The organism is Sedimenticola hydrogenitrophicus, from assembly GCF_029017505.1.
GTDB classification, from domain to species: domain Bacteria; phylum Pseudomonadota; class Gammaproteobacteria; order Chromatiales; family Chromatiaceae; genus Sedimenticola; species Sedimenticola hydrogenitrophicus_A.
This window is the reverse complement of the sequence record NZ_JAQGEI010000012.1, coordinates 1-57,162: the sequence shown is the minus strand read 5'-3', so window position 1 is coordinate 57,162 and position 57,162 is coordinate 1. Positions and strand designations below refer to the sequence as shown.

The 57,162-nt window shown below is 61.9% G+C and carries 51 protein-coding genes (1 of these 51 only partly in view); 23 read left to right on the top strand and 28 right to left on the bottom strand.

Features of this window, described 5'->3' with window-relative positions; all coding sequences use genetic code 11:
* The 6 genes in view from O9K64_RS09410 to O9K64_RS09385 are tightly spaced (at most 11 nt apart) and all read right to left on the bottom strand, a layout consistent with a single transcriptional unit that may run on beyond the window.
* On the bottom strand, window positions 1-160 hold the beginning of the coding sequence (locus O9K64_RS09410; protein WP_275097806.1) for a YfiR family protein. The gene continues 470 nt to the left of window position 1, outside the view; the window shows 160 of its 630 coding nt (coding positions 1-160); the start codon lies at window positions 158-160; the stop codon falls past the left edge of the window.
* 11 nt (window positions 161-171) lie between these two features.
* A complete protein-coding gene (locus O9K64_RS09405) occupies window positions 172-747 on the bottom strand; it encodes a spore coat U domain-containing protein (protein WP_275097805.1) in 576 nt (191 codons plus the stop codon).
* 4 nt (window positions 748-751) lie between these two features.
* On the bottom strand, window positions 752-1,231 hold the full coding sequence (locus tag O9K64_RS09400) for a spore coat U domain-containing protein (RefSeq protein ID WP_275097804.1): 480 nt from the start codon (window positions 1,229-1,231) through the stop codon (window positions 752-754).
* Complete coding sequence (locus tag O9K64_RS09395) at window positions 1,228-3,597, bottom strand: fimbria/pilus outer membrane usher protein (RefSeq protein WP_275097802.1); 2,370 nt, start codon at window positions 3,595-3,597, stop codon at window positions 1,228-1,230. Before O9K64_RS09395 ends, O9K64_RS09400 begins: the two co-directional genes overlap by 4 nt.
* On the bottom strand, window positions 3,569-4,309 hold the full coding sequence (locus O9K64_RS09390; RefSeq protein ID WP_275097801.1) for a molecular chaperone: 741 nt from the start codon (window positions 4,307-4,309) through the stop codon (window positions 3,569-3,571). The genes O9K64_RS09395 and O9K64_RS09390 overlap by 29 nt, the downstream gene beginning before the upstream one ends.
* A gap of 1 nt (window position 4,310) precedes the next feature.
* Window positions 4,311-4,802 carry a spore coat U domain-containing protein gene (locus O9K64_RS09385; RefSeq protein WP_275097800.1) on the bottom strand — a complete coding sequence of 164 codons (492 nt, stop codon included), beginning with the start codon at window positions 4,800-4,802 and terminating at the stop codon, window positions 4,311-4,313.
* Window positions 4,803-5,339: 537 nt separating this feature from the next.
* On the opposite strand from O9K64_RS09385, the gene O9K64_RS09380 reads away from it, so the two are divergent.
* Window positions 5,340-5,726 (top strand): hypothetical protein, encoded by a 387-nt coding sequence (locus O9K64_RS09380; protein ID WP_275097799.1) that lies wholly within the window; start codon window positions 5,340-5,342, stop codon window positions 5,724-5,726.
* A 102-nt stretch (window positions 5,727-5,828) separates the two neighbouring features.
* On the opposite strand, the gene O9K64_RS09375 is transcribed toward O9K64_RS09380, so the two are convergent.
* The 6 genes from O9K64_RS09375 to O9K64_RS09350 all read right to left on the bottom strand — a co-directional run bounded on the left by O9K64_RS09375 (window position 5,829) and on the right by O9K64_RS09350 (window position 15,454).
* A complete protein-coding gene (locus O9K64_RS09375; RefSeq protein ID WP_275097798.1) occupies window positions 5,829-7,481 on the bottom strand; it encodes a HAMP domain-containing methyl-accepting chemotaxis protein in 1,653 nt (550 codons plus the stop codon).
* 361 nt (window positions 7,482-7,842) lie between these two features.
* Window positions 7,843-9,882: a TIR domain-containing protein gene (locus tag O9K64_RS09370; protein ID WP_275097797.1), complete on the bottom strand. Its 2,040-nt coding sequence runs from the start codon at window positions 9,880-9,882 to the stop codon at window positions 7,843-7,845.
* A 151-nt stretch (window positions 9,883-10,033) separates the two neighbouring features.
* Window positions 10,034-11,002, bottom strand: coding sequence for an ABC transporter ATP-binding protein (locus tag O9K64_RS09365; RefSeq protein WP_275097796.1), 969 nt, complete (start codon window positions 11,000-11,002; stop codon window positions 10,034-10,036).
* Window positions 10,995-12,920, bottom strand: coding sequence for a dipeptide/oligopeptide/nickel ABC transporter permease/ATP-binding protein (locus O9K64_RS09360; protein WP_275097795.1), 1,926 nt, complete (start codon window positions 12,918-12,920; stop codon window positions 10,995-10,997). The genes O9K64_RS09365 and O9K64_RS09360 overlap by 8 nt, the downstream gene beginning before the upstream one ends.
* Window positions 12,917-13,864, bottom strand: a complete 948-nt coding sequence (locus O9K64_RS09355) for an ABC transporter permease (RefSeq protein ID WP_275097794.1) — start codon at window positions 13,862-13,864, stop codon at window positions 12,917-12,919. The genes O9K64_RS09360 and O9K64_RS09355 overlap by 4 nt, the downstream gene beginning before the upstream one ends.
* Window positions 13,865-13,885: 21 nt before the next feature.
* Complete coding sequence (locus O9K64_RS09350; protein WP_275097793.1) at window positions 13,886-15,454, bottom strand: ABC transporter substrate-binding protein; 1,569 nt, start codon at window positions 15,452-15,454, stop codon at window positions 13,886-13,888.
* Between the two features lie 376 nt (window positions 15,455-15,830).
* Between O9K64_RS09350 and O9K64_RS09345 the strand changes: the two genes are divergently transcribed.
* From O9K64_RS09345 to O9K64_RS09330, 4 genes are read left to right on the top strand one after another with little or no spacing between them, the layout of a single operon-like run.
* Window positions 15,831-18,215, top strand: coding sequence for a Lon protease family protein (locus O9K64_RS09345; protein ID WP_275097792.1), 2,385 nt, complete (start codon window positions 15,831-15,833; stop codon window positions 18,213-18,215).
* 31 nt (window positions 18,216-18,246) lie between these two features.
* Window positions 18,247-18,495: a hypothetical protein gene (locus O9K64_RS09340; RefSeq protein ID WP_275097791.1), complete on the top strand. Its 249-nt coding sequence runs from the start codon at window positions 18,247-18,249 to the stop codon at window positions 18,493-18,495.
* A complete protein-coding gene (locus tag O9K64_RS09335) occupies window positions 18,483-20,348 on the top strand; it encodes a sensor histidine kinase (protein WP_275097790.1) in 1,866 nt (621 codons plus the stop codon). The genes O9K64_RS09340 and O9K64_RS09335 overlap by 13 nt, the downstream gene beginning before the upstream one ends.
* A gap of 1 nt (window position 20,349) precedes the next feature.
* Window positions 20,350-20,970 carry a response regulator transcription factor gene (locus O9K64_RS09330; RefSeq protein WP_275097788.1) on the top strand — a complete coding sequence of 207 codons (621 nt, stop codon included), beginning with the start codon at window positions 20,350-20,352 and terminating at the stop codon, window positions 20,968-20,970.
* A gap of 219 nt (window positions 20,971-21,189) precedes the next feature.
* On the opposite strand, the gene O9K64_RS09325 is transcribed toward O9K64_RS09330, so the two are convergent.
* Window positions 21,190-21,594 carry a DoxX family protein gene (locus tag O9K64_RS09325; RefSeq protein ID WP_275097787.1) on the bottom strand — a complete coding sequence of 135 codons (405 nt, stop codon included), beginning with the start codon at window positions 21,592-21,594 and terminating at the stop codon, window positions 21,190-21,192.
* A 227-nt stretch (window positions 21,595-21,821) separates the two neighbouring features.
* Here O9K64_RS09325 and dsrO point away from each other — a divergent pair, with 227 nt between their 5' ends.
* From dsrO to O9K64_RS09310, 3 genes are read left to right on the top strand one after another with little or no spacing between them, the layout of a single operon-like run.
* A complete protein-coding gene (gene dsrO, locus O9K64_RS09320) occupies window positions 21,822-22,550 on the top strand; it encodes a sulfate reduction electron transfer complex DsrMKJOP subunit DsrO (protein WP_275097786.1) in 729 nt (242 codons plus the stop codon).
* The gene (gene nrfD / locus O9K64_RS09315; protein WP_275097785.1) at window positions 22,547-23,569 is read left to right on the top strand and encodes an NrfD/PsrC family molybdoenzyme membrane anchor subunit; all 1,023 of its coding nucleotides are present in this window, start codon (window positions 22,547-22,549) and stop codon (window positions 23,567-23,569) included. Before dsrO ends, nrfD (O9K64_RS09315) begins: the two co-directional genes overlap by 4 nt.
* 28 nt (window positions 23,570-23,597) lie before the next feature.
* Entirely contained in the window at window positions 23,598-26,681 is a 3,084-nt protein-coding gene (locus O9K64_RS09310) for a molybdopterin dinucleotide binding domain-containing protein (RefSeq protein ID WP_275097784.1), read from the top strand.
* Window positions 26,682-26,755: 74 nt separating this feature from the next.
* On the opposite strand, the gene O9K64_RS09305 is transcribed toward O9K64_RS09310, so the two are convergent.
* From O9K64_RS09305 to proV, 5 genes are all read right to left on the bottom strand, one after another.
* The gene (locus O9K64_RS09305) at window positions 26,756-27,109 is read right to left on the bottom strand and encodes a ribbon-helix-helix domain-containing protein (RefSeq protein ID WP_260295959.1); all 354 of its coding nucleotides are present in this window, start codon (window positions 27,107-27,109) and stop codon (window positions 26,756-26,758) included.
* 318 nt (window positions 27,110-27,427) lie between these two features.
* A complete protein-coding gene (locus O9K64_RS09300; protein WP_275097783.1) occupies window positions 27,428-28,000 on the bottom strand; it encodes a DJ-1/PfpI family protein in 573 nt (190 codons plus the stop codon).
* Window positions 28,001-28,274: 274 nt separating this feature from the next.
* Window positions 28,275-29,288, bottom strand: coding sequence for a glycine betaine/L-proline ABC transporter substrate-binding protein ProX (gene proX / locus O9K64_RS09295; RefSeq protein ID WP_275097782.1), 1,014 nt, complete (start codon window positions 29,286-29,288; stop codon window positions 28,275-28,277).
* A 44-nt stretch (window positions 29,289-29,332) separates the two neighbouring features.
* Window positions 29,333-30,499 (bottom strand): glycine betaine/L-proline ABC transporter permease ProW, encoded by a 1,167-nt coding sequence (proW, locus tag O9K64_RS09290; protein WP_275097781.1) that lies wholly within the window; start codon window positions 30,497-30,499, stop codon window positions 29,333-29,335.
* A 3-nt stretch (window positions 30,500-30,502) separates the two neighbouring features.
* On the bottom strand, window positions 30,503-31,705 hold the full coding sequence (gene proV, locus O9K64_RS09285) for a glycine betaine/L-proline ABC transporter ATP-binding protein ProV (protein WP_275097780.1): 1,203 nt from the start codon (window positions 31,703-31,705) through the stop codon (window positions 30,503-30,505).
* A 550-nt stretch (window positions 31,706-32,255) separates the two neighbouring features.
* Between proV and O9K64_RS09280 the strand changes: the two genes are divergently transcribed.
* On the top strand, window positions 32,256-32,669 hold the full coding sequence (locus tag O9K64_RS09280) for a HesB/IscA family protein (protein ID WP_275097779.1): 414 nt from the start codon (window positions 32,256-32,258) through the stop codon (window positions 32,667-32,669).
* Window positions 32,670-32,711: 42 nt separating this feature from the next.
* Window positions 32,712-33,944 carry an ATP-grasp domain-containing protein gene (locus O9K64_RS09275; RefSeq protein ID WP_275097860.1) on the top strand — a complete coding sequence of 411 codons (1,233 nt, stop codon included), beginning with the start codon at window positions 32,712-32,714 and terminating at the stop codon, window positions 33,942-33,944.
* Between the two features lie 12 nt (window positions 33,945-33,956).
* On the opposite strand, the gene O9K64_RS09270 is transcribed toward O9K64_RS09275, so the two are convergent.
* The 3 genes from O9K64_RS09270 to O9K64_RS09260 all read right to left on the bottom strand — a co-directional run bounded on the left by O9K64_RS09270 (window position 33,957) and on the right by O9K64_RS09260 (window position 36,419).
* On the bottom strand, window positions 33,957-34,241 hold the full coding sequence (locus tag O9K64_RS09270; RefSeq protein ID WP_260295683.1) for an oxidative damage protection protein: 285 nt from the start codon (window positions 34,239-34,241) through the stop codon (window positions 33,957-33,959).
* Window positions 34,242-34,488: 247 nt separating this feature from the next.
* Window positions 34,489-35,553 (bottom strand): AmmeMemoRadiSam system radical SAM enzyme, encoded by a 1,065-nt coding sequence (gene amrS, locus O9K64_RS09265; protein ID WP_275097778.1) that lies wholly within the window; start codon window positions 35,551-35,553, stop codon window positions 34,489-34,491.
* Window positions 35,550-36,419 carry a formyltransferase family protein gene (locus O9K64_RS09260; RefSeq protein WP_275097777.1) on the bottom strand — a complete coding sequence of 290 codons (870 nt, stop codon included), beginning with the start codon at window positions 36,417-36,419 and terminating at the stop codon, window positions 35,550-35,552. Before O9K64_RS09260 ends, amrS begins: the two co-directional genes overlap by 4 nt.
* A 331-nt stretch (window positions 36,420-36,750) precedes the next feature.
* Between O9K64_RS09260 and O9K64_RS09255 the strand changes: the two genes are divergently transcribed.
* The 5 genes from O9K64_RS09255 to O9K64_RS09235 all read left to right on the top strand — a co-directional run bounded on the left by O9K64_RS09255 (window position 36,751) and on the right by O9K64_RS09235 (window position 40,331).
* Window positions 36,751-37,275: a GbsR/MarR family transcriptional regulator gene (locus tag O9K64_RS09255; protein ID WP_275097776.1), complete on the top strand. Its 525-nt coding sequence runs from the start codon at window positions 36,751-36,753 to the stop codon at window positions 37,273-37,275.
* A gap of 105 nt (window positions 37,276-37,380) precedes the next feature.
* Window positions 37,381-38,670 carry an NAD(P)H-binding protein gene (locus O9K64_RS09250; protein ID WP_275097775.1) on the top strand — a complete coding sequence of 430 codons (1,290 nt, stop codon included), beginning with the start codon at window positions 37,381-37,383 and terminating at the stop codon, window positions 38,668-38,670.
* Window positions 38,663-39,139: a DUF2269 family protein gene (locus O9K64_RS09245; RefSeq protein WP_305793091.1), complete on the top strand. Its 477-nt coding sequence runs from the start codon at window positions 38,663-38,665 to the stop codon at window positions 39,137-39,139. Before O9K64_RS09250 ends, O9K64_RS09245 begins: the two co-directional genes overlap by 8 nt.
* 10 nt (window positions 39,140-39,149) lie before the next feature.
* Window positions 39,150-39,779 (top strand): DUF4166 domain-containing protein, encoded by a 630-nt coding sequence (locus tag O9K64_RS09240; RefSeq protein WP_275097774.1) that lies wholly within the window; start codon window positions 39,150-39,152, stop codon window positions 39,777-39,779.
* Between the two features lie 48 nt (window positions 39,780-39,827).
* Window positions 39,828-40,331 (top strand): DUF2059 domain-containing protein, encoded by a 504-nt coding sequence (locus O9K64_RS09235; protein WP_275097773.1) that lies wholly within the window; start codon window positions 39,828-39,830, stop codon window positions 40,329-40,331.
* A 61-nt stretch (window positions 40,332-40,392) separates the two neighbouring features.
* Here the strand turns inward: O9K64_RS09235 and O9K64_RS09230 are convergent, their stop codons facing one another.
* The 3 genes from O9K64_RS09230 to dctP form a co-directional block, all read right to left on the bottom strand.
* Complete coding sequence (locus O9K64_RS09230; RefSeq protein ID WP_275097772.1) at window positions 40,393-41,799, bottom strand: TRAP transporter large permease; 1,407 nt, start codon at window positions 41,797-41,799, stop codon at window positions 40,393-40,395.
* Window positions 41,799-42,428 (bottom strand): TRAP transporter small permease subunit, encoded by a 630-nt coding sequence (locus O9K64_RS09225; protein ID WP_275097771.1) that lies wholly within the window; start codon window positions 42,426-42,428, stop codon window positions 41,799-41,801. Before O9K64_RS09225 ends, O9K64_RS09230 begins: the two co-directional genes overlap by 1 nt.
* A gap of 500 nt (window positions 42,429-42,928) precedes the next feature.
* Window positions 42,929-43,924 (bottom strand): TRAP transporter substrate-binding protein DctP, encoded by a 996-nt coding sequence (gene dctP, locus O9K64_RS09220; protein ID WP_335342261.1) that lies wholly within the window; start codon window positions 43,922-43,924, stop codon window positions 42,929-42,931.
* 384 nt (window positions 43,925-44,308) lie between these two features.
* On the opposite strand from dctP, the gene O9K64_RS09215 reads away from it, so the two are divergent.
* Both O9K64_RS09215 and O9K64_RS09210 read left to right on the top strand, forming a co-directional pair.
* The gene (locus O9K64_RS09215) at window positions 44,309-46,183 is read left to right on the top strand and encodes an ATP-binding protein (protein WP_275097769.1); all 1,875 of its coding nucleotides are present in this window, start codon (window positions 44,309-44,311) and stop codon (window positions 46,181-46,183) included.
* Window positions 46,158-47,564 (top strand): sigma-54-dependent transcriptional regulator, encoded by a 1,407-nt coding sequence (locus tag O9K64_RS09210; protein ID WP_275097768.1) that lies wholly within the window; start codon window positions 46,158-46,160, stop codon window positions 47,562-47,564. The genes O9K64_RS09215 and O9K64_RS09210 overlap by 26 nt, the downstream gene beginning before the upstream one ends.
* A 139-nt stretch (window positions 47,565-47,703) precedes the next feature.
* On the opposite strand, the gene O9K64_RS09205 is transcribed toward O9K64_RS09210, so the two are convergent.
* The 3 genes from O9K64_RS09205 to O9K64_RS09195 all read right to left on the bottom strand — a co-directional run bounded on the left by O9K64_RS09205 (window position 47,704) and on the right by O9K64_RS09195 (window position 48,765).
* On the bottom strand, window positions 47,704-47,904 hold the full coding sequence (locus O9K64_RS09205) for a hypothetical protein (RefSeq protein ID WP_275097767.1): 201 nt from the start codon (window positions 47,902-47,904) through the stop codon (window positions 47,704-47,706).
* A gap of 249 nt (window positions 47,905-48,153) precedes the next feature.
* Window positions 48,154-48,468, bottom strand: a complete 315-nt coding sequence (locus O9K64_RS09200; RefSeq protein WP_260295669.1) for a HigA family addiction module antitoxin — start codon at window positions 48,466-48,468, stop codon at window positions 48,154-48,156.
* A 15-nt stretch (window positions 48,469-48,483) separates the two neighbouring features.
* Window positions 48,484-48,765: a type II toxin-antitoxin system RelE/ParE family toxin gene (locus O9K64_RS09195; RefSeq protein WP_275097766.1), complete on the bottom strand. Its 282-nt coding sequence runs from the start codon at window positions 48,763-48,765 to the stop codon at window positions 48,484-48,486.
* An 863-nt stretch (window positions 48,766-49,628) separates the two neighbouring features.
* Here O9K64_RS09195 and O9K64_RS09190 point away from each other — a divergent pair.
* On the top strand, window positions 49,629-50,414 hold the full coding sequence (locus tag O9K64_RS09190; RefSeq protein WP_275097765.1) for a DUF2189 domain-containing protein: 786 nt from the start codon (window positions 49,629-49,631) through the stop codon (window positions 50,412-50,414).
* Window positions 50,415-50,529: 115 nt separating this feature from the next.
* Here O9K64_RS09190 and O9K64_RS09185 read toward each other — a convergent pair whose 3' ends face one another.
* Entirely contained in the window at window positions 50,530-51,138 is a 609-nt protein-coding gene (locus O9K64_RS09185) for a protocatechuate 3,4-dioxygenase (RefSeq protein WP_275097764.1), read from the bottom strand.
* A gap of 478 nt (window positions 51,139-51,616) precedes the next feature.
* On the opposite strand from O9K64_RS09185, the gene O9K64_RS09180 reads away from it, so the two are divergent.
* The 5 genes from O9K64_RS09180 to hybE are packed head-to-tail and all read left to right on the top strand — an operon-like array spanning window position 51,617 to window position 57,051.
* Window positions 51,617-54,409 (top strand): molybdopterin-dependent oxidoreductase, encoded by a 2,793-nt coding sequence (locus O9K64_RS09180; protein WP_275097763.1) that lies wholly within the window; start codon window positions 51,617-51,619, stop codon window positions 54,407-54,409.
* On the top strand, window positions 54,406-55,020 hold the full coding sequence (locus O9K64_RS09175) for a 4Fe-4S dicluster domain-containing protein (protein ID WP_275097762.1): 615 nt from the start codon (window positions 54,406-54,408) through the stop codon (window positions 55,018-55,020). Before O9K64_RS09180 ends, O9K64_RS09175 begins: the two co-directional genes overlap by 4 nt.
* A gap of 15 nt (window positions 55,021-55,035) precedes the next feature.
* Window positions 55,036-55,986, top strand: a complete 951-nt coding sequence (nrfD, locus tag O9K64_RS09170) for an NrfD/PsrC family molybdoenzyme membrane anchor subunit (protein WP_275097761.1) — start codon at window positions 55,036-55,038, stop codon at window positions 55,984-55,986.
* The gene (locus tag O9K64_RS09165; protein ID WP_275097760.1) at window positions 55,970-56,503 is read left to right on the top strand and encodes a TorD/DmsD family molecular chaperone; all 534 of its coding nucleotides are present in this window, start codon (window positions 55,970-55,972) and stop codon (window positions 56,501-56,503) included. The genes nrfD (O9K64_RS09170) and O9K64_RS09165 overlap by 17 nt, the downstream gene beginning before the upstream one ends.
* Window positions 56,500-57,051, top strand: coding sequence for a [NiFe]-hydrogenase assembly chaperone HybE (hybE, locus tag O9K64_RS09160; protein ID WP_275097759.1), 552 nt, complete (start codon window positions 56,500-56,502; stop codon window positions 57,049-57,051). The genes O9K64_RS09165 and hybE overlap by 4 nt, the downstream gene beginning before the upstream one ends.
* The last annotated feature ends 111 nt before the right edge of the window (window positions 57,052-57,162 follow it).

The following is a 57,162-nucleotide window of genomic DNA, read 5'->3' as shown; positions in this document are numbered from 1 at the left end:
TCTCGGCGTAGATGGCGGGCGCGCTACCGGCCATGAAAAAGGTCAACAGCAGCGCCAGCAGACGCATGCCGCAGACCAGACCTTTACGGCCGGGCCGGCACATACGGGCAAGCGTGATCAGTGGCTCGCCGGGCATGGATTGAAGGGTTTGTGCATTCATCGGCGCGCCCCTCAGAACATGACCGAGACGGTCACGGTGTCGATATAGACACCCCGCTTTACCGTCTGTCGTGGAGGGATGCGGCCATAGACCGGGGTTTCGACCGGCGCGCCGGTACCGATACCGGCGGCGGTGTCGGCCTCACCGGTGTTTCCCCAGACCAGCATGCGCCCGCTATCGCGGTAGAGCGAGTAGTCGATGACCTGGTCGCCTTGGCTCAGCTTGCGCGTGTCGGTGCTGGCCCCGTTGCCGACCCCGGCATCCAGGCCGATGACATAACCGGTATCCACCGTGCAGGTGACGGTCACCACCGAATCGGCGTCGGTGGGCGTCGGGTTGAGCGGGTCGTAGGTGCCGAACGCGAGATCGGTCGCGGTCACATCGCAGGAGTCGACCGCCGTTGCCGACACCTGGAAACGCGCCGACGGCCCCCCGGCCGGCAGGTCCATCTCCATCAACGCCTCCAGGCTCAATGCGGGCAGATCCTGTGGCGTCGCGGCCCGCCCCTCCGCCGCCGACAGCAGCTGCAGCAGCAACAGTACGCTACAGAGATGTCTGGCAATTCGGCTTGGTTGTTGGCGCTTCATATCATCAGTAATCGATCGTCACGGTGATGGTGTCGGTATAACTGCCGGGGGCCACGTTCTGGCCGGCGGGCATGCGTCCATAGACGGTGTAGCTGCGCTGGACGGGAAAAACTATCCCCAGCAGATAGCCGTCGCTGACCACGGCGGTGCCACCGCTGCCGTCTCCCCAGACGCTGCTGCGGGCGGCGTTGGTGTAGAGGTTGTAGTCGAGCTGATAGCCCGGTCCCGCCAGGCTCCGTGGCGCGTAGCCGCCGCTCGCCCCGCTGCTCAGCTGGATGCTGTAGTTCACCAGGATGCTGATCAACAGCTGCTCGCAGGTCACGGTCACGCTGCCTGCCGAGTCGAGCGGCACGGCGCTGAAGGGGTTGTAGGTGCCGAAGCTGGTGGCGATCGCCGATACCGAGCAGGTCAACGCCAGTGCGCTGTCGGCGGCGCCCAGCCACAGCAGGGCCAGGCAGCAGGCCCGTGTCCGTCGCCGTCTCACGGGGTCACCCCGTGACAGACGAACGGTCCCAGCACCGGAAGGGGACCTGGATTCGCTGGCAACGCCACCTGCAGGGTGCAGTGCCGCCCCTTCCATGAGGCCCGCACCACATTGTCCCGTGCCAGCCCCGTGACATAGGCCTCGCCGCGCCGCGCGACCGGGAACGTCCCCTCCTGACCGTTGACGGTCACCACGGCGCCACTCGGCAGCGGCGTGCCATCCTCGAGGAATATCTTCAACAGGGCACCCCGCACCGAGCGCACCGGAAACGCCACCAGGCTGCCGCTGCGCCGGCGCGGCGTGATTGACAGGCGCACGGCGCCGATCTCGGCATCCAGCGGCAGGGCATCCGTGCGGATGCTGATGCTGTTTTTCTGATAGGCACGCAACGCGGGCACCAGGGCCGAGCCGTTCGCGTCGGTGTGCGCCACCACCTGGTTGTCCGCGGCGACCGGCACATTGGGAAAATCGCCCACCTGAACCACGGCGAAGCTGTCATCCAGCCGTCGTGACAGGTGCAGCCCCCCGCCGAGCAGCGCCACACCGCCGGCGGCACTGAAACGCTGGGCGGACATGTCGTTCTCCCGGCTCGCCTCCACGCTGTAGCTGCCGACGCCATTCTGCATCAGCAGCGCCGCCGACTGTCGCGGGTAGGCCCCCCCGGTTGACGCCAGGCGATAACCGAACCCATCGCCGTGCGGCAGGCTCTGCTGGAGTTGGATTGACGGCGTCGATTGCCCGTCCTGGCGGCTCCAGTTGACACTCCCCGTGGTCCGCGAACCGAAGGCATGGGTGAGATTCAGACCGAAGCTGGTGGCCTGCCGATCATCCAGTGGATGCACGGCGAACAGCGAAAGGAAGGTGTTACCGAACAGGTTCACGCTGTAGCCGGCACTGACCAGGTCGATATCCGGCTGGGTGGGACCGGCCTGGTGTACATAGCTGAGGAAGGCCGAGCCGCGGCTGCCGGTCGACAGATTGGCGCGCGCCAGGGTGACCTGTCGCGGCGCCACAAAGCGTTCCGATTCACCGAGTTGGGTGAAGCGATCACTGGCCAGCTGGGTGTGCAGACTGAAACCGAAGGTCTGCCCCTGACGCTCCACGCCTACGGACAGCAATCCCCCCTGCCCGCTCGGGCCATGGCTCAACGCCGCCGCCCCGTTGACGATGCCGACATCCCGCCAGTTGTAGGTGACGGCGGCGCCGGCCGTCTGCTGATCGGCCATCAACTCCGCCCGCAGTTCACCCGTGAGACGGTCATTGAGACCCAGGCGGTGGGTGCCGGCGATGAAGAAGTGTCCGTAGTCATTGCTTTCGATGGCGAACCGGCGACGTAGAAATCCGGCCTCATAGGTGTAGTCGTGGAGTCCGGTCTGCAACAGGTCCGAGCTGGCGTAGTAAGGTACCGAGATCAGATTCTCCCGCCCGAGGATATCGCGCACCAGCACCCGGACCTCTCCTGCACCGGTAATCACCGGCACCTCGGTAATCGTGAAGGGTCCGGGAGAGACCCGCTGGCTGAGACGCAGGGCGCTGTTTACCTGGAGATCGAGGGTGGAAGGCAGTACCGCCTCGCCCGCGATTGTCGGCAACGGAAACGAGACGACATCGGGCCGGGTGGCGAAATCGGTGCCCCATTGCACCCCGCCGAAGCGTACCGCTCGTCCCCAGGTCCCCGTGCGCCCAATGCTGTCGCCGAGACGAAAACTGCGCAGCGCCAGGGGCTCGTCATAGGTCCAGGCGGTATCCAGCCGGGTGAACCGTTCGCGCTCCGGCAGGCTCTGGCCGAGGAAGCTCGCCGTACCGAAGCCCAGGTTGTTGAACAGGACGAGTTCAAACAGGCTGTCGATTCGTTGCGCATCCGCCTGCCGCTGGTACTGCAGATCGTAGTTCAGAAAGGCCCCGACCGAGGCGGGTGCCGGGGGCGAATAGGTGACGCGGCGCGCGCTGATCCGGGTCGGCGCAAAGGCCTGCGGCGGGCTATCGATCAACAACACCTGGGTGCGTTGGTTCACTTCGTACTCCAGTCCATTAATCGCATTCAGCGGAAAATATTCCTTTCCCCGCAGGGAGAATGACTCCAGCCCGGGCAGGCGGATACGCCAGCGGATCAGGTCCTCTGCGTTCACCAACAGGCGACCATCGCTCAACTCGACCATGTGCGCCGGCCGCGCCATCGCCGTACCATTCACCCGAACCTCCAGCCACATCTCGCGAAGGGGGCGCCGATCACCCGCGGCGAGGGACGGCGTCGCCGGCACGCTCAATCCCGCCGGTTGCGGCACTTCGCCCGCCAATGAGACCACCGCATGCAGCAACAGGATCAGACCCGCAAGATCAGGGCGTTTCCAGCTCAAGATCGACATCAGCCACGCCCGGATCGGTTGCCGCCGACAGGCGCAATCGGCCGCTCGGCAATCCCCCCTTGAGCTGCATGAGCCACTGCCGCGATTGCCCCGCTAACAGATAGCCGACCACCTGCCGTTCCGCCAGCAGGCGATCCGCGCCCTCCGAGCGCAGTTTGAGGCCCATGAGTCGCAGATGGGCATTGCCGACGTTTGTAGCATGGAGCACCACGCTATCCGGGCCATTGCGCACCGCACGCCACTCCAGGCCGGGCTGCGCGGTTATTTTCGGTGCGATGAAGATCGGCACCCCGATACGCAGCGTGACCTGCAATCCCTGCTGATGCTGTTGCGGCGGCGCCGGAACCTCCTCGATATAGAGGCGATAGGCCAGCTCCTTCCCCGCATCCACATCACGGCTTAGTCCAACGCGAACGATCTGGGTCTGCCCCGGCTGCAGGGTGGCGATGGGTGGTGTCGCCACAATCTCGTAGGTGGGCCGGTAGTGATCATCCGCGCCGGCGGCGTCCCACTTCATCAACTGCAGTTGCACCACCGTGGTATTGCTGCCGTTGTTCTCCAGGGTCAGGGCCGCCGTCGGCGTCGCCTCGCTGAGATGAATCCGGATCGGGGTCACTCCCAGACCAGTGGCGGCGGTCGCGCCACCCCACGCCAGCAGGGCGAAGGTAACAACGAATCGGATTGCATTCGAGATGGATCTGTATGGCTTCATCTTAGAAGTTCACTGTCACGGTGACGGTATCCGTGTAGCTACCGGTATTGACGATCTGGCCGGCGGGAATCCGTCCGTAGACCGGATAGGCAACCCCCGCCCCGGTACCCACATCCGCTACCGTATCGGTGCTCACGGTGTTTCCCCACACCGTTGTGCGGGCCGCCTCCTGGAAGAGTGAGTAGTTCAGGGTATCGGCACCCAGGGTCATCTTGCGGGTGGCGACCGTGGCGCCCGATCCGACGCCCGCGTCGAGGCCGATATCGAATGATGTGGAGAGAGAACACTGAACCGTGACGCTGGAAGCGGCGTCCGTCGGTGTCGCCGACAGCGTATCGTAATTGCCGAATGCCAGGTTGGTGGCCGACACATTACAGGAGCCGATCACGGTAGCGTCCACCTGAAATGTGGTGGTTGCCGTCGCGGCGACGATACCACCTGTCCTGCCGAAAAGCGTGACGGCCAACATCGCCACCAGCATCTTCCTTTTCATAAGCCACCTCCGCTTCGAGAATCCCTCAAGCTGCAGTGGAGCGCGGCCATGCCGCAAGCTTCCTGCGATTCTTATTACAGTTATATTAGCGACTGGCGCACACAATACTTTAAACAAACCTTCTGGAGTGATTAAAATCTTGGGAATAGATATAAAACCACAAGAAACAGCGCTACCCGGGTAGCCGTCAATCCATCCGGTGACGGTCGCGGGACAATGTGGGAGACACCCACAACGGACCCGGTCCGGGTCGCGCATCCTGCACAAGGGTGGCCGCCTGACTATAAATTCCCATGGCCGTCGCCCGGCCATAAAAACCCTAAACCAGGTTTAACCATTGCCCGGAAATCCGTTCATCGTGAACTCCGAAACTTGAGATCGTTAAGCGGATAAATGATGGATTACGCCATGCCTCCTCCACCCATATCCTACGGGCTATAATTTCTCTATCGATCATCGTGTACCGCACCATTGACCGATCGGGTCGCGCCTGTCGCGCGAGCAAAGTTAGTGCCATTACCCACAGGAGGGTCAACCATGTTTGATCCAATCACTATTCCCTATGGGGCCGTCATGCTTTTCAACGTTATCAAACTGCAGAAAGGCGTTCGCCCGGACGATGTCGAACTGGCGCTGGGCGAGATGTGCAACGTAGTAAAAAATACTTATGGAAACGAATCAGGCGGATTTATCGGTGGCCAGGTCTTCGAGTACAGCGGCTTTGTTTCCGATGAGGGGTCATTCGACTCGGGCCGGGAGACGGAACCTCACCTGGTCATCATCACCTATTGGAAATCCTTCGAACAGCACGAGAAATCCCATGCCGATCGGGTGTTCAAGGAGAAGTTCAGCCACCTTACCGAATTCTGTTCCGATACTTATGAACTGGGTTACACCATGCTATGGCAGGGGATGAGGGATTGATTGAGGCGGTGGGCTACGGTGTATGACCGGGGTTGTGCATTCAGCGACTGGCTCAACTGAACAACCGCCGCGCCATCCCTGGCGCACGGTGGGCGGTTCGTTTCAGACCTTGAATTGATCGATCAGTCCGCGCAGATGCTCACCCAGGCGGGCCAGCTCCCTGCTGGCGGTCGCGGTCTGTCCCGCCCCTTCCGAGGTCTGGCAGGCGACATCGTTGATATTGCTGATATTGCGGTTGATATCTTCGGCGACCGCGCTCTGCTGTTCGGCCGCGGTGGCGATATGTGTATTCATATCCTTTATCTTGGCCACCGCCGCGGTAATCCTGTCGAGTGCCACGCCGGTCTCGGCGGACTGCTTCACCCCCTCCTGGGCCTGACTGCGTCCCTCCTCCATCCCCTTCGCCGCCTGAGTGGCGCCGGTTTGCAGGCGTTCGATCATGGTGTGGATCTCCTGCGTGGACTGTTGCGTGCGTTGCGCCAGGGTCCGCACTTCATCGGCCACCACGGCAAAACCGCGCCCCTGATCACCGGCCCGGGCCGCCTCGATGGCGGCATTCAGGGCCAGCAGATTGGTCTGCTCCGCCACGCCACGGATGACATCGAGCACCGCGCCTATGTTGTCGCTCTCCGCCTCCAGCTCATGCACGGTTCCGGCAACATGCTCCACCTTGGCAGCCAGCTGCTCGATGACCTGGGAGGTGTGGAGCACAACCTGCTTGCCGTTGGTCGCGGCGTCGTCGGCCTCGACGGCCGCCTGGGCCGCCAGCCCGGCATTCTGGGCCACGTCGTGCACCGTCGCATTCATCTCGTTCATCGCCGTGGCCACCTGATCGGTCTCCGCTTGCTGTGCCCGGATACCGACCGTGGTCTGTTCGGTCACCGTCGCCATCTCCTCGGCGGCCGAGGCCAACTGGCTGGTGGCGCTCGACACCTCGTAGATCAGCGTCTGGAACTTCTGGCCCATGGCGTTGAATGCGGCCGCGACTTGTCCCAACTCGTCCTTGCCCCGGTAATCGGCACGGATCGAGAGATCGCCCTGCGCCAGCCGCGTGGCGGCGTCACCGATGGTCCGGACCGCGGAATTGATGCCGCGAATCGTGTACCAGGAGATTCCACCCAATAGCGCCAAGACGGAGACGAGCAGCAGCAGGGCCAGGTTGCGCACCAGGACATACTCTTCCTGGGCCTCTTCATAGAGTGACCGGGCAATCTCGGTCTGGATTTCGAACAGTCGCTCGGCGGCGGCGTTGGCCGGTTCGAAGGTGCTATTCACCTTCGACAGCATCAGCATTTCCGCTTTATCATACTCGCCCGCATCCAGCGCCGCGGCGGTCGGTCGCAGGCCCTCCTTCACGAAGGCATCCCGGGTGCGGCTGAACTCCTCGACCAAACGCCCCTCCTCCTCGGTGATGTAGCTCTCCATGTACGCCTTCCATAACCCATCGATACGATCCATATTGGCGCGCACCTGGTCGCTGTGCAGGGTGATGGGATGATCATGCATGGCGGCGGTATGGCTGGATGGATCATGCTGCAGACCCAGCAGCAGCTGAGTGCGGTTATCACGCATCAGGCTGAGGATATGACCGATTTGAATACTGGGAATCAGCCGGTCTTTGTAGACCTCACCCAGCGCCTGGTCGGCGTGATGCATGCCATTGAGGCCCATTGCCGTGAGCAGAAGCATGCCGATCACGGCAAATCCGACCAGTAGAATGAGACGAAGCTTGATGGTGAGACGGTTCAAGAACATAAGGAACACTCCTGCTACGCGGTGTGGATGATCATGGGGAGGTAACCGCGTAAACCCCATTAATGGTCATGTTTCCTTATGCTCAAACGGTGATCCCTGAAACCTGCTGCGCCATGAATCACATAACCATAATCTGAAAAAATAGTGCCGTTCCCAGGCGGCGGACCCATTCCCGCCACATCCTGCTTAGGACTCGTGCTGGCCTGATCCGGCGAGGCATCCGACATCTATCAACTCAGACTATCGACACATAAATGTTTTTTCTTTAACGAAAAATAAGCTTGCAAAACAAGTGGTTTTGGTTATTTGCCGGACATGGTGGCAGGCGCCTTGCAACTTGGCCGCGGCATGACGCAACCGGTCATTGCTGACGGTAGCTGAGCAGTTCGAATGTATCGGTATCGATCGCTTGTCCCGAGGCTGCGGTGATGGTGCGCACCATCTTCACATAACGCTTGACCTCCGCGGCGTACCAGATGTTGTAATGCATCCGTACCGGTTCCTGGTCCCTTTCCGTGCTACTCCCAGAGGCCCTCCGGGTGCTCCAGATCTCCACCTTTACGGCACGGAAAGTGCCCGCTGGAACGGTCACCGATTCACGTCCCTTGACCATGCCCTTGCTATACCAATCCGTCCAGAAGCTGTTGCTGTCCGGTGTCGGTATCCCGCGCCAGTCCGATTCGGATTCCAGTCCCCCGAAGGCCGCGAGGTAGGGGCTGAATTCGGTACCGAGCGGCCGCGACTGTGTCACATAGGCTACCGGGCCACGCACGTGGCGCTGGCCGAGCGCCCGGCGTGAATCGGCATCGATCAGCGACAACAGCTCCTCTACGGAGTTCTCAGCCACCGAAAGCGTCGACACCTCGATGGTACGCCGTGACGTGGAGGCCCATCGGCCACTCACCCGATAGGTCCACTGGTCACGTACCTGGGGCAGTCGATTGTCAACCACGGTATCCGGGGAAGGCGTAACCGGGTGTGCAGCGGGCGGTTGCGGGGTCAACACCAGGCGGTCGGTGACGTTGCGATCCCCGCCACGGGCGATGATCTGGAAGGTGGTGCGCTCGGCCACCCGGACGGTCACGCAGTCTTTGCGTGGATTAGTCAAGCGGCCCGGTTGCGGCAGGATCCGGAGTTGCTCGGCGTCCCTGACGTCGTAGCAGAGTTCCGCGCGGCTCCCGCTCACCTTGCCGGTAAAGCTCAGGATCCGCGGCTCTGCCGTGGCCACCGCCGGCGGCTGCTCCACCGGCGGGGTTACGGACCGCACAGGCTCCGGCACCGTTTCAGTTGCTGGTTCAGTTGCTGGTTCAGTTGCTGGTTCAGTTGCCGGTTCAGTTGCCGGTTCAGGCGCCGGCCCGGTTAGCGGCATCTCGGGGGCGATGCCGGGCGTCTCGGTCTCTGTGGCGGATTCCGCCTCGCCGACAGCGCTCATTGCAATGAGAATGGGCGCTTCATCACCCCGGTCAATCCGCAAACGGCCATTTACCGGGCCCGCCCGACGGGGCTCGAAACGCAGCTCGATGCGGCAGCCGTCGGCCGCCGCCAGGGTACCGGGACACCGGTGATCGAGGGTGATAACGCCGGCCAGGTCGCCTTCGATCTCCAGCGCGGGCATGGGCAGAGCGGTATCGCCGCTGTTGCGCAGCGTGACGCTCGCCACGCCGGCGCTACCGAGGGTGACGCGGCCGTAGTCGATATGTCCGGGCCGGGCCTCCAGGCGGCCCGCCGCCCGGGCAACCGTGGGGGCCGGTTCCGGCGCCGCGCGGGTGAGGACGGGTTGCGGCGGCGCCGAACGCGTCAACAGCCACCCCCCCAGCAGCGCCAAGCCGACCAGGCCGGCCAGGCCAACCGCCAGCCACAGGCCCCGTCGGCTGGTACGCCAGTGGATTGACTCACCGCCTGCGCCAGGGATGGAGTCCGGTGCCACCTTCGCCTGGTCCGGAAAGTAGATCTTGTCCAGCGCCTCGATCAGGTTGCCGGTGCTCGCCTCCCACTGTTTGTGACTGATCTCGATGGCCTGGCGGCGACTCAGGGCGGACAGCTCCTCGGGCAGCTCCTCCTCACGCGGCATCCGCGCCCCTTCCAGCAGTACCGGGACGACGCGGATATCGCGCCTCAGGGCCATGCCGGTTTCCAGGCGGATGAAGTCGTTCGGATCATCCAGCCGGCGACGACCATCGGCATCGGCGATATCCATCCATTCGCGGCCGATCAGGACAATCAGCACCTTGCAAGAGGAGACGGCACGCTCGATGGCCTCGACGAAATCGGTACCGGGGGCGATTCCCTCCACATCCATGAACACCCGCGCGCTGCCGAAATGCGCCGCCAGCCTGTCGTACAACCGGCCGGCATAACCGGCCGAGTCTTCGCGGCGATAGCTGATAAAGATCCCGTCCAATGTTCTTCAGCTCTCCTGAGATTCCGCCAGCGGCTCGACACCCGGTAACGCGGGCGGGGTTGCGTATACCCATTAAGCATAGAAGATGTCCAAGGGAGAGACAGCGATCGCGCCCGGCGCGGACATTTGCCGGAGCGGCGCCCGAGCCGGCCTATGGATTACCGAAGCTGGTCTCCAGCGGAAAATGGCAGGCGGCGGTGTGCGAGTCGGCAGCGGATTTCGACTCCAGGAGCGGCCGTTCCTGCCGGCAGCGCACCCCGCCTCTGGGACAACGGGGATAGAAGGCGCAGCCGGGAGGGGGATTATAGGGATCCGGGAGTTCCGCATCGGATTCGTCGAGCCCCAGCGGCGGTTTTCCCGGGACCGGGGCCGAGTCGAGCAACAGCCGGGTATAGGGGTGGCGGGGATGGCTGAACAGTTCCCGGGTCGGACCACTCTCCACGATCCGGCCGAAATACATCACCGCCACCCGCTGACTCACGCTCTCCACCACCGATAGGTCGTGGCTGATGAACAGGTAGGTCAGGCCGAAGTGCTGTTTCAGTTCATCGAGCATATTCAGCACTTGCGCCTGCATCGACACATCCAGAGCCGATACCGGCTCGTCCAGGACCATCAGTTCGGGTTCCGCGGCCAGGGCCCGGGCGATGCCGATGCGTTGTGCCTGACCGCCGGAAAACTCATGCGGATAACGATCGAGAAACTGCGCATCCAGGGAGACCGCCGCCATCAGCTCGGCGACCCGTCGCTGCCGCGCCCCCCGTTCCATGCCCAGGAGATGGATCAGCGGTGCCTCGAGGATACGGCGGATGGTCTTGCGCGGGTTGAGCGCGGCCACCGGATCCTGAAACACATACTGCACCCGGCGCGCGGTGGGCCGACCATCCCCCTGCAGCCGGATATGGCCACGGGTCGGTCGGTCGAGCCCCACGATCAGGCGCGCCAGGGTGGACTTGCCGCAACCGGACTCGCCGACGATGCCGAGGGTTTCACCCGCCGCCAGCTCCAGCGACACCGCCTGCAGGGCATGCACCTGCGGACGCCGGCCGCCCAACAGGGTGCGTCCGCCGCCGAACAGACGGGTCACCTCCCGCAGGGTAAGCAGCGGTTGCTCAGGCACTTCCGTGCTCCTCCAGCAAGGGGTGCAGACAGCGCACCCAACGGCCACCGGCCAAAGGCCGGAGGGCAATCGAGAGGTGCCGGCAATCCGCCTCGGCGCGGGGACAGCGGGGTGCAAAGGCACAGCCGGTGGGCAGGGCATGCAGCCGGGGCGGCTGCCCCGGGATCGCCGCCAGGCGCCGTCCGGGGTCCCCCAGCACCGGCACACATTGCAGCAGCAGTTGACTGTAGGGGTGTGCCGGGGCCGAGAGGATCGCGTCGGTGCGGCCGCTCTCCACGATCTTGCCGGCATACATCACGGCGACCCGTTCGCACAGGGCCGAGACCACACTGAAGTCGTGACTGATGAACAGGATCGCCGCGTCGCGTGCCTGGCGCAACTGCCGCAACAAGGCAAGGATCTGCGCCTGCACCGTGACATCCAGCGCCGTGGTCGGTTCATCGGCGATCATCACCTTGACCTCGTTGGCCAGGGCCATGGCAATGCAGATACGCTGGCGCATGCCGCCGGAGAGCTGATGAGGAAAGGCATGCATGCGCCGCCGAGGATTGGCGATGCGCACCTGTTTGAGCAGCCGCTCGGCCCGCTCTTCGGCCTGCCGCCGGGAGAGCGGTTGATGCGCCCGGATCGCCTCCACCAGCTGCTCGCCCACCCGGTAGAGGGGGTGCAGGGTGGCGAGCGGGTCCTGGAACACATGGGAGACGGCGGCCCCGCGGAGCTGGCGGATACGCGCATCACTGGCCAGAAACAGCTCCTCCCCCTGCAGCCGCGCACTCCCCGCCACGATACGCCCCGGCGGGGTCGGCACCAGTCCCATGATCGACAGGGCCGTGACCGACTTGCCCGAACCGGACTCGCCGACCAGGCCGAGGCACTCCCCCTCGTCCAGCCGCAGATCGACACCCCCGACCGCCCGATGGATCTGCCGGCCCATATGAAATTCCGTCTTCAGGCCGCGGACATCCAGCCGCGGTGCGGCGGCGGACGCCGTGACCGCCGGCACTTGGTGGGTGATGGCGGTCCTGGCCACCGGCCGGGTCAGCGCCCCCGATTTCAGCCGCGGATCGAGCAGGTCCCGCACCCCGTCACCCAGCAGATTGACGCTCATCACCAGGACGAAGATCATCACCCCGGGGATGATCGAGACATGGGGCGTGGTGAACAGCAGCTTGCGCCCCTCCCCCAGCATCGAGCCCAGATCCGCCTGGGGCGGCTGGGCGCCGAGACCGAGAAAGGAGAGCCCGGCGGTCTCCAGGATCATCCAGCCGACGGTGGTGGAGATGGTGATGATGATCACCGGGAGCACATTGGGCAGGATCTCGCCGAACAGGATCTGCCGGCCGGACTGGCCGGAGAGGCGTGCCGCATCGACGAATTCACGCCGCGACAAGCCAAGGGTGATGCCGCGGATATTGCGCGCGAAAAACGGGATATTGACAATAGCGATGGCATACAGGGCGTTGAGCAGGCCGGGCCCCAACACGGCCACGATCACCAGGGCCAGCAGTATATAGGGGAAGGCCATCACCGTGTCGATAGCGCGCATCAGCAGCATGTCCACGCGCCCCCCTGCGTACCCTGCCACCAGGCCGACCAATGAACCCACCAGGGCAGCGATCAGGGTCGCCGAGATACCCACGGCGAGGCTGACCCGGGTACCCCAGACCAGGCGCGCCAGCAGGTCACGCCCCAGGGCATCGGTACCGAGCGGATGACCCGGGCTGAGGGGCGGCAGCAGGCGATCGACGGGCGCGGTGAGATCGGGATCGGCCAGGGGCAGCCCGGGCGCGGCCAGTGCCAGCAGCAGGATCAGCAGCAGCAGGACCAGCCCGAGGGTGGCCAGCCGGTTGTTCAGCAGCAGTCGCCACAGCCCCGGGCGGCCGTGCGCGAGGCCGTTTGCCGTGGCCGTCCGGCTCATCGGCGCAATCTCGGGTCGATCAGGCTCTGCGCCAGATCGGCCAGCAGATTGATCAGCACATAGGCGACCGTCACCAGCAGTACACCGCCCTGCACCAGCAGCAGGTCCCGGCTGGAGATCGCCTGCACCAGCATGGAACCGATCCCCGGCCACTGAAACACCGTCTCGATATAGACCGCGCCGCCCATGACAAAGCCGGCCTGGATACCGATCACCGGGATCACGCTGACCAGCGCCACCCGGAAGGCGTGATGATAGATCACCCGGCGTTCCGACAGCCCCTTGGCCCGGGCGGTACGGATATAGTCCTGGCGCAGCACCTCCAGCATGGCGGTGCGGGTCAGCCGGGCGATCACCCCGGTGGCCACCACCGACAGGGTCAGCATGGGCAGGAACAGGTGGTGCAACAGGTCGGCCAGATCGCCTCCGCCGTAGATGGCATACATGCCGCTGGCAGGAAACCATTGGCTGTTGACCGCGAACAGCAGGATCAGCAGCAGGCCGAGCCAGAACGAGGGGGTGGAGATACCGACCAGCACCAGCAGGGTGATCAGCTTGTCCGCCCAGCCGTACTGGCGTACCGCGGACACCACCCCCGCCAACAGCCCAAGCAGCGAACACAACAGCAATGCGCTGCCGGCCAGGATCAGGGTGGCGGAGAAGCGCTCCAGCACCTCATCCAGGACCGGCCGGTTGAGGCTGTAGGAACGGCCCAGATCGCCCTCGAACAGGTTGCCCAGCCAGATCAGATACTGCTCCGGCAGGCTGCGGTCCAGTCCGAGGTCGCGATTCAGCCGTGCCACGTTCTCCGGCGTGGCATAGCTGCCGAGAATGGCGCTGGCGGGATCGCCCGGGATCAGCGCCATCATCAGGAAGACGATCACCGACAACCCGAACAGGACCGGGATCAGGGCCAACAGACGTTTAGCGATATAGGCAGGCAAGCGCGTGATCCGTCAAATCCGTCAGGGCTTCGCCGCCCGCTGCAACAGGAGGAAAAACGACGGCTGCAGCTGGAAGTTTTTTACCCGGACGCTGGTGACGGCGTTCTGTTTCCAATGGGCGACGAACAGCCACGGGGCATCCTCCTGGACAATCACCTGCATCTGCTTGTAGAGGCGCGCGCGTTCCGCCCGGTCGGTGCTGCGGCGTGCCCGGGCCAGTAATCGATCCACTTCCGGATTGGCATAATAGCCGGAGTTGAAACCGCCCTGCTCCGGGAATGCCGCGCCGCGCAGGGTCAGGTAAGGCAGGGTATCGGGATCATTGGTCATCCAGGCCATCTCCGCCAGGTCGGCCTTGCCTTCCAGGCCCGCATTGACCCGGCCCAGGTAGCTGTTCCACTCGTAGCTCTCGATCCTGACCGGCATCCCCACCGCCCGCAGGTCGGCCTGGATCGCCGTGCCCATGGTCACCGGATCCAGCATCCCGGAACCGCCCTGGGTCACGTAGAAGGTCAACTCCTGCCCCTGGTAGCCGGCCTCGTCAAGCAGCGCCTGGGCCTTCTGCGGATCGTAGGGATAGGGAACCAGCGAGTTCTCGTAGGCCCAGGCGAAGGCCGGCGGGACCGGGCCGGCGGCGATCTCCGCACTCCCCTGCAGGATATTCTCCACCAGCGCCCGCTTGTTGACGGCGTAGTTGGCCGCCTGGCGTATACGCTTGTCGGCAAAGGGTCCCTGTCGGGTATTGAGGATCAGGAACCAGAGGTGGGGACCCGCCTGTTCATGGACGGTGAAACGCGCATCCCGACGAAACCGCTGCAGACTGTCGGGCGGCACCTCGACCATCACATCCAGCCCACCCGAGAGCATCTCCGCCATGCGGGTATTGGCATCGGCGATGGGGCGGTAGATCACCGCCTCCAGCGGCGCGGCGTCTGTCCGGTACTCGGCCCGGTAATCGGGATTGCGCACCAGCACCACCTTGGCATTGGGCTGCCACTCTGCAAAGCGGAACGCCCCGGTGCCGGCCGGGTGGCGGCCGAATGCCTTGCCGTACCGTTTCACCGCCGCCGGCGAAACCATTAGCCCGGTCGGATAGGCCAGATTGGAGAGAAACGGCGCGTAGGGCTCGGTCAGGACAAACTCCACGGTAAGGCTGTCGACAACATCGATCCGGTCGATCGACGAAAAGAAGAAGGCGAGCGGAAAGGGACCGGTATCGTGATAGGGATGCGCCTCCTCCAGCATGCGCTGAAAATTGAACTTCACCGCCGCGGCGTCGAACGGGGTGCCATCATGGAAGCGGACGCCCGGGCGCAGCCGGAAACGATAGCGCAGGCCGTCATCCGAGATGACCCAGCTTTCCGCCAGCAACGGCTCGATCTCCAGGGTCCCCGGCGTGTAGCGCACCAGTCCCTCATACAGGTTCATGATGATGCGGAAATCGTTCAGCGCCGTAACCGCGTGCGGATCGAGGGATTTCGGCTCGGCAATCTGTCCCACCACCAGGACATTGGGCGGGGTCGTGGCCGTGACCCCGGCGTTCGACAGCATTCCGAGGACGGCAAAGATGGCGGCCAGTAATTTTCTCATGGCGTTACGGGCATAGCTGGTGAATTTACCCAGGAGTCTGGCGGACTTGGCCGACAGACTCCTGGTATCAACCAGACCCTAACCGGATCGGAGGGGCAATTGCAAATTTGCACGGCGGCTGTGCCGGTAATTGCCCTCCATCATGGCACCGGATGCGGATAGGGATTATGCTTCATCCAAGGGCTCGCGCAAAAATAAGTTTCGGTATTCGGTCGCAACTGGACCCCGCTGGCGGCGTTACGCTTTTTGCCAAGGGAACAGCCATTGCCTGCAAAGCGTGCCTTGCCAGCGGAGCCCAGTTACGCCCTCGGTACTGCGAAATTATTCTTGCGCGAGCCCTAAGGGCACCATCGGACAGAATAAGGAGTATTCAGACATGTTGTTGAAGCCGGTACAGCTTTACCACGCCTGCAATCCGGAACTGCTTGCGTTTGAAACCACCGCCGAGCTGGAACACCTGGCGGAAACCATCGGCCAGGAGCGGGTGCTGGAAGCGATCAGGTTCGGCGTCGGCATGCCCCACGCCGGCTACAACCTGTATGTCATGGGCTCCTATGGACTGGGCCGGCACACCCTGGTGCATGAGACGCTGCTCAAGCAGTCGATGGAGGCAGCCAAGCCCCTGGACTGGTGCTATGTGGCCAATTTCCAAAACCCGCACAACCCCACCGCCCTGGGCATACCGGCCGGCATGGGCAGGAGCCTGCGGCGCGACATGGAGCAGCTGATCGATGATCTGATCAAGGCGATTCCGGCAGCCTTCCGCGGCGACGAGTACCAGCGCCGGGCCAAGGAGATCCAGGACGACTTCAGCCTGCGGGAAAGCGCCATGGTGAAACGGCTGAGCGAAAAGGCCGAGCGCCTGGATATCAAGTTGATGCAGGGCTCTACCGGCTTTACCCTGGCACCGCATATCAATGGAAAAATGCTCACCCCGGCCGAGTTCGATCAGCTGCCGGAAGCGGAGCAGAAACGTCTCAGCGATGCCATGGAGGATATGAAGCAGGAGCTGAAGGAGACCATGAGCCACCTGCCGGAGTGGCAGCGCGAGATGCAACAGCGTTTCAGCCGCCTCAACCGCGAGACCATGGAGCTGACGGTCACCGAATTCATCAACGAACTGGTGGTACGCTACCAGGCCAACGAAAATATCAGCGCCTATCTCACCCAGGCCAAGCAGGACATTATCGAGAACGTCGACATGTTCCGCCAGGCCGGGGAGTCCAGCGAAAAGAACTTCACAGCGCAGGACCCGGAATTCACCCGCTATCGGATCAATGTGCTGGTGGATAACGCCGAAACCCAGGGTGCGCCGGTCATCTTCGAGGACAATCCCACCTACCAGAACCTGCTGGGGCGGATCGAACACTTGGCCCGCATGGGCACCCTGCAGACCGATTTCACCCTGATCAAACAGGGCGCCCTGCACCGCGCCAACGGCGGTTACCTGATCCTCGATGCGGAGAAGGTGCTGACCAACCCGTTCGCCTGGGACGGCCTGAAGCGGGCCATCCGTTCGCGCGAGATCCGCATCGAATCGCTGGAGCGGCAACTCAGCCTGATCAGCACCATCTCGCTGGAGCCCGAGACCGTTCCCATGGATCTCAAGGTGGTGCTGATCGGCAGCCGCATGCTGTTCTATCTGCTGAAAGAGTACGATCCGGAATTCAGCCTGCTGTTCAAGGTATCGGCCGATTTCGCCGAACAGTTGTCGCGGGAAGAGGACAATGAACTACTCTATGCCCGCCTGATCGCCTCCTTGCAGAAACGCGAGGGGATCCGGGTGATCACCCGTGACGGGGTGGCACGGTTGATTGAACAGCTGGTCCGCCTGGCCAATCACGGCGACAAGATCTCGCTGAAGATGAGCAGTCTGCTGGACCTGCTGCAGGAGGCCGACTACCGGTCCGAGCAGCGCGGCGGCACCCGCATCCACCGCATCGACGTGGATATGGCGATCCAGTCACAGGCGTTCCGTGGTAACCAGTATGAACAGCAGCTGCATGAGTTGATCCTGGACGGCACCCTGCGAATTGAAACCAGCGGCGTGCAACTGGCCCAGGTCAACGGCCTGACCTATCTGCAGCTGGGGGATTACGCCTTCGGCGCGCCGACCCGGATCAGCGCCACCGCGCGCATGGGCAGCGGCGAGTTCATCGACATCGAACGGGAGACCAAACAGGGCGGCCCGATCCACTCCAAGGGGGTGCTGATTCTCTCCTCCTATCTTGGCCAGCGCTATGCCAAGAACCAGCTGCTCTCGGTCACCGCCAGCCTGGTATTCGAGCAGACCTACGGCCAGATCGAGGGAGACAGCGCCTCGGCCGCCGAACTCTGCGCCCTGCTGTCGGCGATTGGCGATATCCCGCTGAAGCAGTCCCTCGCCATCACCGGCTCGATCAATCAGCACGGCCAGATGCAGGCGATCGGCGGCGTCTGCCAGAAGATCGAGGGATTCTTCGACATCTGCAAGGCACGCGGACTGAACGGACAGCATGGCGTCATCATCCCAACGTCGAATACCAAGGATCTGATGCTGAAACAGGAGGTTATCGAGGCCGCCGAGGCGGGATTGTTCCATGTCCACGCGGTGGAGCACGTGGAACAGGCCATGGAACTGCTGACCGGCCTGCCGGCCGGGGTAGCCGACGAGGACGGACTGTTTCCGGAGGGCAGCATCAACTATCTGATCCAGGTCCGGCTGGCGGAATGGATCAGCCTGCGTCTGCAATACGCCGGCAATACCCTCAAGGAGGAGTAACCCGACGTGTCGAAACATCAGCAGTGAATCCATGGGTCGGGAACTCAATAACCAGATCGCCGCCAAACTGCAGGAGATGGCGGAGCGGCAGGCGTGGTTGCCGATCCTGCATACCGAACAGACCGGCTGGCACTTCACCGCGCGCTACTCCGATTTGGCCCTCGACCACCAACTGCACATGACCACGTCCGGCCGCCCCGTTTCGGTTTTCCCCAATTGGACGATGGACCCGGTTCACCTATGGTGGACGCACCGCCCCGGTGAGCCATGCCCACGATGAAGCCGTCACAACCCTCGGACCAGTTCCGCAACCTGCTACTCTGCCTGGCAATGCTCTGGCCGGGAACAGGGGGCGCCGTCCATGAAGCCCGCGAGCTGGCGGGGCAGCACCTGAACATCGGTGTACTGGCGTTTCGCGGCGAACAGCGCACCGAGAAGATCTGGGGTCCGACGGTCGAATACCTGAGCCTGGCGGTCCCCGGGGTCTCCTTCGACCTGATGCCACTCGATCTGGAACAGATGGAACAGGCCGTTCAGGCGGGCCAAGTCAGTTTTATCATTACCAATCCCGGCAATTACGTCGAGCTTGAGTACCGGTATGGCGTCAGCAGGATTGCCACGCTGCAGCGTTACCACCACCAGTCTCCCAGCCGGCGCATCCACTCCGCCATCATCGCGCGTGCGGACAGAACGGATCTCAAGAATATCGGCGACCTGAAAAACCGATCGGTTATGGCTGTCAGTGAGAACGCCTTCGGCGGCTTCCAGGTGGCCTGGGGGGAGATGAAACAGCACGCCATCGACCCGAACAGCGACCTGGCGGAACTGGTGTTTGCCGGCTTTCCCCAGGACAATATCGTGAAATCCGTCCTCGACGGGAGTGTCGATGCCGGCATCATTCGCGGCTGCCTGCTGGAACAGATGGACCGTGCCGGACTGATCGACATGGCTGACCTGAAGGTCCTGGGAGGGCGTCCGAACGATACCGGGGAGTGTCGGGTGAGTACCCCCGCCTACCCCGACTGGCCGCTGGCCAAACTGGGCGGTACCTCGGATCATCTGGCCAAACTGGTCACCATGACCCTGCTGGCGATGCCGGACAACCATCGCGCCGCGCTGGCCGGGGAGTATTCGGGGTGGACCATTCCGGTGGAATACCAGGCGGTTCATGATCTGTTCCGGGAGCTGCAGATCGGTCCCTATGAGTGGATGCGCCGTCCCACCCTGCTGATACTGTGGTCCCGCTACTGGCAATGGATTCTGGTCGCCCTCCTGGGTGTGCTGTGGTGGATCTGGCATGTCTACCGGGTGGAGCAGCTGGTCAGAACCCGCACCTCGCAACTGACGCGGGCGAACCTGCGCCTGCAGGAAGAGATGGAGGAGCGGCAGCAGACGGAGCAGAAGCTGCTGACCCAGCAGAATGAACTGGCCCATGTCGCCAGGGTCAGTACCGCGGGGGAACTGGCCAGTGGACTGGCCCATGAGCTGAATCAACCCCTCTCCGCCATCAGCAGTTATGCGCAGGGTTGTATCTGGCGCCTGGAATCGGGGCGCATCACCCAGGATGAGTTGCGCGACGTAATCCAGCGCATGGCATCAGAGGCGGAGCGTGCCGGAGCCATTATTCAGCGTCTGCGTGGCTTTTTGCGTAAAGAGCAGACCCACTGTAAAGCCGTCGATATCAATCAGGCGGTGGGCGAAGCCACCGACCTGTTCGCAGCGGAAGCCAACAGGCGCGGCATCCGCGTGAACCTGACGCTGGCGGAAGCGATCCCGCCCGTCTGCAGTGAAACCATCCAGCTGCAACAGGTGATCATCAATCTGTTACGCAACGCGGCCGATGCCCTGAATGGCCTGGCCGCGGAGCGGCGCAGGATAGAACTCAGCACCCATTATGCCGTTGCCGAGGGAGCCGTACGTATTGATGTGCGCGATTTTGGGCCCGGCATAGATCCGCAGGGAAAATCCCACCTGTTTGAACCGTTTTTCACCACCACCGCGGACGGGATGGGGCTTGGACTGTCACTGAGCCAATCCATCGTGGAATCCCATGGTGGCACCATCCGCGTCATCGACAATGCCCATCCGGGCGCCTGCTTCAGCATCGTACTGCCCGTGTATAAGGAACCCTGAGATGCCCACCGAGCCCGAAATGGTCCACATCATCGACGATGACGCCTCCATCCGCTCCTCCCTGACCTGGCTACTGGAAGCGGTGGATATCCCGGCGACGAGTTACAACTCGGCCGAGGCCTTTTTGCCGGCACTGAAACCGGACAGCATCGGCGTCCTGATCCTGGACGTGCGCATGCCCGGGATGAGTGGGATGCAGCTGCTGGAACGGATGGTACAACAGGGAAGCACGCTACAGATCATCATACTCACCGGCCATGGAGATGTGCCGATGGCGGTGCGCGCCATGAGCAACGGCGCCTTTTATTTTATTCAAAAGCCCGTTAACGGTCCGCAACTGGTGGAAAAGGTCAGAGAAGCGATGCTCAAGAGCCGCCTCGCCTACTCGCAAAAAATCCGGCTGGACGATGTCAGGCGAAGAGTGGAACGCCTGACCCCGCGCGAGCGCGAGGTGATGGCGCTGATCGTCTCCGGTCACGCCAACAAGGTGATTGCCGCGGAACTCGGTGTGGTGGAACGAACCGTCGAGGTTCACCGGCACCGTGTCATGGAGAAGATGGAGGCGGCATCCGTCGCCGACCTGGTCATCATGCAACAGATCATCAAGCAAGAAGTCGACTGAGCCGCCACTTCATGGTTCACCCGGCGGGCTTCCCGTGGTGGCGGGTCGGCCGCTGACTTAGGGCCTGCGCAAGAATAATTCCGTAGTACCGAGGGTGTTCCTGGGCCACGTTGGCGAGGCACGCTTTGCAGGCAATGGCTGTTCCCTTGGCAAAAAGCGTAACGCCGCCAGCGGGGTCCAGGGGCGACCGAATACAGGAACTTATTCTTGCGCGGGTCCTTAATCGGGCTTCAGCGCAATACGCCCGCTGCCCAAAAAGACCAGCGCCAGGGCGGCAAACAGGAACATGCCCTGCAGCTCCAGCTGCCAGCCGCCGTTTTTGGTGAGCATGAACACCTCGCCGGTATGCACCAGCAGCAAGGCGACCAGCATGCTGCCGGTCATCAGCAGGCCGGCCAGACGGGTCTGCCAGCCGACGATGGCCATCACCGGGGCCACCACCTCGCCAAGCAGCACAGCATAAGCCAGGAACGCCGGCAGGCCATAGCCGACAAGCATGTCGCCAATCCAGGTGATCGCGCCCGGATTCAGCAACTTGGCGACGCCGTGAAACAGGATCAGTCCCGCCACGGCCAAACGCAGGATCAACTTGCCAAGGGCATCATTATGTAGGGCTTGCAACATAGACACGCACTCCTTGTGAGGGATGTGGTTGTTAGTACTTTATCGAGTCATGTGATGAATAGTAGCTCACCACCGGTCAATTGCGAGTAGACCGACGCCCGGAAGACCTGTTTCGGTATTCCACAATACGGTCATCCACAATATTTTCATGGTTTACAAGGATGTAACCTTTTTATCAGAAGAAAGCGTTTTGTGTGATTTCACCACTTCGATAAAAAGGTATCAAAATGGACAGCACGCGAAGAAAATTTTTAGCCACGGTCGCAACCACAATTGCCGCGCCGGTGTTGGGCGAGGCGTCTGCCGCGGAGGGAACGGCGGATACACAGGACACGCCCCGCTGGGTGATGGTAATCGATCTGCGCAAGTGTATCGGCTGCCAGGCCTGCACGGTCGCCTGTTCGACGGAAAACCGGGTACCCGCGGGGCAGTTCCGCACCCTGGTCAGCCACTACGAAGTTGAAAAGGACCACCAGCCCCGCAGCGCCATGCTGCCGCGACTCTGTAATCACTGCGAGAACCCGCCCTGCATTCCGGTCTGCCCGGTGCAGGCTACCTATCAACGCCCGGATGGCATCGTCGTGGTCGACAACACTCGCTGCGTCGGCTGCGCCTACTGCGTCCAGGCCTGTCCCTACGATGCCCGGTTCATTAACCATGAAACCAAGACCGCCGACAAATGCACCTTCTGTGTCCACCGGGTTCAGGCCGGACTACTTCCCGCCTGCGTGGAAACCTGTGTCGGCGGCGCGCGCATCTTCGGCAACATAAAAGACCCCCGGAGCGAGGTATCCCGGCTGATCAACAGCGTCCACACCGATGGCCTGCAGCCCGGGCTGAAGACCCGTCCGCAAGTCTATTACATCGGCCTCGACAACCGCCTGCAGAACAAGATCGAGGGTGTCCCCAGCCCCTGGAAGCGATCAGAGACCCTCGTACAGGAGTCCATGTCATGAGCAATAACATTATCGAAATCATCGGCATCACCCAGGAGATCACCTGGAACAGCTGGGCGGTGCAGTACTTCTTTTTTATCGGTCTGAGCGTTGGCGGCGTCCTGCTGGCGGCACCGGCCTACCTGTCGCGCACGGCGACCTGGCTGCCTGTCGCCAGACTGGGACTGTTGGTGGCCATCACCACCGGCCTGGTGGCGCCGGTGGCACTCCTCGCCGATCTCCATCAACCGGCCAGGTTCTATCAGTTCTACCTGAACTTCACCCCCTCATCCTGGATGTCCTGGGGCGCCTTTCTGCTGCCGGCCTATATAGCGGCGCTGCTGCTGTTCGGTCTGCAGGGACTGTACCGGGATCCGGCTGGAAACCAGCGGGTTACTCGTATGGCCGCACTGGCGACCAGTGTGCTGGGGACGGGGATTGCGCTCTACACCGGCAGTGAGATGGGCATCCTGATCAGCCGGGTACTCTGGCAGTCGGGCTGGCTGGTGCCGGCCTATCTGCTCAGCGGCCTGGCCGGTGCGATCGGTCTCGCCCTGGTGATCAACAGCCTGCAGTCGACGGAGAACCTCGCCCACAGCCGACTGCTGTTGCGCTGGCTGACGGCGTCACTGGCCCTCACCGGCGTATGGATCGGCGCATGGGCCGTGGCGGGTTACCTGAATCTGAGCGGATCGGGAGCGGCACTGCTGCGCCTGGCGGTGGAATTCCGTCCCCTGGAAACCCTGGTGTTCTGGATCGGCGTCGGTCTGTTGCTGCCGCTGATCCTGACCCTGTTCAACCACACCGGGTTGAACCTCATGACCGGATTGCTGGCGCTGTTCGGTACCTGGATGCTGCGCTGGGTGATGTTTATCGGCGGCCAGGGCATCCCCAAAAATGGCGCCGGATTCTACAACTTCGAGCTTCCGCTGACTGCCGATGGCCTGCTGGGCATCCTCGGATCCATCGGCCTCTGGCTGCTGATCCTCATCGTGATCAGGTCCCTGTTGTCCCAGTACAAACAACCAGCCGACGTCTAACCCGGCAGAACAATTCAGGAGAATCAGTATGACTACTTCACGTCGCAATTTTCTCAAAGGTGCCGCCGCGGCTGGTGGACTGACGGCGTTCGGCTTCGGTTACAGTCACACCGCCGAACAGTTGTTACGCGGCGCCTGGGCCGGCGACCAGCCTGACCATCCGATCAGCGGCAAGGCGCCCAGTCCGGAATTCACCGTCGACCCCGAGACCGGGGTCCTGACACCCAACCCCAACCAGGCCATGGCCTACACCATGTGCATGGGCTGCACCACCATCTGTGGCGTGCGGGTGCGCATCGACAAGGTGCGGAACAAAATACTCCGGGTAACCGGTAACCCCTACCACCTGCTCTCCACCGATCAACATATCCCTTATGCCACACCGGTCAAGCAGAGCTTTGTCTCCCTCAGCCGCTTCCAAGAGCAGGGACTCGCCGGGCGTTCAACGGCCTGTGCTCGCGGCAACGCGGTGCTGTCAAAACTGACCGATCCCAATCGGGTGACGGTGCCGCTGAAACGCATCGGCGCCCGCGGTGAAGGCAAGTGGGCACCCATTTCACCGGAGCAACTGTTGCGGGAAGTGGTCGAGGGCGGCGACCTGTTTGGCGAAGGCCATGTGGATGGGTTACGGGCTATTCGTGACCTGAAGACGCCCATTGATCCGGCCAATCCGGAGTTCGGTCCCCGCGCGAACCAACTTGCGGTCATACCGCCGTTCAAGGACGGGCGTCTCGTCTTTGCCGCGCGTTTCGCCAAGCAGAGCTTCGGCACCGTCAACTTCACCGGCCACCGCTCCTATTGCGGGCTCTCCATGCGCTCCGGATACGCCGCACTGCTGGGTGACTGGAAGAAACAGCCGCACCTGAAACCGGACTTCATCAATTCCGAATTCCTGCTGTTTATCGGCACCGCGCCGGGTAATGCCGGCAACCCCTTCAAACGCCAGGGCCAGCAGATCGCCAAGGCCCGCAGCACCGGCAAGCTGAAATACGTGGTGGTGGATCCGGTGTTGACCAACAGCGACAGCATGGCGGCGGACGAGCGCAGCCGCTGGCTACCGATCAAACCGAACACCGACGGCGCCCTGGTGATGGGCATGATGCGCTGGATCCTGGAGAACCGGCGCTATGACGAGCAATTTCTGCGTCAGCCCAATGCCGCAGCCGCCGCGGCCGCCGGCGAGGTCAGCTGGTCGAACGCCAGCCATCTGGTGGTCACCCAGGAGGGACACCCGAAGAACGGCCGGTTCCTGCGTGCAAGCGACCTGCAGCTGTTCGACGGCGACCCCAAGGAGTCGCCCTTGGTAGTGATAGACCAGGCCAGCGGTGAAGTCGTCAGTCAGGCGGCTGTGGGTCCCGCCGAACTGTTTTACCAGGGCGAGGTTGTGTTGCCCGATGGCGAGAAACTACAGGTCAAGAGCAGCCTCAGTCTGCTCCAGGCGGAGGCCGAAAAACACTCCCTGGAGGAATATTCCGCAGCCTGCGGCATACCGGTCTCCACCATCGTGGAGCTGGCCCGGGAGTTCACGGCGCATGGCAAGAAGGCCGCCGCCGATTGTCACGGCGGCACCATGGGCAGCAACGGCTTCTATACTGCTTACGCCATCGTCATGCTCAATGCCCTGGTCGGCAACCTGAATGCGAAAGGCGGCACCAGCGCGGGTGGCGGCCGCTTCAAGGAGATCGCCCCCGGCCCCCGCTATAACCTGAAAAAATTCCCCGGCATGGTCAAGGCCAAGGGAGTCGGCCTCGGCCGCCAGGGGTTCCCCTACGAAAAGAGCAGCGAGTACCAGCGCAAGGTGGCCGCCGGAAAGAATCCCTATCCGTCCAAGGCCCCCTGGTATCCCCTGTCGCCCGCCATGTCCTCGGAGTTTCTGACCGCGGCCATCAACGGCTACCCCTATTCATTGAAGGCTTTGATCCTGTGGAGCTCGAACCCCCTCTACGGGGTTGCCGGCCTGCAGCAGCAGGTCAAGGTGAAAATGGCCGATCCGAAGTCACTGCCCCTGATCGTCTCGGTCGACCCGTTTATCAACGAAAGCAACACCTATGCCGACTACATCGTCCCCGACTCGGTACTCTACGAGAGTTGGGGCTGGGCCAGCGCCTGGGGCGGCAATCTGACCAAGGTGAGTACCGCCCGCTGGCCGGTCATCGAGCCGGCACAGGTCAAGGATAACCAGGGCATTCCGGTCGGTATGGAGTGGTTCTTCATTGAAGTGGCCAAGCGCATGGGACTGCCGGGATTTGGCGAGAATGCCATAGCGGACCAGGAGGGCAACCTGCACCCGTTGAACCGGCCGGAGGAGTTCTATCTGCGCGCCGCGGCCAATGTGGCCTTTGACGGTGGCGCGGTAGCCGACGCGGACGACGAGGAGTTGCAGTTGACCGGGGTTGATCGCCTGGCAAACGACCTGCAGTCGATACTCAAACCCGATGAGTGGAGAAAGGCCGCCTACGTCTATGCCCGCGGCGGGCGCTTCGAGGATGCCGAGATGGGGTACAAGGGAAATGCCCTGGCGCGGCAGTACAAGAGCCCTCTGCAGATCTATGATGAAAAACTCGGCACCACACGCAATACGCTGAGCGGCGCGCGCTATCACGGCACACCGACCTGGATCAGGCCATCACTCGCCGACGGCTCACTGCTGGAGAGTAGCTTTCCAGCCGCCGACTGGCCGTACAAGGTGGTCAGCACCAAGTCGCCCTATGTGTCTTCCCACACCACGGGTATCCAGAAACTGCAGCAGTTCCACCCGTCCAACGCGATCGCCATGCATTACAGCGACGCGGAAAAACTCGGCGTCAGGTCGGGTGACAGCATCCGCATCACCACGCCCGGCGGAATCGTCAAGGGTCAGGCGCTGGTGCGCAACGGCATCCAGCCCGGCGTACTGGGGATCGAACACGGTTTCGGCCACCGGGAACTGGGGGCGCGCCAGCACCAGATTGGCGACCGCTTCACCACCCCATCCAGGCTGGCCGGTCTGGGGGTGAACATCAACGACCTGGGGTTTGCCGATCCGCAACGTGAAGGGGCTTCGGTACTCGCCGACTGGGTGGTTGGCAGCGTGGCCCGCCAGGGGCTCCCGGCGCGGGTGGAAAAGGCCTGATCCAGCGAAACGGGCCGGAGGGGTTTACCCTTCCGGTCCATGATCGACCGCCGTCAAACCCTTGACCGCTGGATTCAATGCAGATCCCTCACCGCTTCGCGGGCGAGGATCCGTTCCGCATCCAGCGAGGCGATGGCCACCGCCGGTTCCCTGGGTATCTCGCCTTTCAACTGCAGTGCCAGGTAGCGCATGCAACAGACCCGCAGAAATGAAGTGAAATTGCCCAGATCGTGTCCCGCGTCGATCGACTCATGGTAGAGCCGGGTGATCATCTGCGGCACCTGCATACCGTCGCGCCGGGCGATCTCCTCCAGGGTGTTCCAGAAATAGTTCTCCAGCCGCACGCTGGTAACCATGCCGTCGATGCGTAACGATCGGGTGCTGCTGTCCCAGAGCTGGGCGTCGGCATTAATAAACAGTTTGCACATTGGCACCTCCCGCTATCCGAGGGAGACAGAAACGTGTCCCCACCATCGCTTAAGCATAGTGCAAGCCGCAGCGGCGATAACCGCTCGTTGTAGCAAGCGTAGGGTGGGTTAGCGGCGCACAGGCACGACACTTCCCGGCTGCGACAACGCACAAGCGCCGCGTAACCCACCAAATCCCCGAGCAAGCGTCGGGTGGGTTAGCGGCGCACAGGCACGACACTTCCCGGCTGCGACAACGCACAGGCGCGCGTAACCCACCAAATCCCCGACCACCAAACGGCGGGTTACGGCGCGCGCGCTACAGCCGGCCGCATCCCGCTACGTCTGATCGAGCAGATCCATGAACTGCGCCAGCCAGGCCGGGTGTGCCGGCCAGGCGGGGGCGGTGACCAGATTGCCGTCGGTCACCGCCGCGTCGATGGCGATCTCCGCATAGGTGCCGCCGCTCTGCTTCACCTCCGGCATACAGGCCGGATAGGCCGAGCAGCATTTACCCTCCAGCACCCCGGCCGCGGCCAGCAGCTGGGCACCGTGGCAGATAGATGCCACCGGCTTATTCTCGGTGAAAAAATGGCGCACCATGGCCAGCACCGCCTCATTGAGGCGCAGGTACTCGGGCGCCCGGCCACCCGGGATCACCAGGGCGTCGTATTGTGCCGGGTCGATCTCGGCAAAACTGGCGTTCAGGGTGAAGTTGTGGCCGCGTTTCTCGCTATAGGTCTGCTGGCCCTCGAAATCATGGATCGAGGTCGCCACCACCTCCCCGGCGCTCTTGTCCGGGCAGACGGCATGTACCGTATGGCCGACCGCCTGCAGCGCCTGGAACGGCACCATGGTCTCGTAGTCCTCGGTGAAATCACCGGTGATCATCAGAATCTTTTTATTGGTCATCGTGCTCCCTCCTCTGCTAGTGGAGTCATTACCCTAGCAGGAGGGCCGTCACAGGGGGTATTAAGCGGTTACTACATCGCGCCGAATCGGCTATAGCCCAGGGCGGGCCGTGCCCGCCGTCACAGCGATGCGGATAGTCACGACGCCCAGGGGGCGCCCTATAACGGACCTCCGCGGCATAAGTCCATCCCCGTCCAAAGCCGCTCCCGGCCATCCCTGGACAAAACAGGGGGCCCGAAGGCCCCCTGCTGCAACTCAACACCGACCGGTACGGTCACATGGCGGCTGTCTTTGCCTCGGCGATCCAGTCGTCGAAGGTGGCCTGGTGGGTTTTGATCCAGGCATCGGCATGCCGTTCGATGGCGGCCGCGCTCTTTTCCCCGTCACGCATGCGCAGGTTCTGCGCGCTGATGTCGTTGTTGCTCAGCTCCATGATGGAGAACAGCTTGGCCGCCGCCGGATTGGCTTCGGCCCATTCGCGGTTGGCGATGATGCGTTGGGTGTTGGCCTGGAAACCGTAGTTGCTGCCGTCCGGCAGGCTGGTGTCCACATCCGTGCGCGCCCCCGGCAGGCTGGAGAACGGCACCTGCAGCCAGACCACATCCTGGTTCGGCACCAGCACACCGCTTACCCAATAGGGTGTCCAGGTGTAGTAGAAGATCGAATCGCCCTGGTTGTAGCGGGCGATGGTGTCGGCGATGATGGCGCCGTAGGCGCCCTGGTTATGGACCACGGTATCGCGCAGGCCGTAGGCGTCCAGATGATGCTCAATCACCTTTTCACAACCCCAGCCCGGGTTGCAGCCGGCCAGGTCCGCCTTGCCGTCGCCGTTGCTGTCGAACAGCTTGGCAATCTCCGGATCCTTCAGCTGGTCAATATTCTTGATGCCGTGTTTGTCCGCGGTCTTCTTGTCGATCAGATACCCCTGCAACGCACCGTCGGAGTAGACCCCCTCGCGGTAGATCTTCCCGTCACCGCCGGCCTTGTTGAAGAAATCCACGTGCAGCGGATCCCAGTGATCGGCCATGAAGGTGGCATCGCCATTGGCGATGGCGATGTGGCCGGCGGCGTACTCGATCTCCTTGATCGGCTTGACGTCATAGCCGAGCTGCTCCAGCGCCTTCATCACCAGCACGGTCTGGAAGGTCTCCTCCGCGATGGAGCTCTTCAGCGGTTGTACCGCAACACCCTCGCCCGGCAGCTCCGCCGCCTGGGTGGTTGCGCCAACACAGAGTGCCGTCGCCGTCACGGACAGTTGCAGTATTCTTCTCAATTTATGCAGTTTCATAATATTCCTCATCATTTCTTCTCAAGGGACTCCGCCGTGCCCTGTTACGGATTGACCTGCGATCGGTTGCCGGACTTGAACAGGGACAATACAAAACCCAGTGGTCCGGTCTGATACCAGTGTGTCGTCGGTTGGCGGCGCCGCTGATCCCCCATCGATTGGGTGATGCGGTCGAGGACGATGGCCAGCAGCACGATGCCGACGCCACCGACGGCCGCCAGCCCCATGTCCAGCCGACCGATGCCGCGCAACACCATCTGTCCCAGGCCGCCCACGGCAATCATCGAGGCGATGACCACCATGGAGAGGGCCAGCATCAGGGTCTGGTTCACCCCCGCCATGATGGTGGGCATGGCCAGGGGCAACTGCACCTTGTACAGCAACTGGCGGGGCGAGGCGCCAAACGAACGGGACGCCTCCACCAGATCCGCCGGCACCTGGCGAATACCCAGGTTGGTGAGCCGGATCAGCGGCGGCAGGGCAAAGATGATGGTCACCACCACGCCGGGCACATTGCCGATACCGAACAGCATCACCACCGGCACCAGGTAGACGAAGGCCGGGGTGGTCTGCATCGCGTCCATAATCGGTCGCAGGCTGGCCTCGGCCCGGTCGCTGCGGGCCAGCCAGATGCCGGTCGGCAGTCCGATCAGGATGCAGAAGAAGACCGAGGTGAGTACCAGCGCGAGGGTCACCATCGCCTCCGGCCAGGCGCCGATGAGACCGACAAAGGCCAGTGAGGCGACCGTCGCCAGCGCCAGTCGCCGGCCGCTCACCTGCCACGCCACCAGACCGAAAATGATGACCATGATGATGGAAGGGACAGACAGCAACGCCGACTCTATGCCGGTCAGGGTGGCGTCGATCGGCCAGCGCACCGCCTGGAACGCGGGACGAAAGTTGTCCACCAGCCACTCCAGCCCCTGATCGACCCAGTGGTCGAGTGGAATCAGTTTCTGCGCAAACGGGTCCAGCCAGTTGAAGGGATCCTGCACCGGCGTCGCCTGGGTATCCAGCCAATTCAAGACCGGTGCCGGCTCTGCCGGATCCACGCTGCCCCCACCCCAGGGGTTTGCCGCGGGACTATCCGTCAGCGCATCGTTCGGCACCGCCGCGGGTGCGCTGTCGACGGCTGGGTTCTGCGTTTCACCAGTGCCATTTTCACTGCCGCGGTCCGCGGTCCAGGGATTGCTGCCGTTCTTGCTACTCATAAATCACCTGGCCTGTCTGTCCAAGGTTTCCAGCATGGTGGCCTTGCTCACCGCGCCGAGGTAACGCCCGTCGCCCGACACCACGGGCAGACCATAGCCGTGCTGCGCCAGGGGACCGAACAGCTCGCCCAACGCCGTGTCGTGGGTTACCGGTTCCACATCCGGAATAAAGGCATTTTGTAAATGGGGGTTATCCTGCTCCAGCTCCCGTTTCAGACTGTCGACCGAGACCACCCCCTCGAAGTGCTGACCGCGATCAATCACATAGCCATAATCACGGTCATGCTGGCGTAGCCGCTCCAGCGCCGCGCGCACGCCGATACCGCCATGCTCGATCAACGTCACCTGGGTCTTGCGGGCGATATCGCCGGCGGTAAACACCGTCGAAACATCGACGCCGCGGAAGAAGGAGCGCACGTAGTCATCCGCCGGGTTGCGCAGGATCTCGTCCGGCGACCCCACCTGCACCACCCGACCGCCCTCCATGATGGCGATGCGGTCGCCGATGCGGATCGCCTCGTCCAGATCATGGGAGATAAAGATGATGGTGCGCTGCTGGCTCTCCTGCAGCTTCAGCAGTTCATCCTGCATCTCGGAACGGATCAGCGGATCGAGCGCGGAGAAGGCCTCGTCCATCAGTAGCACGGAGGGATCATTGGCCAGCGCCCTGGCCAGACCGACCCGCTGCTGCATACCGCCGGAGAGCTCATGGGGAAAATTCCTGGCCCAGGTATCCAGCCCCACCTGCTGCAGCGCCTGTTCGGCCCGCCGCATCCGCTCCTTCAATGGTGTGCCGCCCAGCTCGAGGCCGAACGCCGCATTCTGCAACACCGTCAGGTGCGGCATCAGGGCAAAGGACTGGAACACCATGCTCATGTCCTTGCGCCGCAGATCCCGTAACTGTTCATCGCTCATGGCGGCGATATCGCTACCATCTACCAGCACCTCACCGGCAGTGGGCTCGATGAGCCGGTTGAGCAACCGGACAATGGTCGACTTGCCGGAGCCGGAGAGCCCCATGACGACGAATATCTCGCCCTCCCGCACCTCAAATGAGGCGTTATTGACACCCACCGCATGGCCGGTCCGGTCAAATATGACCTCTTTATCCACGCCCTCCCTGGCCAGGCGAAGCGCCTCCTTCGGGTTTTTCCCAAAGATCTTGAATAGATTGTTTACCTGAACCTTGATGGGCGGCTGCTGCATATAAAGATCACTTTCCGGATGAGGTGTCTGTGCGTCTCTCCAAACTGCCGCTGGATAGACACGCGACTGAATTGATTAGTGGACTACGGTTATTACCGGACACATTGCACTAGATAAATACACTGGTCATTGAATTTAATTAATAAATAAAAATAACCATGCGCACTTTAACGCATTGATTAATAATTGTTTTAAATAATTACATTCAAAACAATTAACTTAGAATACTAACAATTATCACTCCATGCCGTCAAATATAGCACCGGATAACCAACACTACAGCGTAGTTCTCGAAGGGTTCGTTTCTTCATCAGACAGGTAGGGTACCCGTCTTGGCCGGTTGCTGAAGTCAGCACCGGCAGGAGCGGGAACAACCGCCCGGGGTGGCGGAGGGCCTGTGGCCGACGCTGCACCGATGCGGCATCGGCGCCTGGCCAAGGGGCAGAAACAGCACTCCCCGTCCGGTTGTCTGCGGCCGAATTCGTGCTAGCTTGTAACCTATACAACGGATGATGGTCTATTAGATAAGTGTCCATTCAGGAGATGAGAGATGGGTTTATTTCAGCGGGAGCAATCCCCAGAGGGTGTAGATTTCAGTCACCAGATCGCCGATCAGGTGCGGGTGACCCCCGAGGCAAAGGAACAACTGGTCCAGTTGATCCAGAATGAAGAGGATATCGTCGGCATACGCATATTCATCTACGGGGGAGGCTGCGGCGGCATGAGTTACGGCCTGACCTTCGTGGAACAGCCCCAGGATATCGACTGCGTCCTCGAGCAGGACGATCTGAAGATCTTTGTCGACCCGGTGGCATTGAGTTTCCTGGAGGGCGTGGAGGTGGATTACCAGACCCAGGGGCTCAACAGCAGTATCGTCTTCCGCAACGTGTTCCAGAGCATCGGCGGGTCCGGCGCCTGTAACGCCTGCGGTGCCTCCGGCGGTGGTGGCGGGGGTTGCGCCTGAACCCGGCGCCCGGCGCCCGGTGTCGATGAGCTCCAGGTGCCGATGCAGCCGCAGCTGCTGCTGATCAGCCCGGGCCAGAGCTATCGCCTGGCCCCCTACCTGAAGGCGGCAGAGCGGCTGGGCGTGGCGCTGGTCATCGTCTCCGACAGCCGTTATTCATTGACCCGCGAAGTGGCCGGGGGTATCCAGGGCGACTTCGCCCGGCCCGAAGCACTGCTTGAATCCATTCTCACCCGATCCGAAACCACCCCCTTTCGGGGGGTGGTGGCGAGTGACGACAGCACCGTCGAGCTGGCGGCGCGGATAGCCACCACCCTGGGTCTCCCCTCCAACTCAATCGCCTCCGCCACACTCAGCCGCAGAAAGGATCTGGCACGCCGGGAGCTGCTGGAGGCCGGCCTGCCGGTGCCGGCACACTGGGTGGTGGAGCTGAACGCCGAGATCGCGCCGCAACTGCGGGGGCTCCCCTACCCGGTGGTGCTGAAACCGATCAGTCTCTCCGCCAGCCGCGGGGTAATCCGTGCCGACACCCCGGCCGAAGCGTTGCGGGCCTGTCAGACCATCGCCCGGATCATTGCGCCGTTAAACAGCGCCAACGAGCGCGAGACCCTGCTGATAGAGCGCTATCTGCCGGGCCGGGAGGTGGCCCTGGAGGGTTTCCTGCAACAGGGGACATTCACTCCGCTGGCGCTGTTCGACAAACCAGACCCCCTCACCGGGCCCTATTTTGAAGAGACCTATTACATCACCCCGTCGCGCCTGCCCGGGCCCATTCAGCGGCACATCGAACGGACGGTGGCGGACGCCTGCCGGGTCTACGGGCTGCACCAGGGGCCGGTGCATGCCGAGCTGAGGATCGACCGGGATCAGGCGTGGATATTGGAGATCGCCTCCCGCACCATCGGTGGGGAGTGCAGCCGCAGCCTGGATGCGGTGCTGGCTCGCCCCCTGGAGGAGTATGTGCTGGCCGCCGCCATGGGCAGCCCGTTGCCGGTGGAACGGCGGCCGGGGGCCTCGGGCGTGCTGATGATCCCCATCCCGCGGGCCGGGGTGCTGCGCCGCATCAACGGCATACCGGAGATCAGTGCATTGCCCCACATCACCGACATCCGGATCAGCATGGAACCCGGCCAGGTGGTCGAGACCCTGCCGGAAGCCTCCAGTTATCTCGGTTTCATCTACAGCGCGGCCGCCACCCCAGAGGCGGCGGAACAGGCCCTGCGCGACGCCCACGCTGTGCTGGAGATCACCATCGATCCCCTGTTGAACCGCTGAATGCGAGAGGGGCTACTTCTTGCCGCCGCCGGCGCGGTAGCCGGCGGGGACCTGACCGTAATCGCCCTCGCCGAACAGAAAACCGAGCATATGTTTCTCGATCAGTGACAGGTTGTTCGGATCGGCGGTACTCAAGCCGTTCTCATTGATGATCATCACCAGGCGCTCAAGCCACTGCTTCCACCCCTCCCTGGAGACATTCTCATAGATCCGTTTGCCCAGCTCACCCGGATGAGGCGGCTTGTCCAGTCCCTCGGCCTTGCGCTTGAGCACCACACAATCAACCATGCGTTTCATCGTCGCTTACTCTGTAAATTAGGCTCTGTAAAATAGGCTCTGTAAAGAATGGCACTTACTTAAGGCGAATTGCAGGATTTTCGTCATTCCGGCGCAGGCCGGAATCCAGGAATACCGCCGCCATTAAGCAGTCTGGATGCCATCCTTAGGTCCGTAAACGGTGCATCCCTGCACCACTCCTCCGGCCTTCGCCGGGATGACGGTGGTTCTTGGCTTAAGTAAGTGCCATTCGGCTCTGTAAAAAAGGCTACTCATACTTCTTCAACAGCACCCCCTCCTCTCCACAACAGGAGGCGCTACACTTTTTAACCGCGTTCAACTGCAGGGATTTATCGGGGAAATAGGCCTGCAGGGGCTTATTCTCCCTGGCACAGTCACAGCCGGTATCCGCATAGACATAGACGTTGCCCAGCCCCGCCCGTTTCGCCCCGGCATGCGCCTGCCACAGGGTTTCGACCGGGGTCTGGGGAATATGGGACAATTTGTAGGCGGGGAAGAAGCGGGTGATGTGCCAGGGACTCTCTTCCCCCAGGTTATCGCGCACCCAGCAGGCGATACGGTAGAGCTCATCCGGATCATCATTTTTGCCCGGGATCACGTTGGTCCGGGTCTCCACGTGAATCCCCAGTTCCTGGGCCATCCGGATGCTGTCGAGCACCTGCTCGACCCGCGCGGTGGGACAGATCTCGTGATAGAAATCATCCCGCAGGCTCTTGATGTCGGAACAGAGCACGTCGATATGCGGGGCCACCCGGGTTAACGCCTCCCCGGTGATGAAGCTGTTGCTGACATACACGGTATAAAGCCCCGCCTGATGCGCCAGCGGCGCCACATCCAGTATGTACTCCAGCCACACAGCTGGCTCGGAGTAGGTGAAGGCGATCCCCTCAACCCCCTCGCGCAGGGCCGCACGCACCAGCTCCTCGGGTGTGATGAAGGCCTCGGTCGAGGCGCCCCGGGCCAGCTCATCCAGGGCGGTCACACCCCAGGAGATCTCCAGGTTGTGGCAGCCGCCACAACGAAAACTGCAGCCGTAGCTGCCCACCGAGAGGACCCGGGTTCCCGGCCGGTAATGGCGCACCGGCTTGGCCTCGATGGGATTTACGTCGATCGCGGAGAGGATGCCGTAGGAGAGGTTGTAGAGGGTGCCGTTGCGGTTGACGTGGGCCTGGCAGAAACCACGCTGTCCGTGCCCCACCTTGCAACGCCAGGCACACAGTCCGCAACGTACCACCCCGCCGGGCAACCGTTCCTGCAGGGAGGTTTCCACCAGCTGATAGTTGTCCACCGCTATCTTGATCTGTCGACTCACCACCGCTCCTCACTGATAACGCCCAGCACCACACTACCATCATAGCAGTGAATCAGCCGCTCTCCCGGCAGCGGCATCGCCAGCCGCCCGCTGGCGGCCACCGAGGCTTCCTGAATCAGGTCCCGACCGGTGGGAGTCTCCAGATAGGGGGGGCCCAGGTTCCGCACACCCTTCACAAAGCGCACCAGCCTGCGCGCCGACCAGGCGGGATCGACAGCGAAGTCCTGCGGTCGGGGCCGGCCCTGGCGGCTGCCCGCGAGTGCGTCCTGGACCGACTCGTTATCGACCCAGCCCTTTCGGTAATTGTCTCGATAGCCGATAAACAGCTGCACCCCGCAGCGCCCCACCCGCCGGCTGATCTCCGTGAAGTCCGGAAAATCGGCCAGCCCGAAGGTGCATTGATCGATAATCGGCCCCAGGTCGAACTCCCTGTTCATCCGATGCAGGGTCACCCCGATAAAGGCGTGGCCATCGCGCAACTGCCAGAAGATGGGGTTAACGCCACGGTAATCCGGCAACAGCGAGGGGTGGATGTTCAGCCAGCCAAGCGGCACGCTCTCCAGCAGCGCCAGAGAGATACGGTGCGGATAACAGGAGACCAGTACCTGTTCCGGCCGGTAGGTCTGGACAGCCTGTTTCAGGCGCCGCGGTGGCCCACTGATCGCCGCAATGCCGTTGGCGGCGGCCAACTCCAGTACCCCGGCGCTATCCTCTGGCGTGATCAGCGGCGGCAACCCACCTGCCCTGCCAGGGTTGTTGTCCGGGCCGTCCACAAACAGTGCATCAGGGGGCGTCTCCTGAGCCAGCAGTGCCGCCAGCGACGCAGAGGTCTGAACCGAACGGCTCCCGACTAACAGCAGATTCATGGGCATGCTTGCATCTCCTTGCAAACGGTGCGCTCCTGACACCGCACTCACCGATCCGGAACAGAAATGCCGAGTCTTATGCTTCCGTCTCTGAATGATTCCATCTTACTCTATTAGATGCAAAACAGAAGGGAAGTTCTAACCCCGCACCGCCTGTGGATATCGATCCCGTTGCAGCCCCGGAGTGTACCGCTCAATCCCCTGGTGGCCGGCCGAAGTTCTCGCAGGTCAGGGCATCAGTCACCAACAAGCCACCCTGCCATGCAAGGCTTGACAGGGACCCAATATTTTACTAATTTCTGTAATAACAGAAATTACTGAAGGAAAAATAATGAAACTTAGCCCGGTTATGGAAAAATACATTCTGCATTGGGGAGAGATGGGAACCCGGTGGGGGGTAAACCGTACAGTTGCACAGATCCATGCCTTGCTCTATCTCGCCACAAATCCCATGAATGCCGAAGAGATTACGGAAACGCTGGGCGTGGCGCGCTCCAATGTCAGTACCAGCATCAAAGAACTCCAGTCCTGGAGGCTGGTCAAGGTGGTCCACCTGCTGGGGGACCGTCGCGACCATTTCGAGACCATGAAGGATCCCTGGGATCTGTTCTACACCATCATGGAGGGGCGTAAGCAGCGCGAACTTGATCCCACCATGTCGGTATTGCGTGAATGTGTATTGGACAGCGAGCAGGACAAGGAGACGCCCGCCGAGGTCAAGGCGCGCATCCAGGAGGTACTGCGCTTTATGGAGACCCTGGACAACTGGCACCGGCAGATCAAGGGGCTGCCTAAAACAACCCTGCTGAAACTGATCCGGCTGGGCGCCAGGGTGCAGGGTTTTCTGGGCAAGTAGCGGGTTTTTTTATCTGATTATTTCTGTCTTTACAGAAATAATTGAACTCATAAACACGCTGCATCAAATCACCCGACGACGCAGCAGACAGCGAGGTCAAACAGGATGAAGATCTTGATCACCGGAGCGACAGGCTTTATCGGCAGCCATCTTACCCGGGCACTGCTGCAGGCCGGCCATGAAGTGACGGTCTGTGTACGAAATCCTGCCGCGGCGGAGCAGCACTGGCCGGGGATTACCGCCATCCCGGGGAATTTCCAGACCGATCACCGCAGCGCCGACTGGGCACCCAGGGTTACCGGCGTCGATGTCGTGATCAATGCCGTGGGCATTATCAGGGAACAAGGAAAGAACCGTTTTGATGCCATACACACCCAGGCACCCATCGCCCTGTTCAAGGCATCCGCGGCGGCACAGGTAAAAAAAATCATCCAGATCTCCGCACTGGGGGCCGACGACTCGGCCTTCAGCCACTATCACCTGAGCAAAAAGGCGGCCGATGATCTGCTCACCTCACTGCAACCCGACTGGCTGATCCTGCAGCCCTCCATTGTCTACGGCCCGGGCGCCAAAAGCATGGGACTGTTCAAGGCGCTGGCCTGTCTGCCCGTGATCCCGTTAATCGAGCAGGGGGATCAGCCGATTCAGCCGATTCATATCAGCGACCTCATCCGGGCGGTCATGGAGTGTATCCGGCCGACCGGGCCGCGCAACAGGCGCATCGCCCTGGTTGGCCCCGCACCCGTGACCATGAAGACCCTGTACGAGCAACTGGGCGCCTGGCTGGGCAGGGGCAGGCGGCGCTTTGTGTCGCTCCCCTACCGGATGGCGCTGCAGCTGGCACGCTGGGGCGGCTTCATGGGTGCCACCCCGTTGACTCCGGAGGCCATCACCATGCTGCAGCGGGGAAATACCGGCGATGTCGGGGAGTATCAGGCGGCATTCAATCACACCCCGATATCCCTGGCGGACGCCCTCGCGGAAACCCCCGCGCAAACTGCGGACCGCTGGTATGCCGGTCTCTACTTCCTGCCGCCACTGATCCGCTTCAGCATCGCTTTCGTGTGGCTGTTTACCGGGGTGATCTCCGCCTGGGTGATACCGCTCGAATACAGCTACGCCCTGCTGGAGCGGGCGCATATCAGCGGGATGCTTGCACCCATCATGCTCTATGGCGCCGCCACTACGGATATCCTGCTGGGTATCGCCGTGCTGGCACGCTACAGAGTATCCCTGCTGGGTTACGCGCAGATCCTGCTGATCCTGATCTATTCGGCGATCATCACCGCCACCCAACCCGAGCAGTGGCTGCACCCATTCGGTCCGGTCAGCAAGAATGTCCCCCTTATCGCCACCATCCTGGTAATGATGATCCTGGAGAAAAACCATGATTGAGTATGCCCTGATCAAATGGATCCATATCCTGAGCGCGACCCTCCTGTTCGGCACGGGCCTGGGGAGTGCCTTCTACAAATGGTGTGCCGATCGCCAGGGCAACCTGGCGACCATGGCGCACACTAACCGCATGGTGGTGATCGCCGACTGGGCATTCACCACCCCCACCATTATTATTCAGCCGATCACCGGGCTCTGGCTGGTCCATCTGCTGGGCATACCGCTTGACCAGGGCTGGGTACTGCTCACCCTTTTTCTCTACTGCCTGGCCGGTGCCTGCTGGCTGCCGGTGGTCTGGCTGCAGATCCGCATGCGCGATCTGGCCCACGCGGCCCTGACACAAAACAGCGCCATGGACTCGCGTTATCAACGCTATGCCCACATCTGGTTCTGGCTCGGCATCCCCGCGTTCAGCGCCATGATCGGCGTCTATTTTCTCATGGTTTTCAAACCGGCCATCTCATTTTAGGGAGATTATAATGTCATCCACGACAGCGTTACCGGTCATCCGCCGCGCACTGGGTGCACAATGGGAAAACCTCCATGAAATTGTGCAACGGCACTATGCCATTACACCCGGGGAGTCTTCCCGGATGGTGATCCGGGGCAACATGAGCGAGGTCTACCACTCGACTATCGCCAAGCTTTTTCTCCTGCCCGGCAGGTTGTTCGGCGCCCTGGTGCCCTACAAGGGCAGGAATATCCCGACCGAGGTCAGGAACTGGACCACCGCCCAGGATCAGCGGGCGATGTTCTGGCACCGCACCCTGCAGTTCCCCGACCGGTCACCGGTCATCTTCCAGTCACGCATGGAACATAGCCGGCATGATGAGATCATTGTATTTGTGAAATTCGGCATGGGCATACGCATGCGTATGTCGGTGGAGGATGGCGCGCTGATCTTCCGCAGCATCGGCTATGTATGGAAGATCGGCGCTGCCGCCATCCCCATCCCCAACTGGTTGATATTGGGCGATGCGGAGATCATTGAAAAAGGACTCTCGGAAACCGAGTTCTTCATCGACTTCAACATCATCCATCCCCTGTTTGGGAAGACATTTTCCTATACCGGAATCTTTTCAATAATTGAGGAAGGCGACACTTGCTAACGCCGCTGTTCTCTATCATCCTTTGAGAACAACAACCGAGGACCTTACATGAAACGCCACTTGTTGAAATATTCCCTGTTGCTTCTGCTGCTGCCCCTCACACTGCAGGCGAATGCCGAGGCCATCAGCGTGGAAAAGGAAGCCGACATAAAGCACCTGCTCGACATGACGGGCGCCCTGGCCATTGGCAAGCAGATGTCAGGCGCGGCGATAGCGCAGATGTCACGGACCCTGAAAGCCGCCCGACCCGACCTGCCTCAGGAGCTATTCGATGTAATGGAGGAAGAGGTAAACCAGGTTATCGACGAAAACCTTCCCGCTTTTGTGGCCGTGGTCATTCCCGTCTACGACAAACACTTCACGCACCAGGAGATCAAGGGGTTGTTGGCATTCTACCGGACGGAGCTCGGGCAGAAGATGATTCGCGTCACCCCGTTTTTGCTGCAAGAGAGCCGTGCGGCTGGACTGCAGTGGGGCCAGTCGCTGGGGCCGGAGCTACAGCACCGGATCATCGAGCGTTTCAAAAAAGAGGGGATCGACCTGTCGACATGACATCCAGCCGGCCCATAGGCGTACCGGGAACATCCCGGTACGCCTATGCCATTTTCCGGATTCAGGTGAACCCCATCTGCCCGGGCAGCCACAACACGATGCCGGGCAGCGCGATCAGCACCGCAATGGTGATGACATCGGCCACGAAGAACGGGATACAGCCGCGGAACACGTCCTGCACCGAACACTCGGGACGCACGCCGGCCACCACGAAGCAGTTGAGGCCGATGGGCGGCGTGATCAGGCAGAGTTCGGCCATCTTCACCACGATAATGCCGAACCAGATCGAGCAGCCGACCCCGGAGATGCCGAAGGCGGAATCCGCCGCGCTCACCGCCTCACCGCCATTCAGCGCCATCACCGCCGGATAGACCACCGGCAGGGTCAGCAGCAGCATGCCGATGGCGTCCATGAACATACCCAGCACGGCATAGGAGCAGAGGATCATCAGCAGGGTCACCATCGGACTCTGATCCAGTCCGGCGATCCACACCGAGAACGCACTGGGCAGGTCGGCAAAGCCGAGGAAGCGCACATAGAGCAACACGCCCCAGATGATGGTGAAGATCATCACCGTCAGCTTGGCGGTCTCCAGCAGCGACTCCTTCAGGGCGTGCAGGCGCATCCCCTTGTAGAGCGCCATGATCAGGATCACCAGCGCCCCCAGTGAGCCGGCCTCGGTGGGCGTACCCACCCCGCCGTAGATACAGACCACGATGATCCCCACCACGAAAAAGATGGGCAAGGCACCAGGCAGGGTTTCGAAGCGCTGCTTCCAGCTGAAGCCGGTAATCGGCGGACCGAAATCCTTGCGCGTCTTCGCCAGAATAACCACCAGTCCGCCATAGATCAGGGCCGAGACCGCACCAGGAAGAAAGCCGGCCATCAGCAGCGCGCCCACGTCCTGTTCGACGATAATGGCATAGATCACCAGGATGGCGGAGGGCGGAATCAGTGACGCCAGGGTGCCGCCGGCCGCCACCACCCCGGCCGCGAACCGCTTGTCATAACCCAGGCTCAACATCTCCGGGACGGCGATCCGGGCAAACACCGCCGAGGTGGCGACCGAGGCGCCGGAGACGGCGGCAAACCCGGCCGTGGAGAACACCGTCGCCACCCCCATGCCGCCGGGCAGCCAGCCCACCCAGCGCTTGGCCGCCTCGAACAGGGCGCGGGTGAGCCCCGCGTGATAGGCGAGAAACCCGATCAGGATGAAGGTGGGGATGAGCGACAGCGCCAGGCTGGATACCTTGGAATGGGGAATGGTCCCGGCCATCTTGACCGCGACCAGGAAGCCCTTTTCAAAGCCCATTTTGGCGGAGAAGATCCACAGCAGCCCGGCAAACCCGGCGATGGCGGCGGCAAAGGCCACCCGCACCCCGATAATCACCAGCAACAGCATCAGGCCGGTGACCCACAGACCGATGGTGATATTGTCCAGGGCGGCCATTGTTTCGAAGAGTCCCATCACTTCGTCCCCCCGTTATCCAGCGAGCCCATTACCGCCTCTGCCTCCTTTGCCGCCACCGTGGCCGCATCCTCGATCAGCGGTACCGCCACCGGGCTGTCGCCGCCCTGCAGCACACCGCGCAGGTAGCCCCCGATCTGCAGCAGCAGGCGCAACGCAAGGATGCCCAGAGCAACCGGCACCACCAGCTTGGCGGGCCAGGTGGGGAGATCGATATCCAGTGATGAATCGCCGATCTGGTAGGCCCGATAGAAATGCAGATAAGAGCCGTAGATCAGCACCAGGGTGATCAGGAACATCAGCAGGGCCGATACCAGTTCACTCAGCCAGAGCAGCCGGCCGTGCAAGTTACCGACCAGCATGTCCATGCGGATGTGGCCGCCCAGGCGCTGGGTATAGGCGAGTCCGAGGAAGGCAAAGAAGGCCATTGCCTGCTCCACCCAGTCCACATAACCGTCGATCGGCAGGTCAAACAGCCAGCGTCCGAGGATATTGGCCGAGGCCAGGAACACCAACAGAAAAATGACCACCCCGCCCAACAGGGCCAGGACGGATTCAAACCGGAAGAGGGTCCGGTCGGCCCAACTCAGTCTGGAGCTGTCCTCCAGCACGGTAGATGATGCAGACATGGCTTGCTCGCATGGATATCAAGAAAAAGGGTAACTACACACGGGGTGATTGGCCTGCCTTGTTGGCCTCACACGATGGCTTGTTTCCTCGAATCCGGTCCGAATGGCACTTACTTAAGCCAAGAACCACCGTCATCCCGGCGCAGGCCGGAGGAGTGGTGCAGGGATGCACCGTTTACGGACCTAAGGATGGCATCCAGACTGCTTAATGGTGGCGGTATTCCTGGATTATTCGCTTCGCTCACCCTTCGGGCCGACTTTCAGTCGTTCAACGCGCTTCGCGCTTTTGTCCGGCCTGCGCCGGAGAAGTGGTGCAGGGACGCACCGTTTACGGACCTAAGGATGGAATGACGAAAATCCTGCAATTCGCCTTAAGTAAGCACCACCAAGATCGGTCAATCACATGCAGACCCGGCGTAGTAGTTACGAAAAATGAATAATGACACCGGTGCCCCACACCCGGCGAAAACCGGGTGGGGGGACCGCTGACACCGACGGATCTACCTGGTGAACAGGGCCGCTGTAAAGTCGTACAGCGCCTTCGAATCAAACTCCTTGCTGTTCTCCTTGATCCACTCCTGGCGCACCGACTCCGCCAACTCATTCAGTTCGGCCGTCTGTTCCGCGGTGAAGGTGACATGCACCAGCCCCGCTTCCTTGATCGCTTTCTCATACTTGCCGGTGGTGTTCTCGTCGTAGTTCTTCACGTAGTACGCCATCGCCTCGTCCACCGAGCCGAGCAGGGCCGCCTTGTGCGCCGCCGGCAGCGCGTTCAGCGCATCGGTGTTGACAATCACCGGACAGTTGGCGGTACCCAGATTGAGATTGGTGGTGGCCCAGGTACCCACCTTGTAGGAGTTGGTGGACAGATGGGCGTGGGGGGCAAAGGAGGCGGCATCGATCACGCCGGAATCCATGGACTGGCGCACCTCGGTGAACGGCACCCCGGTCTTGACCGCACCGATCTTGGCCAGCACGCCCATGATGCCGCCCGGCCCGCGCACCCGCAGGCCATTGAAATCGGCCAGTTGCTTCAGCGGGTCTCCCTTGCTGACGATGTTGTACTGGGGCATCGGGGTGGGCATCAGCAGGGTGGCATTCCAGCGCGCCAAGTCCTTTACCACGATGGGATGTTTGAACACTTCGTTGTAGATCTCGGTCATGCGCGCCAGCGAGACATCACGGGAGAACGGCAGTTCGGTAACGGTAATGGTCGGGTTCTTCTGCTTGTGATAGAAACCGCAGAACTGGGCCATCTCGAACGCACCGATGGAGATGCCGTCCAGGTTCTCCTTGGGCTTGGAGAGCCCGCCGTAGGAGATGTTCATCTTGAACTCGCCGTTGGTCTTCTGCGCCACCAGTTCGGCCAGCTTCTCGATGTTCTCCGTAAAGGCACGCCGCTTGCCCCAGGTGGACACGTTCCACTCGGTCGCGGCATACAGCTCACCGGTGACGAAGGTGGCGGCCAGTGCGGCAATCAGTGCGGTTTTTTTCATGGTCTTCATGGTCTCCTCCAGATGTTATAGGGATGACTGCGGTCATCCTCGGGTGAATCCGGGGTACCCCATTACAAATTCCAGGCCAGTTACCATGGCGGCTAGCTATCCCGCTGTGCAGAAACGCTTTTATTGGTTTGAAGTGGATTAACCGACAGCACTTGTGGAATACGTCGCAAGGAGAATGAGCCATAATTGGCCTATTGAAATCCCTCCAGTGAGCCGATTTTTGCCGAAGTCGACAGGAAACCGCGGTCGCGCGGGGTGGTTCGATTCGTGCATCATAGGTTTAGCGCTCCTTGAAGGAGCGCCTCTGGCGCGATCGCTCTTCGCGGCGCAGCCGCTCTGCAGGTGCGTTATTGTCGGAAACGAGATGAACGAAAAGTGAACGGCACACCCATCACAGGTAGCGACACCACAGCAGGCAAGATCCCCGTCACCCGCTATCTGCTGATGCTGCTGGCCACGCTGCTGGTCGGTATTGCCCTGGCGTTCGGCCTGGCGCGCTGGACTGAATATCGGCACTTCGAATCCCTGGAACGCCAGGGTAACGAGCGCCTGGAACTCTATGCCTCCACCGTGCAATCGGCCAAACAACGGTTTGACTACCTGCCCTTCATCGTCTCGCGCAACGACCAGGTAAAGGCGCTGTTGCAGGGCCGGATACCCGGCGAAGCGGTAAGCCGGACGCTGCACGCCTGGCAGCAGGAATCCGCGGCGGCCGTGCTCTATCTGATGAACGACCAGGGCGAGGTGCTGGCCTCCAGCAACTGGCAGGAGCCCCAGAGCTTTGTCGGCAACAACTACCACTTCCGCCCCTACTTCCGCGATGCCATCACCGGCGGCGAAGGCCAGTTTTTCGCCGTCGGTGCCAGCACCGGCCAGCCAGGCCTGTTCCTGTCGCGCCCGGTGCGGGATCAGGACAAGATCCTGGGGGTGGCGGTGGTCAAGATCGACATGACCCAACTGGAGACGGACTGGGCACTGGGCGGCGAGAATGTACTGGTGGCCGACAATGACGGGGTGATCTTCCTCGCCAGCAATCCGGAATGGAAATATCGCAGCCTGGGCGCCATCGACCCGGCGATTCTCCAGCGCCTGGCGGCCGAGAGAAAGTACAGCAACAGGATCATCACGCCCCTGAACATCCTCAAGCAACGCCGGTCGCCGCTGGGCCAGCGCATTATCGAGCTCGAGGGGCCGACCGATCAGCTCGTCGGCGACACCCGTTACCTGATGCACCAGCGCCCGCTCAGTGAACTGAACTGGACCCTCTACTACCTGACCGACCTGAAGGAGCTGGTCTACAAAAAGCGTTCGGCCACTCTCATCGCCCTGCTGATCACCCTGCTGCTGGTGCTGAGCGGTTTCATTTTCGTCAACCGGATCCAGAGCCGGCGCCTGCTGGAAGCGCGGGTCGAAACGCGCACCCGGGAGCTGAACGACACCAACCGCCGCCTGCGCGAAGAGATCGACACCCGCATCGAAACCGAGGAGCAGCTGCAACAGACCCATGAAGAGCTGGTCCAGGCGGAGAAACTGGCCGCGCTGGGCCAGATGTCCGCCGGTATCGTGCATGAGATCAGCCAGCCCCTGTCTGCCATGCAGACCTTCGTCGCCAGCACCCGGCTGCTGCTGCAGCGGGGCGAGAACGGCAGTGCCCTGGGCAACCTGGACGACATCGGCTCCATGGTGCGGCGGGTCACCAGCATCGTCGCCCACCTGAAGAGCTTTGCCAGCAAATCCCGGGGACACAGCTCCCCCGTGGATATCCGCAAGGTGATCGAGAACGCCCTGCTGATCCTGCGGCCGCGACTGGAGCACAGCGACATCGACCTGAGCATCGCGACACCGCCGCAGCCGCTCCGGGTCATTGCCGACGAGATCAAACTGGAACAGATCCTGATCAACCTGATACGCAATGCCCTGGACGCCATGCAGCAGCAGCCGGAGGCCGGGCGCCATCAACTGAAGATCCACACCGAGGCCGACGGTGGCCGGGTCCATATCTACATTGCCGATACCGGCTCGGGCATCAATCCCGATGACCTGCCGAAGGTATTCGACCCCTTCTTCACCACCAAGCCGCAGGGCGAGGGGCTGGGTCTCGGACTCTCGGTCTCCTACGGTATCGCCAAAGAGTTTGGCGGCGACCTGGCGGTGGTGGAACACTCGGAGCGGGGCACCCTGTTCAAACTCTCCCTGGATAGCGCACTTGAAACCGGAAACAAGCATGATCAAAAAGCCGTTGAACAATAGCGACGACGAGGCACAGCCACGGGTGGTGCTGGTGGATGACGACGCGGCCATCCGCAAGGCCACCAGCCAGTGGCTGCACCTGGCCGGCATGGCCGTTCGCGATTACGCCAACGCCGAACAGGCCCTGTCCCTACTCGCCAGCGAATCCAACGTGGTGGTGATTTCCGATATCAAGATGCCCGGCATGGATGGTCTGGAGTTCTCCCGAAAGTGCGGCGAGATCGATCCCGACCTGCCGGTGATACTGATCACCGCCCACGGCGACATCCGCATGGCGGTCAAGGCGATGCGCGACGGCGCCTACGATTTCATCGAGAAGCCGATCGAGCCGGAACTGCTGATCGACCGCATCCAGCGCGCCTGGGAGAAGCGCCAACTGGTGATGGAGAACCGCAAACTCAAACGCATGGTCAACCGCGGCGCCAGCCTGGAAAACCGGCTGCTGGGCAGGTCGCCGGGGATACGCCAGCTACGCCAGCAGATCGTGCAACTGGCGGAGACCCCGGTGGATACCGTGATCAACGGCGCCACCGGCACCGGCAAGGAGCTGGTAGCCCAGTGCCTGCACGAATGGAGCCGGCGCTGCAACGGCCCCTTTGTCGCGGTCAACTGCGGCGCCATACCGGAGACGCTGTTCGAGAGCGAGCTGTTCGGCCACGAAAAAGGCGCCTTCACCGGCGCCACCGGCAAGCGCATCGGCAAGATTGAACACGCCGTCGGCGGCACCCTGTTTATGGATGAGATCGAGAGCATGCCGATCAACTTCCAGATCAAACTGCTGCGGGTACTGCAGGAACGAAAACTGGAACGGCTCGGCTCCAACCGGCAGGTCAACCTGGACATCTGGGTAATCGCCGCCACCAAGGTGGACCTGGAGCAGGCGTCCGCCCGGGGCGAATTCCGCGAAGACCTCTATTACCGCTTCAACGTCGCCGAACTGCATATCCCCACCCTGGCCGACCGGCAGCAGGATATCCCGTTGCTGTTTGAACACTACGCCCAGAAGGCGGCCTACCAGTTCGACCGCCGCTACAACCAGCCCTCGGACGCGGAGTTGGAGTGCCTGATCAGCCACCCCTGGCCCGGCAACGTCCGGCAGCTGAAAAACATCGCCAAACGCTACGTACTGGGTGTCGGCCCATCACGCGGCATCCACACCCTGCTCGGCCAGGCCAGTGAGCCGACCGACAGCCCACGAACGGCCAACGGCCTGGCGGAACGGGTGCAGCTGTTCGAGACCGAACTGATTACCCGCTCGCTGAAAAAACACCAGGGCAACATCGCCGAGGTGATGGAGGAACTGGATCTGCCGCGCCGCACCCTGAACAACAAGATGAGCCAGTACGGGATCATGCGCAAGGAATTTATCGGTGGGGACTAGCAGTGAAAACCCTCACTGTGCAGGGAGTGAATGATCGCGGGAAGATCGGTATTTTGGAAATGCGTCGACATTGAGTCTTCATTGCTTTCTTTCGCTCTTCGATTGTCAACTGAAAGATGGCTGCCCTCTCCGTTCTGTTTCAGCCGCCTTGGTTCTTGATGAGCTTGTCCCGCTCTTTTGCGGATTGATTAATCGTTTCCTCAACACCCCTGGCCTTGTCGATCGCCTTAAGCTGAGTACCGTAAACAGTATTCTCCACAGGCATGGGCTTGTCTTCCGAATCGGAACAGCCCGCCAACAGGAGAGAGAGCATACTGGCTAAAAGCACGTTGATTTTCATGTATTGCCTCTGTCGAGCAATGAAAAATATCGTAGCGTGGGCACGTTTTCTGTGCCCACGCTGTTACCCATCAAATGCCATGCTTCACAGATCATAAGCGCCACCACCCCGATGTATCGCATCGATCCCACATCTCACCTACCGATGAATTGTGAAATATGCCGTTCGATCTTCCGCTCACACACCATGCGTCTCTTTTCTCGCTAACGCGCCCCATAGGCCGTTTTTGGCGTCGGATTGGTAGGCTTGTTATGCGGCATTTAGTGGTTTGATACGAGCCACATCTTTCTTTATTGCCTCTGCCGCATCCCACAGATCCACAGCTCTCTGGGCGTTAAGCCAGAATTCAGGTGAGTTACCAAACAGGCGTCCCAACCGAAGTGCCATCTCCGGACTGATACTCCGGCGTTCACGCAGCAATTCATTAATCGACTGCCGCGAGACACCCAAGGCCTTAGCCAAGGTGGAAACGGTTAACCCATAATCGGGCAGAAAGTCTTCACGCAGCATCTCCCCCGGATGGGTGGGCCGACGCTTGATCCTGGTTGTATTCAGAATACCCATATTTCTCGCCCCATTTCAGTGATAATCACAGACTTCAACATCATAGGCATCGCCGTCCACGAACCGGAAACAAATGCGCCATTGGTCATTAATCGAGATCGAGTGCTGCCCCTTTCGATCGCCTTCCAGTGAATGAAGCCGATTGCCGGGCGGAACCTTTAGATCATCCAACCGCGCAGCCAAATCCACGTACTCCAGTTTACGCGCAGCCCGTTTGGCCACATCCGCTGGAAACCGCTTGGCTTTACCAGTTACATACAGTTCTTGGGTAAGTCGGTCCGCGAACGTCTTGATCATGCCTGAAGCGTAATTTGTCACGTGACGCTTGTCAATATTGAGAAGAACCGAAAAAATCCCGTAAAAACCGAGTCAGGAAACAATTGATTTACTGCATTGGCGTACGCGATTTAAACACATAGGCGACTGGTCAGCCTGGCTGACCGAAAGTGATGAGCCGGAGAAACAGCAAGTATTACGGTGCAATGCTGACAAAGGGTTGCCATGCAGCGCAAAGCCGTTCATCCAGTAGATTGAGAAGATGACGGGGCAAGAGTTGCGGTATCGTCGGCGTGGATGCCCGAAAAATGCTGCCGAATAGGGGATAAGTGTAACGTCCCCTTTTTCGATAGGGTCATCCAACCCCACTAATAATAAATTATTTTTTACCAGTTGCCCGGCGGTCCGCTGATTGGGGTGATAGCGCAGGGAGGTCTTCCATGTGGCTGATTTCGGCCCTGCTTACTGAAGGCTATCCATCGTCTCTACTGCGATTTTTCTTCATAGTGCCTCATTTCCTACGAACTGACCACTATTCGTTCCCAAACCGCCGGACCTGTCGATTGATACCCGGGTATATCCCGTTAATCCAATCTGGCGTCACCCGCCACCGGACCGTCTGGGCGGCAGTCCAGCCACGATCCACAGTTGGCCGGCTCGGTTACGGGTGGCATCCACTCCCATAGATCTGTAACGGGGTGTGTCAAACCAACCCCATCGATGGCGACCGATGCGCTGCACCAAGCGCATCCCGGGATTCCGGCCTGGGGGGGTCCGTCCGACGGATACCGCGCGTGAAGCGACCTCCCGGCCAATATCCGACTGCTATACTCAGGTTTGTGGATAATGTCATTCCTGCATCGCTCAAACAGCGGAGGTGAACCATGAGCCACACCATTTTGAGTACTTATGCCGACCACCGGAAGATCGCTGAGGTAGAGGACATCTCCACCGATCAGCCGTGGCGCTGGCTGGTGGCGGGTTGGCGGGATGTGCGGCGTACACCGGCAACCAGCATCGGCTATGGTGTACTGATCACCATCGCCAGCTACCTGCTCACGCTGGGCACTGTCGTATCGGGGCTGTATTACCTGATCCCGGTGCTGCTTGGGGGATTTTTTCTGGTGGCACCCGCCCTCGGGTTGGGACTGTACGAGGTGAGTCGTCGTATCGAACAGGGCGAACCCGCCAATTTCATGCACGCGCTACGGGCCATCTGGCGACACAGCTTCGCGGTCAGCACCATGGGGGCGGCCATGGTGGTCTGTTTCATCGCCTGGTTTCTGGCGGCGAACCTGATCTTCATGGTGATGAGTAGCGGCATCACCCCCACCATTGAAAACACCATCCCCTACCTGTTCTCACTGGAAAACCTGCCCATGCTGGTAGTCGGCACGCTGGTTGGGGCGCTGTTTGCCCTGGGCGTCTTCGCCCTCAGCGTGGTGTCCGTTCCCATGCTGCTGGATCGTGAGGACGTGGATGTGATGAGCGCCATGCGCGTCAGTTTCGAGGCCTTCCGCTTCAATCTGGCGCCGATGCTGATGTGGGCCGGGTTGATCGTGCTGGTGATTATTGGCGGTTTCATGACGTTGTACGTGGGGCTCGCCATCGGCTTCCCGATGGTCGCCTATGCCTCCTGGCACGCCTATAAGGACATCGTGAAAGAATAACAAGATCATCAACTATCCCCCGGCAGGGCACGCCGGGGGATGGTTTTCAGTTGGGAACCGTAGTTTCCCCACCAGCAACATTGCCCGGTAATACGTGGATACGTCGTCCAACGGATCAGGCGGGGGTAACCTCGAGGACGACGTCCTTCTCGACCGTCCACTGCACACCCTCCTCTTGCGCCGGTCTGTAATCGGCGGTGACCAGCTTACGCTGCTCCTGGGGGATCGCCCGATAGAGGAAATCATCCGCGTTGCGGGGCTCGCCGGCGATATAGAACTGGGTGATGAAGGGTTCACTGCCCGCCGGGAATACCGCGACATGGATGTGCGGTGTGCGGCCGGGATAGGGCACCGGACGAATGGTGCGGAAGCGGTATCGGCCCTGGCTGTCGGTCACGGTGTGGCCGAAACCCTGAAAACCCGGGTCGAGCGGCCGCCCTCCCCGGTCGCCCGGATGGTGATAACGGCCGTTGACATCGCACTGCCAGATCTCCACCCGTACGCCACCCAACGGACGCCCGTTGCGATCCAGCAACTGCCCGTGCAGGTCGGTGATCTCCCCCCCGGCGGACGCCTGATGACCGGCCACCTGGACCAGGTTGTTGTCGTTATCCAGGGGCAACTCCCTGGGGTAGAAGGGACCGGCGGTCTGGCGCGGCGTCAGTGGCCGCAACGCGCCCAGGGTCGGTACCGTATAAACCGCCAACAGGCCTGCCGATATCAAAACAAATCTCCTGCGCGTGATGCTCGCCATGACCCCTGCCCCTCCATGTTCGCCTATCCGATGAGACTGGCGGGGAAGAGGGTAGGTTCCCCGCTCCTCGCCAGGCGGCTGTATAACCGGGGCCGTGATACTGGATCGGGCATCCGATTTTCACCCTATGCTGCCCTGCCGCAAACCGTTTGCGTACCTGCAATCACCGGCTCCGTCAACGCCCCCAGTGGCACTTCTGGAACCTCTCCAAAGATTACATTATTGTGAATTGTCAATGACACTCCCCCACCCCGCCGCTTACTAATTAGCCGTTCATCATCAGAAGACCCCAGGAAATACGGGGCGAGACGAACACTTAGCTGTTGCAGTTATACCCGGCTATCGCCGTAATCGAGGTATCCGCCCTTCACCGGACTGGAAGGCGAAGTATCGCTTACGCCCGGTTAACGCAACTGAGATAAACAAGTTCCCGGGAGGATACTTCACTATGGCTTGGAAACTACCCAGCCTGAACCGGCGCGCCTTTCTCAAAACGGCGGGCTATGGCGGCGCGGGCCTCGGCCTGCTCACCCCCATCGGACAGCTCGCCGGCAAGAGCGGCGCGGAACAGACCACCGATGCCGATGGCACCAGCTACAGCATCTGCAACTTCTGCTCCTCGCTGTGCAACCTGCGCGTCACCACCCAGACCCGCAACGGCGTCAAGCGCATCACCAAGCTGGCCGGCAATCCCCACTCCACCCTGAATCGCGGCAAGATCTGCGCTCGCGGTCAATCCGGCCTGCGCCAGACCTACGACACCGACCGACTGAAGACGCCGCTGATCCGGGTCGAGGGCAGCAAGCGCGGCGAGTGGGCGTTCCGCGCCGCCAGCTGGGAGGAGGCGTGGCAGTACATCGAGGCCAAGAGCCGCAAGGCCGAGATCCAGCCCTACGAGTGGACCATGGTCGGCGGCTGGACCTCCTGCGTCTTCTACATGAGCTGGGCGGTACCGTTTGCCATGGCCAACGCCATTCCCAATATCATCGCCTCGCCCATGCAGCACTGCGTCACCACCGGCCACATCGGCACCGACATGGTGACCGGCAACTTCAACATCCACGACGAGGTACTGCCGGATTACGATAACGCCAAGTACATCCTGTTCGTGGCCAACAACTCGTCCATCGGCGCCGTCTCCACCTGCCGTATGGTGCGCTTCGCCACCGGCCGCAAGCGTGGCGCCAAGGTGGTGGCGCTGGACCCGCGCCGCTCCGAGACTGCCGCCAAGGCCGACGAGTGGCTGGCCATCCGCCCCGGCACCGATCTCGACTTCATGCTGGCGATGCTCAAGGTGATGATGGACGAGGGCTATTACGACGCCCTGTTCCTCAAACAGCACTCCAACATGCCGTTCCTGCTCTATCGCGACAGCGACGGCGAGTGGCAACCGCTGACCGACGCCGAAGGCCGCCCCCAAGTACTCTCCGAGGGCTCCGAGCGCCTCCACAGCCTGTCCGCCTACAGCAACCGCAACAGCAGCGATGTGGATGGCAATCCGGTCGACCCGGCGCTGCGTGCCCCCGACGGTTTCGAGATCGACGGCAAGCCGGTGGTCACCGTGTTCCAGGCCCAGCTCTCCGAGCTGGAGGGACGTACCCCGGAGTGGGCAGCCAAGAGCACCGGCATTGACGCTGAGACCATCCGCCGCATCGCCTTCGAGTTCGGCACCACGCGCCCGGCCATCGTCGATCCCGGCTGGCACGGCGCCCGCTACCAGAACATGATGATGCTGCGCCGGGTGCAGGCGATGATCCAAATGCTCACCGGCGGCATCGACAAGCAGGGCGGCTGGATCATGAGCGGCGAGTTCCACCACAAGGCCGCGCAGATGATCGAGGCGCGGGAGAAGGGCGAACCGGCCGGTCCGCCGTTCGCCGCCCTAGCCGGCATGCCGTTCGCCAAGTTCGTGGTGGAGACCTTCTCCGACGGCAACAACTTCCCCCACGGACGCCCCGGCTGGGCCTGGGCCTACAGCGCCCAGGAACGGGCCGCCGGGCGTGAGTATGTTGCCCTGCCGGTGATGGCCGATACCGGTCTCAAGGAGTCGGTGGAGGGCACGCTCAGCTGGAACGGCGAATCCTACCGCACCCGCGCGGTGCTGATCAACGCCGCCAACCCGGTGCGCCACTACTACCCGGACACGCGCTGGAAGGAGATCCTCGGCCACCCCGACATGGAGCTGGTGGTCGCCGTCGACGTGCTACCGGCGGACACCACCCTGTGGGCCGACGTGATCCTGCCCAACTCCAGCTACCTGGAGCGCGACGAACCGGCCCTCTACGGCAACGGGGTCAACCACGACCTGGCGCTGACCACCCGCTACGCCGCCATCGACCCGCTCTACGACACCGAGGAGACGCCGGACATCCTGCTGCGCATGAGCAACATCATCAGCGGCAGCGAGTACGGCCTGCTGCAGTGGGTGGAGAAGCTCACCGGTCTGCCCGCCGAGGTGGTCAAGGAGCGCTACGCGCAGAAGCGCACCCAAATGGAACACGGCGCCTTCTCCGCCGCCTGCCGCGAGGTCTACTTCGAGCAGACCGCCCAGCGGCTGCACACCACGCCGGAGGCGATCGACCAGACCCTGCGCGAGCGCGGCATCTACCAGGAGCAGGAACGCGAGGCGCTGCTGGAACACGCCGCCATGCCGCGGAAACTGCCGCTGCCGTCGGAGTCGGGACGGGTGGAGTTCTTCGCCCCGCTGTTCCACGCCCTGCGCCAGGGCGGCAACCGGCTGCCCAACTTCAACGTGCTAGGTGGCCACATCGAAGCCCAGTGCCGGCCCGACACGCCGATGGACATGCCGCTGGCGGGTGACGAGTTCTATTTTACCTACGGCAAGACGCCCACCGTCTCCTACGCCTCCACCAACAGCAACAACCCGGTGCTGGCGGCCATCAACCAGTTCAAGCGGGAGATCTACGGTGGCGTCTGGATTCACCCGGACCGCGCCGAAGCGCTGGGCATCCGTACCGGCGACCGGCTGCTGTTGCGCAACACCGCCACCGGCCAACAGACCGAGGGTGACGCCTACGTCACCCGGCTGATCCGCCGCGACACCCTGTTCATCCACTCCTCGTTCGGCTCGGAGAATCCCAAGCTGACCCGGGCCTACGGTTTCGGCACCGCCACCAGCAAGCTGATTCCCTACCGGGTGGAGCCGGTGGTGGCCGGCTTCCGCTCCCAGGAGTTCACCATCAAGGTAAGCAAGCTGCATGAGAAGGGAGGTGTCGCATGACCCGCTTTGCCATGGTCATTGACCTCAACACCTGTGTCGGCTGCAACGCCTGCATGGCCGCCTGCGCCATGGAGAACCAGACGCCGGTATGGAAAAACAAGTGGCGCACCTATGTGCACGACAAGGAGATCGGCAGTGGCGAGGATGTGCACCGGCGCTTCTTCCCGCGCCTGTGCAACCACTGCGACAACCCGCCCTGCCTGAGCGTCTGCCCCACCGGCGCCACCTACAAGCTGGACAACGGTATCGTCAAGGTGGACGAGGCGCTGTGCATGGGCTGTCGCGCCTGCGCCATGGCCTGTCCCTACGATGCGCGCCTGGAGGTGACCCACGACGACGTGGAGACCGGACGTGACTTCTACGGCGAGGCCTATCGGCGCAGCCGCCCGAGCATGGACAAGTGCACCTTCTGCGACCACCGCCTGGAACAGGGGCTGCAGCCGGCCTGCGTCGAGACCTGTGTCGGCTCGGCACGCCAGTTCGGCGACCTGGACGACCCCAACGACCCGGTGGCGCAGATGGTTGCCCGCGGCGTGGCCCGTCCCTTGATGCCACATCTCGGGACCCGGCCCAACGTCTATTACATCGATGATCTGAAACGGAGGGGCTGAGCGATGGACGTCACCATGAGCTATACAACCCAGGAGATCTGGACCTGGTGGATCGCCGTCTACCTCTACCTCGGCGGTCTCGGCGCGGCCACCCTGGTGGTCACCTTTCTCACCGACATGTACCTGAAGAACCACCGCGCCCTGGTGCTGTGGGGTGCCTTCTCCGGCATCGCCATGCTCAGCGTCGGCTCGCTGATGCTGTTCATCCACCTGCTCGATCCCCGGGCGGTGCTGCACGTGATCAACCCGCTGGTACTGTTCCGCCAGCCCCACTCATGGATCGCCTGGGGCACCCAGTTCATCATCTGGATGATGTGGTGGGGACTGTTCTACGCCCTGCCCTACCTGGTGCAGTCGGAGCGGGCGCGCAAGCTGCCGCTGCTGGGCGCCGTGCTGAGGCTGAAGGTGATGAACCGGCTATCCAACCGATGCTGCCTGCGCTTCCACAAGACCATCGGCTGGCTGGCCACCATCAACGGCATCGGCGTGGCGGTCTACACCGGCCTGCTGCTGCAATCCTTCCCGGCGGTGGCCCTGTGGCACAACCCGGGCGTACCGCTGCTGTTCACCGTCTCGGCCTTCTCCACCGCCCTGGCCTACCTGCTGCTGCTGCTCAACCTGGTGATCAAGCATGAGGACGACTACTACCTGAAGGTGTTCTACGAGCGCACCGACACCATGCTGATCGCCGCCGAGCTGGTGATTCTGTTCTCCTTCTTCCACTACATGGCGGCGGGCAACGAGTCGGCGTTCCGCTCGGCGCAGCTGCTGTGGCAGGACATGGGCTGGCTGATCGGCTTCATCGGGTTGGGTCTCATCGTCCCCTTCCTGCTGGAACTGAAAGGCGTGATCAAGGGCTGGACCGGCCGCCTGCCCATCGTCACCGCCTCGGTACTCGTACTGGCGGGCGGCTACCTGCTGCGCCACTACTTCATGTATGCGGGGGTCTATGCCCATCCCTGGTAAACCGGCGGACCCGGGGCAGCTGCGGCTGCTGGCGGGGCTGCTCGCCGGTCCCACCGACGACAGCCTGGCACTGCTGCAGGTGCTGGCCGACGACCACCCCTGGCTCAGGCCAGGTGTGGACGAGCTCGCCGCCCTGCCCCTGGACCAGTGGCAGGGCGAGCACACCCGGCTGTTCGTCAACGGCTATCCCAGGACACCCTGCCCGCCGTTCGAGTCGGCCTACCGTCACGGTTGCATGCACGGCACTGCCACCACCCAACTGGGCGACCTCTACCGGCGCCTGGGGCTGGCCGTCGGCGACATCCCGGCCGACTACCTGGGGGCCGAACTGGAGGCGGCCACCTGGTTACTGGAACAGCCGGACGCACACGCCACCGAGCTATGGGACGAACTGTGGAACAACCACTTGGCAATCTGGGCCGGGCGTTTCGCCGCCGATCTGCAATCCGAAAGTGAATTGCGGCTCTATCGTGACCTGGGGGAAAAGATCGCGGCCCTGTTCGAGGCGCAACCATGAACGTCACCTGGCAACCATCCCATCCATTCATCGAGCGACCGGAGCAGTGGCCGGGGGCGGTGCTGGCCGTACACCAGACACTCTACCGGGAGGTGATGGCACGAGACCCGATGTGCAACGACAAACTGCGCTTCGAACTGCGCGCCTGTCGCACCCTGGAACAGTGGCAGGTAATGCTGCTGGTCACCCCCTGGATGCTGTCGCGGGTGCTGATGCCAATACAACCGCCCGCACTGAGCATTCCCGCTGACTGGAGCGCGGAGGCGCGGGCCGAGGCCGACTACCTGGTGCTGGGGCCGCGACTGGATTTCCAACTGCTGGATCAGCCCCAACAGGCTCACCTCAACTACCACCCCCGCCTCGGCCACTACCTGCTGCAGCCGCTGATCCTGAACATGGCCGGATTCGACAGCGTCGACGCCGTATTCGAAGCCTGGAACCGGGTCATCCGCACCCGCGATGAGAACATGGAGAAGATGCGCCGCGACTGTCCCTGGCAAAAAGAGGTATCGCGAAGAGAATTGTTCCGGGGATTACGTGCCCATTAACCGGTAGGATGGGTGGAGGAGGAACAACGTAACCCATCATTCATTCGCCAAAGCGTCCTTCAAATCCCGAACCGCCCGCCCAATCCGCCGGAGACCATTTCTTTCGAGCCA

What these genes read in the sequence shown, in the direction of transcription:
- O9K64_RS09405 (WP_275097805.1), bottom strand. Translation starts at nt 747, where the DNA reads ATGAAGCGCCAACAACCAAGCCGAATTGCCAGACATCTCTGTAGCGTA.
- O9K64_RS09395 (WP_275097802.1), bottom strand. Translation starts at nt 3,597, where the DNA reads ATGTCGATCTTGAGCTGGAAACGCCCTGATCTTGCGGGTCTGATCCTG.
- O9K64_RS09390 (WP_275097801.1), bottom strand. Translation starts at nt 4,309, where the DNA reads ATGAAGCCATACAGATCCATCTCGAATGCAATCCGATTCGTTGTTACC.
- O9K64_RS09385 (WP_275097800.1), bottom strand. Translation starts at nt 4,802, where the DNA reads ATGAAAAGGAAGATGCTGGTGGCGATGTTGGCCGTCACGCTTTTCGGC.
- O9K64_RS09380 (WP_275097799.1), top strand. Translation starts at nt 5,340, where the DNA reads ATGTTTGATCCAATCACTATTCCCTATGGGGCCGTCATGCTTTTCAAC.
- O9K64_RS09375 (WP_275097798.1), bottom strand. Translation starts at nt 7,481, where the DNA reads ATGTTCTTGAACCGTCTCACCATCAAGCTTCGTCTCATTCTACTGGTC.
- O9K64_RS09360 (WP_275097795.1), bottom strand. Translation starts at nt 12,920, where the DNA reads ATGAGCCGGACGGCCACGGCAAACGGCCTCGCGCACGGCCGCCCGGGG.
- O9K64_RS09350 (WP_275097793.1), bottom strand. Translation starts at nt 15,454, where the DNA reads ATGAGAAAATTACTGGCCGCCATCTTTGCCGTCCTCGGAATGCTGTCG.
- O9K64_RS09345 (WP_275097792.1), top strand. Translation starts at nt 15,831, where the DNA reads ATGTTGTTGAAGCCGGTACAGCTTTACCACGCCTGCAATCCGGAACTG.
- O9K64_RS09340 (WP_275097791.1), top strand. Translation starts at nt 18,247, where the DNA reads ATGGGTCGGGAACTCAATAACCAGATCGCCGCCAAACTGCAGGAGATG.
- O9K64_RS09335 (WP_275097790.1), top strand. Translation starts at nt 18,483, where the DNA reads ATGCCCACGATGAAGCCGTCACAACCCTCGGACCAGTTCCGCAACCTG.
- O9K64_RS09330 (WP_275097788.1), top strand. Translation starts at nt 20,350, where the DNA reads ATGCCCACCGAGCCCGAAATGGTCCACATCATCGACGATGACGCCTCC.
- O9K64_RS09325 (WP_275097787.1), bottom strand. Translation starts at nt 21,594, where the DNA reads ATGTTGCAAGCCCTACATAATGATGCCCTTGGCAAGTTGATCCTGCGT.
- dsrO (WP_275097786.1), top strand. Translation starts at nt 21,822, where the DNA reads ATGGACAGCACGCGAAGAAAATTTTTAGCCACGGTCGCAACCACAATT.
- nrfD (WP_275097785.1), top strand. Translation starts at nt 22,547, where the DNA reads ATGAGCAATAACATTATCGAAATCATCGGCATCACCCAGGAGATCACC.
- O9K64_RS09310 (WP_275097784.1), top strand. Translation starts at nt 23,598, where the DNA reads ATGACTACTTCACGTCGCAATTTTCTCAAAGGTGCCGCCGCGGCTGGT.
- O9K64_RS09305 (WP_260295959.1), bottom strand. Translation starts at nt 27,109, where the DNA reads ATGTGCAAACTGTTTATTAATGCCGACGCCCAGCTCTGGGACAGCAGC.
- O9K64_RS09300 (WP_275097783.1), bottom strand. Translation starts at nt 28,000, where the DNA reads ATGACCAATAAAAAGATTCTGATGATCACCGGTGATTTCACCGAGGAC.
- proX (WP_275097782.1), bottom strand. Translation starts at nt 29,288, where the DNA reads ATGAAACTGCATAAATTGAGAAGAATACTGCAACTGTCCGTGACGGCG.
- proW (WP_275097781.1), bottom strand. Translation starts at nt 30,499, where the DNA reads ATGAGTAGCAAGAACGGCAGCAATCCCTGGACCGCGGACCGCGGCAGT.
- proV (WP_275097780.1), bottom strand. Translation starts at nt 31,705, where the DNA reads ATGCAGCAGCCGCCCATCAAGGTTCAGGTAAACAATCTATTCAAGATC.
- O9K64_RS09280 (WP_275097779.1), top strand. Translation starts at nt 32,256, where the DNA reads ATGGGTTTATTTCAGCGGGAGCAATCCCCAGAGGGTGTAGATTTCAGT.
- O9K64_RS09275 (WP_275097860.1), top strand. Translation starts at nt 32,712, where the DNA reads ATGCAGCCGCAGCTGCTGCTGATCAGCCCGGGCCAGAGCTATCGCCTG.
- O9K64_RS09270 (WP_260295683.1), bottom strand. Translation starts at nt 34,241, where the DNA reads ATGAAACGCATGGTTGATTGTGTGGTGCTCAAGCGCAAGGCCGAGGGA.
- O9K64_RS09260 (WP_275097777.1), bottom strand. Translation starts at nt 36,419, where the DNA reads ATGAATCTGCTGTTAGTCGGGAGCCGTTCGGTTCAGACCTCTGCGTCG.
- O9K64_RS09255 (WP_275097776.1), top strand. Translation starts at nt 36,751, where the DNA reads ATGAAACTTAGCCCGGTTATGGAAAAATACATTCTGCATTGGGGAGAG.
- O9K64_RS09250 (WP_275097775.1), top strand. Translation starts at nt 37,381, where the DNA reads ATGAAGATCTTGATCACCGGAGCGACAGGCTTTATCGGCAGCCATCTT.
- O9K64_RS09245 (WP_305793091.1), top strand. Translation starts at nt 38,663, where the DNA reads ATGATTGAGTATGCCCTGATCAAATGGATCCATATCCTGAGCGCGACC.
- O9K64_RS09240 (WP_275097774.1), top strand. Translation starts at nt 39,150, where the DNA reads ATGTCATCCACGACAGCGTTACCGGTCATCCGCCGCGCACTGGGTGCA.
- O9K64_RS09235 (WP_275097773.1), top strand. Translation starts at nt 39,828, where the DNA reads ATGAAACGCCACTTGTTGAAATATTCCCTGTTGCTTCTGCTGCTGCCC.
- O9K64_RS09230 (WP_275097772.1), bottom strand. Translation starts at nt 41,799, where the DNA reads ATGGGACTCTTCGAAACAATGGCCGCCCTGGACAATATCACCATCGGT.
- O9K64_RS09225 (WP_275097771.1), bottom strand. Translation starts at nt 42,428, where the DNA reads ATGTCTGCATCATCTACCGTGCTGGAGGACAGCTCCAGACTGAGTTGG.
- dctP (WP_335342261.1), bottom strand. Translation starts at nt 43,924, where the DNA reads ATGAAAAAAACCGCACTGATTGCCGCACTGGCCGCCACCTTCGTCACC.
- O9K64_RS09210 (WP_275097768.1), top strand. Translation starts at nt 46,158, where the DNA reads ATGATCAAAAAGCCGTTGAACAATAGCGACGACGAGGCACAGCCACGG.
- O9K64_RS09205 (WP_275097767.1), bottom strand. Translation starts at nt 47,904, where the DNA reads ATGAAAATCAACGTGCTTTTAGCCAGTATGCTCTCTCTCCTGTTGGCG.
- O9K64_RS09200 (WP_260295669.1), bottom strand. Translation starts at nt 48,468, where the DNA reads ATGGGTATTCTGAATACAACCAGGATCAAGCGTCGGCCCACCCATCCG.
- O9K64_RS09195 (WP_275097766.1), bottom strand. Translation starts at nt 48,765, where the DNA reads ATGATCAAGACGTTCGCGGACCGACTTACCCAAGAACTGTATGTAACT.
- O9K64_RS09190 (WP_275097765.1), top strand. Translation starts at nt 49,629, where the DNA reads ATGAGCCACACCATTTTGAGTACTTATGCCGACCACCGGAAGATCGCT.
- O9K64_RS09180 (WP_275097763.1), top strand. Translation starts at nt 51,617, where the DNA reads ATGGCTTGGAAACTACCCAGCCTGAACCGGCGCGCCTTTCTCAAAACG.
- O9K64_RS09175 (WP_275097762.1), top strand. Translation starts at nt 54,406, where the DNA reads ATGACCCGCTTTGCCATGGTCATTGACCTCAACACCTGTGTCGGCTGC.
- nrfD (WP_275097761.1), top strand. Translation starts at nt 55,036, where the DNA reads ATGAGCTATACAACCCAGGAGATCTGGACCTGGTGGATCGCCGTCTAC.
- O9K64_RS09165 (WP_275097760.1), top strand. Translation starts at nt 55,970, where the DNA reads ATGCCCATCCCTGGTAAACCGGCGGACCCGGGGCAGCTGCGGCTGCTG.
- hybE (WP_275097759.1), top strand. Translation starts at nt 56,500, where the DNA reads ATGAACGTCACCTGGCAACCATCCCATCCATTCATCGAGCGACCGGAG.